The sequence below is a fragment of the Bacillus sp. AK031 genome (genome assembly GCF_053903065.1).
In genome coordinates, this window is the sequence record NZ_CP096424.1 from 3,844,780 (window position 1) to 3,902,450 (window position 57,671).

The window sequence follows — 57,671 nt, forward strand, 5'->3', positions numbered from 1 at the left end:
TTTGGTCAGCCCGCATTAAAGAATTATTAATGCGTTTCACCACCTGCGGAACAGAGTTGACTGGATATAAGCTTTGGTCCGGGTACATTTGCCCCGCTACGTTGGCATCAGCAGCTACTTGCCAGCCACTCAGATAAATGGCTTTCAGCCCGGCTTTTACTTGCTGGACGGCCTGCCCGCCTGTCAAGGCACCCAGGGCGTTAACAAAGGGTTCTTCATGAATCAATTTCCATAGTTTTTCAGACCCTTTTTGAGCTAATGTATGCTCAACTTTTAGAGATCCCCGCAGCCGCAATACGTCTTCAGGTGAATAAGGACGCTCAATCCCCTTCCATCTCTGGTTCAATTCCCAGTCTTCTCTTATTGCCTTCGCCTCATTGTGCACCGCTTTGTTATTCATTCTCCCTGCCTCCTAATCACACTGTACTAATACAGTTATTATTTAATTTATTTTATTATATAACAACAATTTATGTTATACAACAGTTATTTTTAAAAAAATTCAGAATACTCCTTTCGCCTATTAAAGGTAAAAAATCCTCTGAAATTAGATGTTTTAAAGGATAATAAACACCAAATATTGTTATATAACAGTCGACAAGGACCGGTTCCGTTTCTATTTTGTTTAGCAAGATAAAATAAAAAGTTGCACCCTCAATAAAATGAAGGTACAACTTTTTTAAAAATCCTAATTTCACTTCATCAATTTTCCCGCATTGGCTTTCGCCTCCAGCCTCCTGCGGTGTAAGATCGGCTCTGTATATCCATTGGGCTGCTGGTATCCTTTAAAGATTAATTCCTTAGCCGCTTGAAAAGCCACCGATTGTTCGAAATCGGGAGCCATTGGTTGATAATGCGGATCTCCTTCATTTTGTTTATCCACAATTCTGGCCATGCGCTCCAATGTCTCCCTTACTTGCTTTTCAGTGCAGACACCATGGTGTAACCAGTTTGCCGCATGTTGACTTGAGATACGGAGAGTCGCCCGATCTTCCATGAGTCCTACGTTATTGATATCCGGCACTTTTGAACAGCCGATCCCTTGGTTCACCCAGCGTACAACATACCCCAGGATACCTTGAATGTTATTATCCAGCTCTTGTTGTATTTCCTCATTTGACCATGATGGTTTCTCTACGACTGGTATCTTCAACATCTCATCAAGATTATGATGCGTATCCTGCGCTAATCCTTCTTGAATTTGTGCAACATCCACTCCATGATAATGAAGGGCATGCAAGGTTGCTGCGGTTGGAGATGGAACCCATGCCGTATTGGCTCCTGCTTCCAGGTGTCCGATTTTTTGTTTCAGCATTTCCGCCATAAGATCCGGCATCGCCCACATTCCTTTTCCAATTTGAGCCCTGCCTTTAAAGCCTGCTGCCAGTCCTGAAACTACATTGGCACGTTCATATGCCTGCAGCCACTGGGTTTTCTTCATGTCATTTTTACGGCACATAGCCCCCGCTTCCATGGACGTATGAATTTCATCACCTGTCCGGTCCAGGAACCCTGTGTTGATGAACACAATACGATTCTTCACTTCATTTATACAATTTTTTATATTCAAGGATGTTCGCCTTTCTTCATCCATGACTCCAATTTTTAGTGTATATCGTTCCAGTCCCAGCATATCTTCAATCCGATTGAAGAGTTTATTGGCAAATGCCACTTCTTTTGATCCGTGCATTTTTGGCTTCACAATATAAACTGATCCTTTGGTTGAATTTTTAAAGCCGCCTCCATGAAGAAGTTCATGCTTGGCTATTAAACTAGTGATTACACCATCTAAAATACCCTCAAATATTTCGTCTCCTTTTTGATCCAATACAGCATTTGTGGTCATTAAATGGCCGACATTCCTCACTAAAAGAAGCGACCGTCCACGCAAAGAAAAAGCGCTTCCCGTTAGAGAAGTATACGTCCGGTCCTCATGTAGAGAACGAGTAACCGTGTCGTTCCCTTTTTTAAAGGTTGTTGTTAAGCTTCCCGTCAGCAATCCAAGCCAATTCCGGTAAACCTCCACCTTATCATCTGCATCTACTGCGGCAACGGAGTCTTCACAATCCATAATTGTGGTTAGGGCAGACTCCATGATGATATCTTTGACGCCTGCTTTATCTGTTCTTCCAATGGAATGTTCGCGATCAAGTTGAATTTCAAAATGAAGGTTGTTATTTTTTATCAAAAGTACGCTCGGATCTTCAGGAATTCCGTTATACCCAGCAAATTTTAGAGGGTCCATCAATTCAACTATTTTTCCATCCTCCAGATGGGCTTTCAGTTTGTTTGCAACAAGACGGTAATGAATCACTTCTTTATGCGACCCCTCTGTGAGACGAACCGTGTCATCAAGAAATTGCTTGGCGAATTCGATGACTCTTTCTCCCCGCTTTGGATTGTAAGATGCCCCCCGTTCACAGCCGTCCTCTTCTGGAATAGCGTCTGTTCCATAGAGCGCATCGTACAGGCTGCCCCACCTTGCATTCGCAGCATTAAGCGCATAGCGGGCATTATTCACCGGAACGACCAATTGAGGTCCTGCTTGCATAGCGATCTCATCATCAACATTTGTCGTTGTAATGACGAAATCATCTGCTTCATCTTCTATATAATTTATTTTCTTTAAAAATGATTGATACTTCTGTGGATCAAATTCGTTATTTTCCTGGTGCCACTTATTCAAACGCTTTTGTATCTCATCGCGCTCTTCTAAAAGAGCTTTATTCTCAGGAGTAAGCTCCTTTACAAGTTCCTCAAACTTAGCCCAAAAATTCTGGACTCCTGATCCTGGCAATACTTCTGAGTTGATAAAATCATAGAATACGTCGGCGATTTTTAAATCACCACAAACAACATAACCTTCCATCCCATTTCCTCCTTTATTCTATAAAACCACTACTGTACTAATACAGAATTATAAATATTTATAATTATTATATAACAGAAAAGAATTCCAGACAATAATTTCTTGTTTTTCAAGGGAGGTTTGTGAATGGGAAGGGATGATGGCGTAAGAAGAGAAGGGGATTGGGGACTTGATAACTTTACTGGGATCAGGGCTTGATTAGGGTTCGAGTTGCTTAAAATATCAAACTCGAACCCCAATTAGGCCTTGAACAGGGCATGACTTGCTGAAAATTTCAAACTCACACCCCGATCACACCTTGAACAGGGCATGACTTACTTAAAATATCAAACTCACACCCCGATCACACCTTGAACAGGGCATGACTTACTTAAAATATCAAACTCGCACCTCGATTACGCCTTGAACTGGGCATGACTTACTTAAAATATCAAACTCGCACCTCGATTACGCCATGAACTGGGCATGACTTGCTGAAAATATCAAACTCGTACCTCATTCAGGCCTTGAACAGGGTACGAGTTGCTTAAAAAATCAAACTCACACCTCGATCACCCCTTGAACAGGGCATGACTTACTGAAAATATCAAACTCGAACCCCGTTCAGGTCTTGAATAGAGTACAAGATTCTAAAGTATCCAAACTCGTCCCCAGTTGCACCTTCGCCCGCCCTTTGTCTCGTTTAATCAATACATGACATCAATTTTCAATTTGCCTCTCCCGTTTGACTTCACGTCCTGTCTCCTGGCGGTTTTCTTTAATAATGAGCACCCCGATTAATCCAAACACAGAGAACAGCACCGGAGTGAAGAAACCGTAGTAATATCCGTCAGCCAGACTGCCTGATGTTGACTGAAAATAATCCAATATATAACCGAAAATGCCCGGCAGCAGGACCGCACTTAAGAAGCCGCCTGTATTGGCAAAACCGGTGACAACGCCGGATTCTTTTACAGGAAAAGTTTGGCGGACCACCGTAAAGGTTAAGGAATTCGATCCAAAGCCAAAACCTATGATAAAGAAAAGGATGCATACCAAGTAAAAAGGCGGATGCTCGGTAAATAAGAGAAAAGCAGACCAGCAAGCCAGAACCAGGATATGAAAAGATACATATGTGCGTTTAATTGTTTCCAGATAACTTGTCATCCACCCAATCAGGGGTGCACCAATAAGTGCTCCAATGAGACTGACCATAATGAGCTGACTTGCATCCAAGCGTGAGATTCCATACACTTCTATCACATAGGGGACTGCCCACGAACCAATAAATCCTATATATCCCCCGACAATCCCGAAGTGACAGAAGAATAATCCCCATGCCTGCCGATCCGAAAATATTCTCCGGAGTAATACGGAGGTTTTTTCATGTTTTACTGTCCTTTTCGAAATGAAAGGTTGTTTTGATTTTTTCAAAAGAATAAAGAAAAGAATTGTACTGCACAAGCATAAAAGCAGTCCCGCTGAAAGAAATGCCCCTCTCCAGCCAAGCAGGACGATCAAAACCGAGAATGGAAACGTGGCCATCAGAAAGCCAAGGCTCCCGGTCATCCCCGCAAAGCCGATCAATCGCTTGAATTCCTTCTCGTTAAACCACAGGCTCAGTATCAACACCATGCTCACCCAGATGGTCGCATCCCCTACGCCCGTCAGGATTCTAGCAAAGAACAGGACAAACTCATGGGTGCCCAGACTATAAATGATCGTCCCAATACCTGTAAGTGCGGCTCCCGAAATCAGAAAAACATTCGGCCCATAACGATCAACCAAGATACCCATCGGGATTTGCAAGCCGGTATATACAAAGAATTGGATGCTTGTCACTAATCCAATCGTTGAGGCCGTCACACTAAAATCCTCCATCAAACTGTCTGTGATCAATCCCGGGGCGGTCCGCTGGCTCGACATTACTAAGTAAGTGAACAATACGGAAGCAAATATAACCCATCTCAATTTACTATTTTGTTTGTCCAATTATATCTACTCCTGTTCGCTTTTACTCCTATGTATATGGGTTTTCCGGAACAGTAGAAACATGTTCATTTCAATTTATGGGGCAGGAACAAATAGACAAAGGTATGCAGCAGATTAGAACTTTACGGGAATGAGGCGCTTGTCGTTTCTTTTTTAAAAATGGCTTTTGGGGGATTTTCCTATGATTCGGACTATCCCTGATTCCAATACAAGCTTTGTGTCCGAATTCACCTCTCATTCGGACTCTCCCTGCTTCCAACACAGGCTTTGTGTCCGAATTCACCCCTGATTCGGACTATCCCTGATTCCAATACAAGCTTTGTGTCCGAATTCACCCCTCATTCGGACTCTCCCTGCTTCCAACACAGGCTTTGTGTCCGAATTCACCTCTCATTCGGACTCTCCCTGCTTCCAACACAGGCTTTGTGTCCGAATTCACCCCTGATTCGGACTCTCCCTGCTTCCAACACAGGCTTTGTGTCCGAATTCACCCCTCATTCGGACTCTCCCTGCTTCCAACACAGGCTTTGTGTCCGAATTCACCCCTCATTCGGACTCTCCCTGCTTCGAACACAAGCTTTGTGTCCGAATTCACCTCTCATTCGGACTCCCACTGCTTTAAACACAGGCTTTGTGTCCGAATATCTCCCCAATCGAAACCATCTCCTTACCAGAAGAATAAACCCCCCTCGATCAAAGACCGAGGGGGTTCATCAATTACTATTTTTAATTCTCTTCTATTTCTTTACGGTTTTTCTTCAACATCTTAGAGAGCACCTCATATACAATCGGCACAATCACTAAGGTTAAGAGCGTTGATGATGTCAGACCGCCAATTACGGTAATGGCCAATCCTTTTGAGATAAGGGCAGATCCTGCTCCGCCTAACACCATTGGGGACATAGCGCCAATCGTAGCAATTGCCGTCATCAGGATTGGACGAAGCCTTGTCGTTCCTGCTTCTACAATCGCATCACGCAGCGACATTCCATCGCGTTCCATATGGATGATACGGTCCACTAGTACAATGGCGTTTGTCACGACGATACCAATTAACATCAACAGACCCATCATGACCGATACGGAGATGGTCTCACCGGCGATCCATAGTCCAACAAAGGAACCGATCACAGCAAATGGCAATGAGAACAAGATTGCGAATGGCGCCAATCCTTCACCGAAGGTTACAACCAAGATGAAGTAAACAATCAGGATGGCCGCAAGCATTGCGATTCCCAGTTGTGTAAATGTTTCCTGCATATCGGCAGCGACACCGGCTACTCCGATTTCTACAGTATCCGGCAGGTCAAGCTCATCAATTTTTTCATCAGCTTGAGCTGTTGCGGTAGATACGTCGTCTGTCGTTACAGTACCTGAGACAGTTGCATAATATTCACCTTCACTGCGGGAAAGTGTGTTATATGTCGTACCCTCTTCTGTCGTTACCAGCTCGGATAGCGGCATAGTCGTACCAGTGGCAGTAGGAATTTCTGTTTCCAGGAGTTCCTCGATGGATGCTGCGTCCGTTTTCTCTTCTCTCTGGACGATCACATCGATTTCTTCACCGTCATTTTCCACTGTCGTCAGTACTTCTTCAGATCCTGAAGCGGTTAAGGCACCTACAATTTGTCCTGTTGTCAGTCCATATTGCATTATCTCTTCGTGATCCACATTCAGTACATGCTCAACATATGGGTTTTCCATGTCAGATTCCACATCTTCGAGATTTTCAACATCTTTCAAAGCGTCTTCTATCTCGTTAACAGCGGTATTTAGATCCTCTAAATCTTCACTGTATAATGTGTAGCTGACTTCATTAGAGGCGAGTCCTCCTCCGCCCATCATGTCTTGAGATTTCCATTCACCAGATTGGCCAATGTTAAAGACATACTCTTCAACTTCCTCTTTTACTTCAGAGAAGTTTTCCGTATCATCTTCAAAGAATAGATACATCAGGGCACCATTTCTTCCTCCCATCATGACTGAGGAAGCATCTGTACTGTTACTGTTGTTGAACGATAACTGAACCGTCTTCAGATCTTCACGCTTCATTAATTCCTGTTCAACTTCTTCAAGGTTTTCAAGCGTTTCTTCTTCAAGTTCACCTGTAGCTGGTGTGTACGTTAAATAGATCGTTTTTTCCTCTTCAGATCCCATAAAACTGAAACCAATGAGAGGAGTTAAGGCTAATGAACCAGCCAGCAGCAAGACCGCAATGACTGATGTGATGATTTTGTGGTTCAGTGCTTTTACCAGTACACCTTTATACCAGTTTGCAAGTCTGCCAACCTCTTCATGCTTCACTTCTTTTTTCTCTCCGTATAATGACTTACGGAATAAGAAATGAGACAGCGCTGGAACGATTGTAATCGCCACTAAGAGTGATGCACCAAGGGCAAATGCCATTGTTAAGGCAAATGGCCTGAACAACTCACCAACCATCCCGCCGACAAACATAAGCGGTGCAAAAACCGCAACCGTTACGAGTGTTGAAGATAAGATTGGCTTAAACATTTCAATTGTTGCTTCACGGATCAATGCACGGCCGCGAAGTTTCTCTTCCTGTAAGTGCATCCTTCTGTATATATTCTCCACTACAACGATCGAGTCATCGATAACACGGCCGATCGCAACCGTAATCGCACCCAATGTCATGATATTCAACGTTATATCAAGCCAGTTCAACAGCAGGAATGCCATGAAGATCGAAACTGGAATGGATATAATGGAAATGATCGTTGATTTGAAGTCACGAAGGAATAACAGAATGATGATGACTGCGAACAAGCCGCCGAACAATGCTTTTTCCACCATTGTGAAAACAGAGTCTTCAATCGGTTCTGCCTGGTCCAGAGTGATATCAATGACCAAACCGTCAATTTCCTCTTCTTGCTGGGCTACTACATCTTTCACAGCATTCACAACATCGACTGTGTTAGCCTGCTGCCCCTTAGTTATTTGGACAGCAATCGCTTCTTCACCGTTTGTACGGGAAATCGATTGGACCTTCCCAACCGTTTCAATTGTCGCAATATCCCCTAATCTAACAAACGGACTTGGATTTGCCTCTGATGGTGTGACAGGAATCATCAGCTCCTTCAGTTGATCTACGGTTTTAATATCACCATCAATCGCAAGAGCCTCTTCACCGTCTTCAAATTCCTGCAGACCTAAAGACAGGGCCATATCACTAGCCTGAACCATTTGTTTGACAGTATCTTCGGTTAACCCTAAAGATGCCATCTTCTCTTGATCATAAGTGAATTCTACTTCCTCCAGATGCTGACCGGTAATCGTTGTGGATCCGACTCCATCAATTTTTGAGATTTCCGGTAAAATTGTATCTTCAACCGTTGCTGAAAGATCAACGATATCCCCTTCCGTACTGCTGACGGATAACGCCACAACCGGCATCATGTTCATGCTGAGTGCCATGATGGATGGCTCTTGGGCACCTTCCGGCAATGAGATATTATCAATGGCTGATTCCAGCTCACGTTTCTTCTCATCCATATCGACGCCATATTCATATTCGATTTGCACCTGTGAGACGTTCGCTGAAGAATTCGAATAAACAGCCTTAACATCTTCAAGGCCATCAATCGTCCGCTCCATAGGCATGGATATTTCGTCCATGACTTGTTCAGCAGTTGCACCTGGATAAACGTCCATAACGATCAAATACGGAATGGATACATCCGGTATACTTTCCATTTTCATTTGTGTACCAGAATACAAGCCCGATACGGTAATGATAATTGTCAATAACCATACAGCCAGTTTATTTTTCAAGACAAAATTAACTAAACTTTTCAACTAAAGACACCTTCCTCTTCTCCTTTGAATAAGGTTGACAGCTTTGATATAATATGAATGACCAGTTAGTCAGAGCCTTATTTTCAATAAAACCAATATAACTGACCAACCAGTCATACGTCAATATGTTTGTTTCTTTTATCACCGTTATTTACGAATAGCCGTTAACAAAAGTTTCACATTTGGTATAATATAAGTTCGAACTTGGGATTCCGGAGGGATTTTATGAATGAAAAAGAAATGCAGATAATAGAAGTAGGAATGAGACTTTTTGCCAGCAAGGGGTTTTCAACAACCTCCGTCCAAGAGATTGCAACGGAAAGCGGAATATCAAAAGGCGCTTTTTACTTACACTTCAAATCAAAAGATGATCTACTATTAGGCATTTTACATTATCATTTCGACATGATCAGCAAAACAATCAGCGAAGAAACAAAGGATATACAAGATCCCCGGGAAAAATTAATACGGGAACAAATAGCGGTATATTCACATTTCATCACCCACCGCGACCTTCTCGTCATGCTGGCCAAAGAGCAGGCAATACCAAGAAATGATACGATAAAGCAGCTGATATTTGAGAAACAAATGGAAACACACCAAAATTACCGGAAGAGCATCATCGAGATTTATGGTCCCGAAATCGAGCCTTTCTCTTGGGATATAACGCTCATCCTTGAAGGAATCATCAAATCTTATATGGGCATATTATTGTTTTCCACAGATAAATTTGACCTGAGAAGCTTAACAGAGTATATGCTGAACAGGCTCGACAGCATTGTCAAAGACATTCACAAAGACAAGCCCTTCTTTACAAAAGAAAAGGCCGAAACCGTTTTATCCAATCTCTTATTCTCTGACCAGCCGTCATTGTCCACCATAATGAAAAACCTGGAAGAAGAAATTGACAAGCTGGGCGCAGATGAACTGACGGTTACCTTCCAAGTTCTAAAGGAGGAAGTTGAAAAGGAAAAACCAAGAGGGCCGGTCATTCATGGAATGCTGTCTAATTTCTCCGGATATCCAACTCTTAATTCATATCGGGAATTTATCTCGCAGCATTTTTCGGAAAAGTGATATGGCAACAATATAAATAAAAGGGATAAGGCTGAGCCTTGTCCCTTTTATTTGATTCAATTCTTATCATATTTAATTTATCTATATTATTGAAAGGTTTAGGCAGACTCATGTTCCCTCCATTGCCTACTTACTCCTTTCTTACATGTACTTCTACAATAAGGGAAGAGATTTCTCTTATTTCGCTTTAAAAACATGAAAATTGGGTTAATGAGCATGGTTAACGGAAAATTCTTCCCTTATTTACCCCTCTCCAGCTAAATTCTGAAGTTTAACAGAAAAATTTTCCCTTATTTAAGTATCCTTCCTTTGGTGACCTACTCAATCAATGAAATTTAATATGTGAATTACGAATTCATAGTAAAAAGCAGTCCGTTTTGAACTGCTTTTTCTAGTTTTGCACTCCAAAACTGAACTACTAATTCAAATAAGCGGTAGCCTTTTTTATGATGAAGCTCGCATTAATGCGCCATTAGGCTTTGGCAGATCCTGCTCTACTATTTGATTCATTTTACAAAAGTGATCAAGAAATTGCTGTGCCAGTTCCCGTTCCTCTGGGTCACTTTTCAAAGAAACTATTTCACGTAAAACTTGAGCCATCCATAAATTATTAAAATAACGGTACTTCCCCGTATTCCATGTCATTTTATCAGGTGATTTTTCATTTACATAATAGTTCCAGAAAAGCATCTGATCCGATTCTTGTTCTGTTAGCTGCAGCCTGTATTCTGAATGAGCAGGGATCGATCCATCTTCACAAAGCTTACCGATAAAACCATCTTTCACCATGAAGACACCTAAGATCCGTCTGTCTTGTTCAAGCTTACTGGAATCTACTTCTGTCAACAGAATAGCGCTGTTTTGGTGCAAGCGGATGGGTTTGTTCGGTTTCCCCTTGTTAGCACCACTTTTTATTACACCAGAAGAGACCTTCCACTCTGAAAAGGCACTGCTCTGTTCTTCTGTGTCACACCAGGAAACCATTTGGGATTCGGGATGAAGTTTATGATTTTTCATGAGTTTTTCATGTCCCATGCGAAGCTCCTGATATCTTCGTTGCCGTTCTTTCTCTTCTTCCTTCTTCATTTCTTCCTCTTTTTGTTCCATTTCCTTCTCTTGAATAATTTTTTCAAGTGAATCTGCAGCACTTTTATCATGTATTTTCAGATGCTCTCCAAATACATCAGGGTAAACAAACTTTTTATTTTCCGATGCGAAATGTATTTCAATGACCGTATCGTTATGTTTAACGATACTCCCCATTCCAAACCGCTTATGTGTCACTTTCTTATCGATTAAATTCAATATACTAGTCCTCCTTGTATAATAACTCGGGTACTATCATCTTAAAAGCTCACAAAACTGTTTGAATTTCACTTCGATTTTAATAAGATCTTTAATTAAACGTTCGATTAAAAAACAACTTGTAGAAAATTATAACATTTATATGGAAAAATTACAAATTTTTCTTGACAACATATTTTAAAGCGCGGTAAAATGTAGTTTTGTTCAAATTGTTTATGCTTAACACACCTCTGAATATGTTGGTTTTTTCCTTGCAAAACAAATAAAGAAATGGTCCAGATGTATCTGTGGACCGAAAAATTATACATTGCTAAAAATCGGAAAGGTTGTTGTAACGGGCTAGTAAGATTCATTCTGATACAGCAATGCCCTCGGTCAAATTCATCCTCGTATGTTATCCGTATGGTCGCTGCTCCTACTGCTTACTCAACACTTCTTTCAATCTCATCTTCGTTTAAAATCATCAGATAATCTAGTTCGATCTCACCGTTAGAATATCCACTGCCGTTTACAGAGTTTCTCGGAAACGTCTCTCTGTTTCCCTGCTCGTATGGAACCCATCCATAAGATATCAGTTGATCTGCTGACATTTGATTAAAAAAAGAATCCATTGGCGATTGGTTTACTGATTGTGTTTCATTTACAGATTTTACGAAGGCTGCCCACTCTGCAGGGATTTTCAGTACGCCAAATTTGTTTTCTTCCAGTAAAACAGTGTCATTCATTTGCACCCTTGGATGGTAGGTCTCTTTCACTCCATCTGTAATGGTGTATCCTCTTTCTCTTATCATATAAAAACTTAGTTGTTTCAATTTATCTTCAGGGTGTATATTCCAAACAATATGGTAAGTGGAGGGATTCTTTTTATTCACCTTCCAAATCCGAGGCTCTCCTGTCGTTTCCACATACTCCAAATCCCACTTAAATTTATTCCACACCCAGAAACTTTTCCCGTAGCTATCTCTATTGGATCTATAAGGGACATACATATGTTTTTCAGTGATATTAAAAACTCCTTGAATTTGACCTGCATTCGCTTCTGGAAATGTTTGATTAATCTCCTTGATTAACTGCTTCTCTGACGGGAATGACGCCGGGACCAAGAAATAAGAAAGATAGATAAAGAGCAAAAATAACACAATAATGATTCCACCTAATATATACAACATCTTTTTCTTATTCACTCTGCTTCCCCTCCTTAACAATGGAGGTTTTGACACGAAAGTAAAATTGATTTTCGGCTGTGGAAATTAATATTCCTTTTCCGTCATTCTCTATGTAAATCATACTTTTTACCCCGCTGCCCCATTTCGGCTTCATATCCATAAGCAGATACGGAAACCGTTCGTTCTGCTTATTTGAGTCCGTATTTATATAAGTCTCCTCATACCACTCTTCACTCATAATCTTATCCTTTTCAAAGTGATTCAGTTGGCTTCTCATCACTTCTTTATTGAGTGACCTGTCGTCTGCAGATGGATGTATTGGTATAAGGTAAGCATTACTTACATTTGAGATATATGTTAATGGTTTTTCAGGATAGAAAGCATTGTGAATTGGCATTGAGATGAAAGTGGAGATCAAGAAGATGAAGTTAGCCCAGAATCCTAACCATGCAAAACGGTGATACGTTTCCCATCTTCCCTCTTTTCTTTTTAAAACACCATACATAATCCATACACCTAAAGGTAAAATGGATAGTCGAATCACCATACCAAACATAGGCCAATTAATTGAAAAAGAAAAAAGACCTACCACAATGACAAGAGCAATCTTCCACACCCTCGGTTTAGCCTCTTGTTTTCTATAAAAACTATATGCAATATATCCAACTGTCCCCCATGCTAAAAATCCAGTGACAAATCCGATGATACTAAAATCGATATTCCACATACCAGAAACTCCTTACTTACTGTTTAATTGGCAGTATGTCTCTTAATTCGCTGGCCGCCTTCTTGGTTGTCATATAAACCTCACCCTCACCAACGATATACGACAATCTGCTTTGCTCTCCCTCTTCTCCCAACCACAAATGAATGGCGTGAGGAGGAAAATCCTCTCCATAACTTACAACCAGGTCATAATCAGGCTTATCACTTGTGTCACCACTATTGCTTTTTTCCGCTGTCCTGATGGCATTCTCGACTGCCTTTATCCCCTCGTTATCTTCAATCTTTAGGAAAACCTCCTCATTTATGTCTCCGGCTCCATTTGACTCTGACACCGTTACCTCCAGTACTTTCTCGTCTAATAAAACCATCATTTCCCCTTGTTTCATTTGACAGCCTACAAGGAATAACACACTCATAAAGAATAGTAGTATATACATTAGCTTCATTCCCGATTGCCCCAATCTCTTGATATCATATATAAAACAGCAGGCTAATTATAACATCTTCCTGTTGATTTTTTGTTAAAATTTTCAAATAACCTCACGCAACTTATTTTCAATAAATATATTTTATTTTATTTCATGCAACTAATAGGTACTATCCCATATCTAATATATTGAAAAACAAAACAAGCAGTATAGGGGGTGGTTGAATGGGAACAGTAAAAGCTTTAGTCAAAAAGGCAAAAAAGGGTGATGAAGAAGCGTTTATTTCTCTTATAACGCAGTACGAAGATGTATTATACCGGACCGCGAGCCGAATGTTGAACAATGAGGAAGATGTGGCTGATGCTATTCAGGATGCTATTATCTCGGCTTATGAAAAATTACATACCTTGAAAAACGACGAGTACTTTAATACTTGGATGTGCAAGATTCTAATTAACAAATGTAATACTCTCCTTAATAAGAGAAATAGCACTTCTATGATCAATGAACTCTTACTCCCTGAAAATAGAAGTGATGGATATCAGAAAATCGAATTGGAAGATGCGCTAAATAGTTTAAGTGAAGTCTATCGCATGGCACTGATTTTATACTACATCGTCGGATTAAATATTAAAGAAATGAGTGAGTTTTTAACAGAACCTGAAGGAACCATTAAATCAAGACTTTCGAGGGCAAAGTCGATTTTGCGAAATAACTATTATAAAAGTGAGGAACTGATGGTCTATGAAAAATAATTTCGAAGATGAATTTAATGAGATGATGAATGAAAAGAAGGAAATTCCTCTTAAAGTAAGACAATCACTCGACCAATCATTTGATATAATTCGTGCCAGATCAAAGAAGAAAAAGACTCAATTCATTTGGAAAAAGACAGTTGCTGCTGCCTGTGCTCTGTTCGTAACTGGTATTATCCTCACAAATGAACAAGTAATGGCTGGGATTAACGAATTCTTCAGCTTTGGAGATAAAGGTATAGAACAAGCCGCAAATAATGGGTTTATACAAGAAAATGAAAGTTCCTTTACCGACCAGGGAATTAACATAACACTAGATAAGCAATTCTCAGACGATAATAAACTGGGATTAAGTTTTCAATTAATATTTGAAGATCCCTCCATTTTAAAGAATGCAGAAGAGGTTACAATGGATTATAGGGTGAAAAATGGGGATGGTGAATACATCGAGGAATTTATTCCAGATACTAAAGCTTTGAAGGGAGATAGTAACTATACATCTGTTCTTGATCATCAAAATCCAATAATGGATGTAAAAACAGGGAGAGTTCGATATGATGTGTTATCCGTTTCCTATGAAGGCGTTATACCTCTTTTAAAAGATGCCGTAATAGAAGTGGAAAGTATAAATGTTTTCTACAGTACTGGAAAAATCCAAAAAGTAGATGGCATATGGAATCTGTCAGTTAACAATAAAGAAAAATCTGATGTGATAGAAAAATATGTAATGCTAGATGAGGCATCTATCATACAAGTGTCCGAAGCTAGTGCAAGCCCAACATCATTAAATCTAACTTTTTCATTGGATGGAATTTATGAAAATGAAAATACTTTTGCAGATATGAAAATTATTGACGAAGAAGGCTATGAATATGAGGCAACTGGTTTTAGCAAGAGAACAAAAGATAGTGAAACGATTATCTCAACTAACTTCTCAATAACTTCTTATAACCCTTCCCAAAAGCTAAAGTTTGTTATAAATGAAGTTGGTGAAGTCGACTTGCTTAAAAAGTAGAAAGTAAAAACCCCTCCTCCCCTTTTTGCTGACAAGGCTGATTCGGGGTTTTGTTTACGGAACGGAGGTACCCTGTTCCTTTATTCTTTTATCTCAGTACCAGCTGCGACACACACTCCACGTGCATCGTCTGTGGAAACATATCCACCGGCTGCACTTCAAGCGTCTTGTATCCCCCATCTTCTAGCACCCGCAAATCACGAGCCAATGAAGCCGGGTTACAGGACACATACACAACCTTCCGCGGTTTCATTTCCAAAATTGTATTCAGAAGAGCTTCATCGCAGCCTTTCCGCGGCGGGTCGACAACAAGGACATCTGCCTTGATGCCTTCTTCATACCACCTCGGAATGACCACTTCTGCAGGGCCTGCTTCAAATTCCGTGTTGGTGAGGCCGTTCAATTCTGCGTTCTTCTTCGCATCCTCAATCGCCTGCGGGACGATTTCCACACCATACACTTTCTTCGCTTTCTGAGCCAGGAATAGGGAAATCGTTCCGATGCCGCAGTAAGCGTCAATGACATTTTCATCACCACTTAAGTCCGCATACTCCAGTGCTTTTTCATACAACACACGTGTCTGCTCAGGATTCACCTGGTAGAAAGAACGTGCGGAAATCGCAAACTTCACGTCGCCGATATAGTCATAGATGACTTCTTCTCCCCACAGGACGTTGGTTTGGTCACCCATGATCACGTTGGTCCGTTTCGAGTTCACGTTCTGGATGACGGATTTTACACCTTCAATGGAGCTGACGATTTCATCGACGATTTGCTCTTTATTCGGAAGGTCAGCTGTGCGGGTCACAAGTACGACCATGACTTCGCCGGTTTGGTATCCGTAGCGTGTCATGATGTGGCGCAGTGTCCCTCTATGCTTTTCTTCATTATATGGACGAATGCCGTATTTCTGGCAGATATCTTTTACCTTCTGGATGATTTCGTCGTTTTTTTCATGCTGGATGACACAGCGGTCCATGTCGATGATTTCGTGGCTCCGCTGCTGATAGAATCCAGCCACCAACCCGCCTTCTCTTTGGCCGACAGGGACGGCCGCTTTATTGCGGTACCTCCATGGTTCATCCATGCCGATTGTCGGGTGGACCGGTATATCCGGGAGCTTGCCGATACGGGCCATGACATCGCGGACATGCTTTTCTTTTGCCTTCAGCTGGCCTTCATAGGAGATATGCTGTACCTGGCAGCCGCCGCATTGATGGTAAATCGGGCAGGGCGGCTCCTGGCGGTATTCACTTTCCTGATGAAGCTCGATCAGTTTTCCGAAGCCGTAATTTTTGCTTGCTTTTAACACTTTGACTTTGCCTCTTTCACCAGGAAGGGCGTTGGGTACAAATAATGGATAGCCTTCAATTTTTGTGACCCCGTTGCCATCATGGGTCAGGTCCTCGAAATAGGCATCCTCTATATAATCGTTTTTCTTAACAGGTGCTCTTTTGCTCATCGTATTACTTCCTTCGCTCATTTTGTCGTATCTGATTGTATCATAATCTGCGTAGGTATTGCGAAAAGCTGTAAAGTCCTCTGACCTGGTAATTTTTATGATTTGGTGAAATTAGAAGTTTTCTAACAAAACAAGGATGAAACCAGCCGGTTCCACCCTTCCTTTGCACTCTTATTTTCTTAAATTCTCCTGGTCTTTCAAACGGTTCTGCTGATCAGGTTCCCTGCTTTGGTCCAAGATGCTTTCGTTCTTCTTCTCTTCTTGTAAATTGCGCTCTGTTTCTTTAAGGTTTTCATTTTTTTCTTGTTTGCCTGACATCTATATCCCTCCTGTTTTTTTATGTTTTTTCCCAATCTGGTTATCTATGAAACACAACATCCATATGCTGGATAATATGTTAAACTTAAGTTGCTTGAATTTTCCAAACGATGTCTTGGGAGGCGTTTTCTTATGTCAGACGGCATAGGCCTTTTCTTAACCATAGTCTTTGAAATCCTTGCATTTGGCGGCATCAACTACTTTGCTTTTAAGAAATCTGACGGCGATAGTAAAAAGAGAGTATTGGCAGGGGTGATCTTTTTGCTGCTAACACCGATTATTTTCTTTGGCACGCTGATGATTGGCTTCACCTATGACGATGGCGGTTGGGGCGCCGGGATATTAGCTGTTATTTTTACAGGGTTATATATTTTAAACGGAATCATCGTCCTGTTATCAGCCCTTCATTTGTATCTGACAAAATAAAAGGGGCGGTTCTTTAAATTATGATCCCTATTTTAAAACATCCTGGTTAATCAAACGTTTGATTAAATTATCCAAAGATACTAAACCTACACTCGCAACTACTTATATTCTTGGAATGACTTTGCGTTTTCATTAGATTGCAATATTATCCTCAAAGAATGGGTGCTCAGCGAAAAAAGGGAGGTTTTCTATGATAATCTGAATATAAGAATAAGGAGGAATTTACTTTGACACTGCCTGCTAAAGAAGAAAAAGATATTCAAAAATTATACAAAGCTCAAAAGTCAGCGCTGTATTGGCTGCTGGGAATTTTATATTCAGGATTTATCGGTCTGCAGCTCGGCAGGGTCCAAGCCATTACAGACTTTAATTATAATCTGCATGAGATGATGTTTTTCCCCGCTACGATAGCTTTCTTTGCTGTTCCTGTTGTGTCTCTCCTTTATCTCATTCTTTTGATAAAATATCTGCTAAACAGGAAAAGGCATTGGCCCAACTTTAGGACAAGTGTTAAAGCAATGATTGTATTGATATCTGTCGCAGTTGTCATTTCCATAACAGCCCACCAGTCGCTTGAGGTATCGACGGGCGGGGTATTTGAGGTAGAACAGAAACTTCATGAGGACAGCAAGTATTATTTAGTGCTGACTGACAAAAAGGTCAGGGTTTCCCATAATGAATATCAACTGGTTAAAGAAAACCAAGAGTATTTAATCAGCTTTGTCTGGAATAAACGTTCTCCCGACTCAGGCCGGCTTGAAACCATCGAACTCTTGGAATAAGTATTACTACGCCATTATCTATCAAACTGAAGCATACCAAAAAAGGCCGGAACTATTAACCTGGCCTTTTTACTGCTGATCTATATGGCTGATTTTAGGGTTCGGTCCATACTGATTGCTGCCCTCTTCACTCGGATAGAGGGACCAGATGAACAAAATAAACGGGCCGATAACGGGAATAAAACCAAGCAGGATCCACCATCCACTTTTTCCGATATCATGAAGCCTGCGCATTCCTACTGCCAAACTGGGAAAGACAATGAACAAGGAGTATAAGCCTGTTAACAGCGTCCCCCACCCTTTATACGTTTGCCAGAAATCGAGTCCACTGAGGACCAGTGTGTTAATAAGGACAAACATCCAGAATTCCAACCGTCTTGCTCTATCTTCAAAATTAATGTAGTTTCTGATGACTTTGAAATACCATTTCATATAAGACTCCCCTTCTGTTCAAGGTATTACCTTCCATGATAACAAAAGGGGAGCACCTATTTAACTATTAAATCCAGGATTCGACTATTGCCGGATCATCATCTTCCGATTTAGGGACTATTGAAAACCCCTCTGGAATTTCACTTCTGATGGCCTCCACTGATGGTCTCATCAAAATGATGGGCTGTGGTTTGTTTACATTGAACACTCTCGCTACAAACATCCCCTGATGATCAGACGGGCTTTTGTAGATGCAAATGATCGGCATTGTATAATCATTGAAGCTAACTTCTGTAAATGAACTGATTAATTGGTCTTTCGTTTCCATGCATATCCTCTCCTTACATAGGTTGTAGTGGCGGGTCGAGCTGGATTTGTTTATTTGGGAAAATCCTTGCTATCACCGTCGATTTCATTAAACGCCTTATCCCATTCGCCGGCATCTCCATAGCGACACCATTCAAGGCATTCTTATAGGTGTTTTGTATCGTATATGGCACATGGTTCTTCCCCAGCAGTATCTTCAGCTCTTTTTGAAAGGTTTGGTGGCTTTGTTCTACATTTTGTTCTGCTTCTTTCAGTGTGAGTGAGATTCCTTTAGCTTTTGCGGCTGCCACTGCTGTGTGAGCCGGTGCCGTCTTGAATTCAATGATAATAGAGACTGGCCTTGCCGTTGACAAGTTGATGGATGGGTCGATATAGACTGTTGTGTTCATTCATCTCCCCCTTGTTTTTTACTCTTATCTTATATTAAAGCAGAGCTGCCGGAATTTTGAAACTAAAAGCCAGAAAACCCCTGTTGTCAAGGAGTAATCCGGCTTGAATTTTAATGCTTTACTGTAATCTTCTTAGGTTCGGATGTCAGTGACAATCCTTTTTCATCTGTTCCGGTTACCGTTACAAAGTAGTCTCCATTAGGATATTCTTTGCCTGGATACCACTTCAGCCCGTAAATCGAGTGTTCATTTTCAATATCGGCACATCCCAAGTAATTTTATAGGTGCCGTCTTCCTGTTCTTGTGTTTGGATATTGTCCACTTCAGGGGAAGCCCCGTCCATTTTGAATGGGATTTTCGTCTGCTGCGGCTCTGCTCCTTCATAGTTCAAAGTACTTTCATACACATAATAATAATAATCTCCATCTGGAAGGATGTTTCCTTGATCATCCCTGCCGTCCCATAACATCCCGTCAAAACCGTAATAGTAGCCTCGGTAAGCCATGATGTTTTTTCGGAACGCATAAGGGCTGCCGTCTTCGGTAAATTCACTGAAGTTTGTAATATTGGCAACTGTGTTTCCTTCCTGGTCCTGAACTTTCAAGGACATTTCCTTCAGATTTCGGAATGCGGTAAAAGAAGGATAAACACCTGACACGATGGAGTTTGGCGAATATCCTACCTCATCCGGATTGAATGTGCCCGTCTTGCTGTCAAAGCCCAGCGGCAGCTCGAGCATGTCATTCCAAAGGACGGTGTATCCGATGTATGGATCGCCATTAACAGGGCTCTCATCGATATTATCAAGTGAATCCCAGTCCCCGTAGAAGCCCATGAATGGAATCGTTAAGTCGGTCAACTCTTTTACAGAGCTTCCTTTTGGAACGAAGCGGACAAAACCTTCCACAAAGCGATCTTTACTTAAGTTTTCCGGAAGAGTCACAGAGATGGTTACTTCATCATCACGTCGGTGCTTGTATTGGATCATGCTGTCTTCACTGAGTGTTTTTCCATTAACCTTGATCACAGCGTCCTCAACGGGGATGCTGTTCAACGTTAAATACTCTTTTTCCTTCCCGTTAACGGATCTCGTTTCTGTCTCATCCGTCAGCACATCTACTTGGATTTCAAATTGGTGATTCGCTTTTTCAAGTTTTTTCGCCAAAGGCTCTACATCCAGTGTAAAGTCAAATGTGCTTAGTTTCCTTTGACAGAGGTATTGCCTGGCCATCCTGCTTTGGCAGTTCAAATTCCGCTCCTGCCGGTGTCGCGATACTTCCGGCATATACGTGAAATTGGTTGGGGTAATCATCTGGCTTTCATGAGAATCAGCAGGAAGATGGGAGAAGGAGAGATGAATTTTGATTAAAATTTCCTATAAAAAAAGACGGAACCCTGTTCAAGGAAACCGCCTCCAATAATTAAAATAACGAAATAAGAGCGCCATTTTTATGAATGACATTTACCACACGGCCGGACATATTCTGATAATCAGCCGCTGAACCATAAGGGACTTTCAACGTGAATTCCTGTCCATGATACATAAATTCCACTGTGAAACTGTCCGCGACTCCGATCACTTCCGCTTCTGTTACTTCTGCTTCACCTGGAATGACCAGGTTTTGGCCGATCAGCACCATTTCTTTTTTCATGCCATTTGTCTTTGCAATTTCTTTCGGTCCCACCCCAAAACGGTGAGAAATTCCCCACAGCGCATCTCCCGGAACGACTGTGTACATCTCGCCAGCAGGCTGTTCGATTGGCACTATAGAAATGTGCTGCCCGATATTAATCTGGTCTGAAGCCAGGTTATTTTGTTTTTTCAGCTGGCCGACTGTTGTTCCATGCTTCTTTGCAAGAGAATAAAGTGTGTCTCCTTTTTCGACGAGATGCATTCCCTGCGATTCCACCATTGGTTTATCCGGTACCAGAAGCTGCTGACCAGATAAAATTTTATCGGAAGTGAGTCCATTTGCTTCCCTTAGCTGCTCAACGCTGACATTGTATTTCTGAGCCAGGCTGTAAAGCGTATCATTCTTTTTCACTGTATACTCTGTGCTGCACGCCCCTGCTTTTGCGTTCATCATCAGCAGGGCCGCAACCGTCCCGGCAGCTGTGGCGGCAGCGACTCTTTTCGTTTTCTGTCTTGATTTTCCCCTGCGCATATCAGCAATCCGCTGCTTTCTCTTTGTCGTGATTGTAGTCAATTTTTCCTTCCCCCATTTTAAAGAATGTTTCCCACCTCATAGTATTTTCGACATAATGTGAGGTTTATGGGGGTTATCAAGAAAAATATAGCTTTATACCCAGGTTTATCCTTACGTTTAACTGTCTACATATTCCACATTGCCGTTCACGATGATGTCGGATGGAACTTTGAGGTAAATGACCTCCGAGCCGTGGAAGGGGTCTAAATCTCCGAACATGCTGGTATAGTCTTCAGAGAATTGGTGAAAAGGCAGCGGCTGAGAAAACTTTGCCAACTTCAAATCGATTGGAGCAGGCGGGTACATCCTGAAAGTGCCATCTTTGATTTCAATTGATGGTGAGTTTATTTCACTCGTCACATCCACATTGCTGATGAAGGACTTTGTTGTAAAGTGCGCGGCCTCTACTACACCGTCTTCTGCCTCTTTGATCTCAACCAAAACAGGCAGGTAATAGTTGGAATTAGAAACTGGCACTGTCAACTCTTTGCCATCTAGTGAAAACTCCCAGTCTTTCAGCAGCACAGCGCCCTCAGCTTCATGGATTTTGCCGCCTCTTGCCAAAGTCATGAATTTTCCTTTTTCCTCTTGTTCTTTCTTCAATTCCTTATCGGTCAGCACCTCTCCTTGAAAGGCCCTTTCGCTTGGCAGTGTGTAGGAAAAAATCGTCGCAGCAATAAGGATGACAAGATACCCGCTTAACAGCCAATTGATTCGTTTTCCGCGAAGAATCCCACCGGCCTGGCGTTTAATCAGGACCGCTGCCCCCATGATAATTCCGCCAATGAGAATGAGGTATAAAAGAGACCCCAAAAACATCATCGTTCAACCTCCATTCTGTGTGAAAGCAAAATCGCTGCAGCATAGGCTGCCCCTGACGTCAAAACTACTTTTATAGTAAACTGTCCGAACGAGTTTTCCTGCATAAAAAATTCAAAAAGCGTTGGCAGCAATGTCGGATAGCCTGAATAGATCCCTTCTGTGAAAAGGGCTCCAAAGATCAGCACCGGCAGAACAATAATAAAAACCTTGCTGTACTGAACCAGCATCCCTGCCAAATAGCCCAATGCCGCGAACATCAGTATATAAAGCGTTATGGCCGCTATCCCCAAAACAAACTCTTGAAAGGCCATAGGCGCAATGATGAATTCTTTTCCCTGTGTAAAATAGACGATGAGCCAGACTACATGATTGCACAGCAGGACGGTGATGCCGCCAATGAAACTGGCTGCCAGCAGGAAAAGCAGGTTCGACAAGTGGCTTGTCATCCAGTTCGTCACAAAGGTAAAATCATCGTACCGATAAGCCCGGGTCGTAATGATGATCGCTGAAATGAAACCCCAGATCATGACAAAGGCAAACAGGATATTACCGCTGAAAACATGCAGTGAGAAGTCAAAATATCCCGATCCTCCGCCAGACATGCCATCTCCATTCAACGAAAACAGGATTCCGATGACTTGCAGAACCATCAACGATGAAAATACACCACGATAGGTTTTCCATTTGAAGAAGAATTGCTTTTTCGCCACATCCCACATACTAACCTCGGTTAAAAACATCATCGATTCCTCCTTTCGTTTTGCTTGTCAGGTACGTGCAAATTTCATCCGCAGTGACTGGCTGGATATCCAGCCCTAGCTGCCGGGCCTTCTCGATCTCGCTTTCAGGGAGGTCCTTTTTTACAACAGCAAAAACAGAACCCAGCGCCTCGCTGCTTTGGTGGATGGCCTCTTTGTCCTGAAGCCACTCATTCATGCCCGCTTCCTTCCCGCTGACGCCAATTGCATACTCCCTCAGTTCTTCAACTGGCATATGCAGCAATATTCCCCCGTCTTTTAAAAGCAGAATGTCTTCCAGAATATCTTCTATTTCGTTCAGAAGGTGGCTGGATAAAATAATCGTGCGCGGATAGGCGAGGTAATCCTTAAGAAGAGCCCGGTAAAAGTCTTTTCGCACCCCGGCATCCATTCCTGTTGTCGGTTCATCAAAAATCGTCAATGGGGTACGCGCTGCCAATCCAAGAATCATATTAAAGGTACTTCTCATCCCTTTGGAAAGTCCGTTGTGGTGCTGATATGGTTTGAAGGAAAAATAATCGAACAAACGCCGGGCAAGTTCACTGTCCCAATTGGGATAAAAGTCTGCCGCTGCTTGTAAGATTTCCTCCAGGTTCAATGTTGGAGGCAGGCTCATTTCATCATCGACGAAAATCATGTTGGCTGATACTTTAAGGCTGTTGAACGGAGTTTCTTCGAAGACTTTCACTTCCCCGGCACTTTCCCTGATAAATCCGGCAATGATTTTCAGCAGGGTGGTTTTCCCCGCCCCATTCCGGCCGATGAGTCCGGTTATTTTTTCTTCGCCGAGTGAAAATGAGATTTCGTTCAGCGCTGTTTTTCTCCCATACACTTTTGTGAGGCCCTTGCATCCTACTACCTTCATTTCTCATCCCCCTTTAGCTTCGTTTTTGCATTCCTGATCATGCCGATGATCTCATTTTCATCGACCCCCAGGTGCTCTGCTTCTGTTACCAATTCCTCCACCAGTTTCTTTAAGGTTTGATTTTTTCGTTTTGCCAGGATGATGCTTTTTGCCTCTGCTGAAACAAACATGCCAAGCCCCCGCTTTTTATACAGAATATGTTCATCTGCCAGCAGGTTCAGCCCCTTAGCCGCTGTCGCCGGGTTAATATTGAGCATTTCGGCGAGCTGGTACTGGGAATGAACCTTCGCATCCGCTTCTATACTGCCGCCGAGTATTTCGGTTTCCAGCCACTCGGCAATCTGGATGTAGATCGGTTTGATGCTATCGGAATTAAGAATCAAACGTGCACCTCCTTATTGGTGGGTTACTTAGTGCATTACTGATGTAATGTACTATATGTCATTTCACATAATTTGGCAAGGGCTTTTTGGAAAATGTTTGATATTTTGGCTGGTGTGCGGTTCAGACTGGATGCGGAGGTTGGCGACTGGCGGGGTTGGCTTTTAGCTGAAGGAACAGTGGGAACTTTTATCAGCGGTTTTGGTTGCTTTTTCGGCGGAAACGCTTGGTTTATCGGCGCTTTTGCCTAGTTTATCAGCGGTAATTCGATTTTATCGGCGAAAATAACCAACTTATCGGCCAACCGACAAAATCCGACACCCTCGCCCCCAAAAAAACAGCACAAAAAAACACCAAAACCCACTGGATTCGGTGTCTCCAAAACCAATATGTACTTTTACAAAACAGGGCGGTCCACATCTTCCGTACCGTCACTCTGCTCCAAAGCATCGATGGCCTTATAAAGATGGTCCGCAAACTGATCTCCCTTTTCCACTTCCGGTGTGGCTTCAAGAGCAATGATGATGCTGCGGTAGTTATCGATGAGGTGGTCGGTGGACATTCCGCGGCTGACCAGAACGCTGTTCAACCAGAGTGAGTAATCGGTGAAAATTTTTGCGGAATTCATTGCAGCCGAAGTTTCAAGATACGTAAAATGATATACATTATCCTCGTAGCACTTCTGGCGCCCGCGCTCACCGAATTTTTCATCGAGCTCCGGGTATTTGATATAGATTTCTTTTACTGCACGATTGATGACATCATCGTATTGGCTGCCAAGGTCGATCATACTGCCACCACCTTGAATTTATGGATGGACGGGATGATGGATGCCAGCTCCTGATCCGGGTATTTCTTTTCCAGGTCGTGAATCCGTTTGTAGTCTTCGCTCTGAATCCAGGCCATGAATTGTTCTTTCGTTTCCCATTCCATATGAACGGTGATTTCGCCCGGTTTCTTTTCATTTTGCAGCAGCAGGAAGCGCTGAAATCCGTCTGCCTTATCTACTAATCTGGAACGAGAATGATAGATTGATATCACTTCATCCGCCTTTTCATTCGGCACGACAAACGTCGAGTGTACGATATACATAATTACTCTCATCCCTTTCACTGTTTCTCTGAATCTACTTTTTACTCTAACACACAGAGTCAGTGCCGGGAAATGCGGACCACCTCATTCTTCCGCTTTGGTGAGGAGTGCTTGTCCTGGTGAAGAAGAGGCGGCCAGTTGCGGGCGGTTCTTCTGTGCTGACCGGAAGATGCCCGGATTAATTTCTTGCGCTTTTTCGCTGGAATTCTCTCACCCATACTCTCACTCTTTTCATAGTTAATGACTTTACCGCTTCACCGCACGAAGAGGGCCAGGCCCCTATAGCACACTAACGCGTTACCGTGCTAAGAGGGACAGTCACTAGCGATGCATATATGTAAATTTCTTAAATTTATTCAAAATTTTTACAGTTCGTTTCAGCTCCGGAATTAAAAAATGGTAACATGGTTGTAAAAGACCTTGTTCCCATTTTTTTACATACTTATAGTTAAATTCGTCGTTTTCCTTTTACCATGGCTACAGTTCCAAAATCATGTTTAGATTTCGAAGGGATCGGGACTTTTTGCCTTCCTTTTGATTTTTTCTTCTTTCTCCCTAATTCTACTAATAAATCGCTATACGTTTTATAGAGATAGGTTTGAAGTGCTTGAAAGAATCCCCATGTAGTCTTGGTGGATCGTGTCATAAGTTTAACGATCACAGATAGACCAAAGGCAATGACCGATAAGAACATTTGATTCCAGATTCCTTGGGGCTTTGTGCTCCAAATTTTAGTGAATTTCAGGTGCTGTTTTATCCATTTAAAGAAGAGCTCAACGATCCATCTGTTTTTATAAATATCTAGAATCTCAGTGTCTTCAAGGTCCCATCGATTGGTTAAGATTCGATACACCCTATCCTTTTCATCCGTAAATTCGATGTATCGGACAGGATGGTGAGAGGTGCCGAAATAGACAATGGCATCCTTGGTGACAGAAGGATGAGTTGGTTCAAACTCTTTTTCAATGTATACCCTCAAATTTTTCGAGATTCTCGTAACGAAAGAAATGTCTCTCCTCAGCCATTCTTCCAGATTCATTTTGGAGGAATAGCCCCGGTCCGTTACGTAGGTGGCATAAGAATCTTCGATGAGGTATTTGGCACTTTCAAAGTCACTGACATTGCCCGTAGAAGGAATGATTTTGTCTGGAAAGGCCGTATTTGGTGAGGTAACAACTAACCTCGTGTGCATTTTTACAGCCGTATGATCCTTCGAAATCGTTGCCCACTCACACAAGCTTTTAGGCAGCTTCAGTTCTGTAGAATCAACGATTTTGAGGAGCCCCACTTTTTTTGAAATCCCTTTTTGGTCGCGTGTAAGGTGGAGAAGTATCTCGACAACTTTATAGAAAAGTTTCTCTACAGTTTCGGTCGGAAGATCGTTGATTCGGCGGCTTAATTGCGAGCCGCTGATCATATCGAGATCCAACTCCTCGCGTAAGGAAGGATGGGCGAAGAGCTTCTCTTCCATACGATTGTACGAATTCCACTGATCTAACTGGCCAGCGATAAAAACTTTGATTAAGGACTCTGTTTTGAGCTTCTTTCTGTAGTCCAGTAGTGGACATCTCAGGTGTTCGGTTGGCAATAATTTTAAACATTGACAAATTAACGTTTCATGACCTATACTTTTACTCATTGTGATGAGCTCCTTTTGTAGAAGATTTGGGAACAAGTATGGTCCTGCATCTTCTACATTAGGGCTTTTTTTGCGTTTAGGAAAGTATTTTTATTTTTTTATCCACAGGCTTCCATATTTTGTAACACATGCATCGCTAGTGAGGGACAGTCCCTCTTAGTGCTTTAACGGGGTAAAGCACAGGCTTCTTAAAAAGACGAACCTCTTCAGGCCCGCCTTTCTTTTTCTAGGATTACTCGTCCCCGTCGTTTTGGTAATGTTCATTGAGATATGAGTTTTCTGTGGTGGCGAAGTTGGTGGACTGCAGGCTTTCTTTTTCATCAAGGCCGAATAATTCATCTCTGTTTTGAGGTTTGTCAGTATTATTGGTTTCCTTCTGTTTCATGGTTTTTCATCCTTTCTCTGTGTAGTGGAATTCTATCTCAAGACCAGGTTGCTTATTTTTTCTTCAGCAGAAATTCTCTCTGCTTTGAAAGGTATGTTCCCAGAAATGAATTTTTCTAAACTCTCCATTACAGTTTGGATAAGCAAGCCCGCATCTTACCTGATCGGGAAGTGCGGGCTTATCGAATTATTTATCCCCTTCGGCGTTTCGTATGTCAGGCTTTACAGGGGTGATCTCTTCAGATGCCTCTGTCTGGTACTGTAGGTTCCCCTGCATCCTTTCCGCAGATTCCTGATCTGGAAACACATGGTTGTGAACATATTTATGAAAAAAATATTCAAAGATGGCAATACCTGCTGCTGCCAGCAAAGACGGAATTAATACATCATCGATCGGCGTCATATTCGCAGCCATGGCCCAGATAACAAGAAATGCCAGCCCGAAGTCAGCAAGTGAAGCCGTTAAATTGCTGGTTCTTGTCAGCAAAAACAGATCACCAGCAACATAGGAAAGGGCACCGAGCACTAAGGAAATCGCAAAGACATCACCGAGTGTAATTCCATATATCCCGCCCAGTATAACAGCCAAAAGGGCAAAACAAGCGACTAACTTGATCAGAAAAGCTTTCACATGTTTCATTATTTCACTCCTTTTGAGCTTATAATGGCTTTTGCACCAGTAATCTATTCAAAAAACGCCGGGCACATGACCAGTCAATGCAGGTTCATTTTTAATACACTGTAAAAAAGCAAAAGGAGCACTGCCATGCGGTTTATCTTTTTCCCCCCACCCTTTATCCCGCCTTACATTCCGCCGCCTGTGTATAAATATTATTTCCTGCAGAATTTTAAAGATATAGAGCAGCTGAAAAAGAAATATTCTTACTATCAAGCTCCCGGCCCTTACATCACCGGTGAGTATTCTCCCGTTGGACCGATCACGCCAACAGGGCCTGTATCTCCAGCTGTTATCCGGCCGTTTTCATGATCACACTGCCAAATAGATCACAAAAAAGCAAGCTCAGAATCACTGCTCTGAGCTTGCTTTTTGGCTTTGTGAGTATCCTAAAGTTACCCCTACCGCCTGAGTGGAAATTACTTTTACAATACAAACTCTCCGTTCAAAGCCTCAACTTAAGCCCTTCATGTGTGGCTTTAAAGCCTAACCGCTCGTAAAAACGCAGAGCTTCTGCACGCTTTTTATCCGTCGTCAGCTGGACGAGATGGCAATTCCGGTCTTTTGCCCGTTGGATTCCCCACTTGATCAGCTGTGTACCGACGCCCTTTCCCCTGGCCGAAGCAGAGGTCCTCACTCCTTCAATGGTTGCCCTCCAGCCGCCCTGGTGTGTCAAGTATGGCGTGAAGGTTATTTGCTGTACACCAATCACTTCATCTCCACAGCAAGCGACAATCAATTCGTTATTGTGATCGGCAGCAATCGCCTGAAATGCTTTGTGGTAGCTGTCAGGAAGCGGGTTTTCATACCTTTCCCTCTGACTGCCCAGCATATCATCGGACAACATCGCTACAATAGCGTCCAGGTCATCGGCTGTCGCTTCTCTAAACGTAATCATTGAATCCATTTTGCTTCCACTCCTTCTATCTAAAAGTTTACGCAATTAATGGATAGGAGTTAATGACGAATCCTTTATGTCTGGCCATAAGAAATTTTTATTTTGCAAAAAACTCATCTCTCAGGATGCTCATTCTCAGCCTGTCCACAAATTCACCTTCACGCAAACGGTCCTGCCGCAGAATCCCCTCTTCAACGTAACCCATTCGTTTATAAGATTTGATGGCATTTTCATTGTCGACTTCCACCCTGAGCCAGATTTTATTGAGGCCCAGCTTGGTAAAACCGTAATGGAGCATGTCGTTCATGGCAGAGAGTCCGTATCCTTTACCCCAATACTCTTTATCCCCGATGGCAATTCCCAGTTCGCCATGCTTGTTCAACTTATCAACGTTTTTTATATCAACCCAGCCGATATGTTTACCGTCTACAGTCTCAATGGCCATCTGTTCATAGCCATTGCTGCGGCTGATGCACAAATTGATCCACTGCCGGGTTTCTTCCCTGCTGAATGGCGGATACTTGTCCGGCATGTTCAAATGCCTGGTAACGTCCGTATCAAGACACCATTGAAAGCGGTCCTCTGCATCCTCCGGGGTCAATTCCCTCAATGTTACATCAGGTAATATTTTTGTGTTCATATCTATTCTCCTTTTCTCGATCTTTCTTATATCCATTAGAAATTCATTTTCCTGCTTCGTCATCCGCACTTTCTCCGTTCATAGTAAAATGAAGAGGTATCGCCGGATTCCCACAAAATAATAATGTTGTAGCTGCCTTGTTAACAATCCGATAAAAATATATTCGGGGCCATTCATGCAATTGCTTTTTTTCCTAAAAAATAATTTTTTTGAAACGTTTAGCAGCGGACTGTTGTCTAACGTATGTAAGAAAGGAGGAGACGGCCTTGCTGCTGCGCACTAAAGTTAAAAAAGCCAAAAGAGGCAATGACAAAGCGTTTCAAGAACTGGTTGAAGCTGAAAAGAACAAACTTTACCGGATGGCTTATCTCTATGTCAAAAATGAAAATGATGCAATCGACATTGTCCATGAAACGATTTACAAAGCTTATATCTCGATCAGCAAACTGAAAGAACCGGACTATTTTACCAGCTGGTTAACCAAGATACTTATCAACACCGCTCTCGACCATATCAAGAAAAACAAAAATATCATCCCTTTTGAGGAAATCGAACGGGTTGAAAGCACTGAGCAACGGCATATCGCCGAAAACCTTGATCTGGTTGATGCGATTGACCGCCTGGAAGAAAAATACAAAACTGTCATCATCCTTCGTTATTATAAGGGACTGCAGATCAAAGAAATCGCAGACATGCTCGACTGCCCGGAAGGTACGGTTAAAACAAACCTGCACAGGGCGATTAACAAGCTGAGAGCAGACTTACGAGAGGAGTGCTTGTAATGAAAGATTCCTTTAAAAAACAATTCGACCACATCCCCGTCCCGGAGCGAAAACTGGATGCTGCCATTGAGTCAGCCATCCAACGCGGTAAAAAGAAAAGATGGAGCTTTGCCAAAAAAGCCGGATTTTCTGCCACAGCTGCCGCCATCCTCTTCTGCCTGTTCATCGCTTCTGCCTTTGTCTCGCCGACGATGGCCGACTTCGCTTCAAAGCTGCCCTTCCTGAATCAGATTTTTGAATCGAAACCGATTCATGAGGTTGTCAGCGAAGAATTAAGAGGAAAGTATGACGTGGACGGAATCGGCATGAGCTACGCACCTAAAAAAGAATTTCACGTAACGGTGGTCGGTTCTGAAGACTACTACAACAGTGTAAAGGATGATATTGAAGAACAAGTCGAAGAGATCCTTGCTTCGAGAGGATATGATGCTTTCAAGGTGAAGGTTTCAATGCCATTGAACAGGGGACATGAAATCGACCATGAAAGAGACGCAGAGTTTGCCAGGATGTCTGACAAACTGATGCAAGCCACGCAGGAAAAACTCAAAGCATATGAGGATTCGATCCTGTCTTTCGGCACATCCTTTAATGATAACAAGCTCGCAGTGGAAATGGACATCTCAAATACTGAAACCAGAACGGCAGAAATTGAAGAAATCATCCAGGAAATCGCCAATGAGCAGCAACTAGGCGAAGTTCCCGTCAACTTTCATAAAATCGATATGGAAAAACGGGAACAGGAAGGCAGATGGTCGCCGATCATCTCTACAATCGGTGAAGGAATGATGGCCAGAAAAGAATTCAAGGTGAAAGGAATCGGCTATTCCAACCACCCTGCCCCTATGACGGTCTTCGTCACACTCAGCTTGCCTGCCTCCGACAAGGAAGCAAAAGAGTATGCTGAAAAAGCGGAAAAGATGGTCGTTGAATTCATCGAATCGGAAGAAGCCGAAGAAGCAGTACAAGATGATCCTTATAAGGTTGTGATTTACAGTAAGGAGCGGGAAGTTTTGAACTAGTTAAGAAAAAGCGGCACATTAAATCAGTGCCGCTTTTTCTTTGTGTTTGTCTGATTTTACCGCGTGCGGATAAGTATGCATTGTTTAAAAATAAAGAAAAAGCTGCGTCATATACAAATTCCAAAGTGAGTGGGCAATGATAGCAGGAATCAGGGAGTTTGTTTTATAAACAGTAATCGTCAGAAGAAATCCAGCCAGAACAGTAAAAATCCATGTTTCTGAAGGATGAACTACCCCAAATAGTATCGATATAATACTGATCGCCCAAAATGGCTTTACAAGTTTTAATAAAACCGCAAAGAAAACGCCTCTGAACAAAATCTCTTCGGAAATAGGCGTAAGGATCGCAGAAGATACCGTACTCCCAAAACTGCCTGTATCCAACATATGATTTTTAAAATAGAATATATAATATTTATCCAGCAGCACCTCAAAATGAAGGCAAAGATGTAAGAGTATGTAAGGAATAGCAAAGGTAATAAGTATAAACAAATAGCTTTTTGGCTCTTTTAATGCCTTGAATTTCACCATCGGAACGATTAAAGCCCTAATGCTCTTAAAGCTGAATGTAACCACCATAAAATAGGTAAACCATATAAGGCCTTTCAAACCGCCATAGGTATCGCTTGGGATAGGAAGTTGATTAATGAAATAACCGGGAACAGCCAAAATAAGAAGATAGATAAATAAGGTTTTGTACTTTATTCCAGAATCGCGATTCATCATTATACTTGTCTCGTTTGTTTGTAAGCTATTTAACATGGAGTAACCCCCTCTTGTTTTTTGACAAAATTGATTGAAAGAAAAGCAGATACATAGTTAGCTATAAATGCAATCGAAGTACAACCTTATTCAAACTCTATCTTTTCTAAACCGTCCTCTTCACCAAGAAATTTTTTCAGCTCATTAACTGACTGCTCATCTAATTGATAGGTGACACTATTACCTGCCACCAGACTCTGGATATATCCTTCGTCTTCGTTGGTAAACCACAGATGATATTCCTGGTCTTCCTGCTTTTCCATCATTAAAGTGTAAAAGAGGATTGGCTCTGTCTTGATGACTCGGCCTTCTTGAAGTTCTTCAGCTGTGTTCCTTGCTTCCACAAAGGCCTGCACTCCCTTTTCTGATTCAATGAACTCTGCTTCAAAATCTCTATCTCCCCAATAATTCAGCTTTACTTCATTTACTTCCTCCGCATTGATATCTGAACAGGCAGCCAGCAAAAGCAGCAATGCTATAAGTAGAAGTGAATAGGTTTTCCTCATCGCCATCCCTCCTGCAAATCCGCTAAAGCAAATTTCGAAACCATAATCGTATTGGCAATTTCTATAAGGTCTTCTTTTGGGATCAGGCTGCTCCCTTTAAAGTCGATCGCATATTCCACCTTGTCTAACCGAAAGCTGATCATTTGGACTCCTTCTTCTTCATTGTAATGACCCGTGTAACGCCCTGTCCCCCCAAGCAGATCAACCTCTTCTCCCCACGCCCCAACGTTGTTCCAGCCGATATCGGTTGTTGCCCACACGGTGAAAGTACCATCTTCTGTTTCGTATACAAGCTTTACTTTATTCCAGCTGACCACTTTGGAATATTCGTTTTTCATTTCCACCGGACCTACATAGGGTTCCACGACTTTAAAGGGCACGAACCAGTCCGCGACTCCCACTGGCAGCCTGGAAAAATAGAATATGGCGCTAATCGAGACAACCCCAACTATAATGGCCAATAACAGCTTTCTGACTTTGTTCTTGGTAAGCATGTCCATACTCCTTTACAATCTCAAAAACTAGTGACTAGCTCTTTTGTCAACAGAATGAAGAGAATGACCGCCGCACCGATATTTGTCCACGCCAGCTTCTTATCTTTATCGTTGTCTATCACTCCTTCAATTCCAAATAAAAAGAACATAATACCCCAAAGCAGGAAGGTGAAATCAGTCAGTTCAAGGTTTTCAATAAAGAAGTGATAGAAGCTGGCCCCCAATGCGGTAACAGCAACCAGCAGGTTCACTATTCGCAATATCTTCAACTTCAACAGCCTCTCCCCCTTTCTTCTCCTAAGTGTTCAAAGAGCTAATCCTGAATTTCCTGCAGTTCCTGATACAATTCCTTGAAGTCACTGCCAAGGATGATTTCCCTTGGAAGCATTCCCGTCCACTCCTCTATGGCTGCCTCAGGATGATTTTCAAGATAACTTTGGGTAATTTCATATCCGATTTTGGTATTGGACCAGAGAGGTATCCCCCTTTTGGCATAACCAGTGAACTGATAGTATGTTTGTTCATCCAGTAGGTTTTTGCTTTCCTTTAACTCTTCTATCACTTTATTCTTCAAGCGCTCTGAAAATGGTTCTGTCCAGGGTGCCTGCTGGTCTGGATAAACAATGGAGGCAAAGGCATCCGCTTTTCCATCCAGGACAAAAGATTCCAGCAGATTTTCATTTGTCATTGCCATGTTTTCCATCTGCATTGTGAGATGATAGGTCTGAGCGACACTATATTTCAACATATCTTCATTGAAAGAAGGATCAATTTGCAGCATTACTACATTTTCACTTAATGCATAACCTGCCGTCCCTTTCATTTTTTCGACCACAAATACGTCAGTCGGATCGGCCGGCATGACGACGATTGTTTTGTCCATTCCTTCCATGTGATTGACGGTATCTGCAAGAGCTTCCTCAATCAATTCCTGGATTTGGCCATCCTTCTCCAGCAGCTTTTCAGCCGAATCCTTCAGCTTTTGAATATTGGTGTTTGGCGATAGAAAGGAGTAGTAGTCATAATACACAAACGCGTCCAACTCGGTAAGCTTCTTTTCAAAGGGCAGCACTACTTTTTCCGTATATACTTCTTTTTTCAATAGAGAAGAATCGGCAAGAACCGTATCCGCATAGTCAAGCACTTCCTCATTAAGCGAAATGATATTAAAAGTCTGGTCCTTTACAGAAACTTCTGATGATTGCACAGTATGTTCCTTGCTGGTGCTTTTGACTTCTGTCTCGCTGTTCTCTGTCTCGGCGATTGGCTTGTCTGACACTTCATCGGCCTGTAATTCATTACTCCCACACCCGGCCGTAAGCAGGCAAATAGCACTTGATATAACTAAAATCAGTAATCGTTTCATTGGGGCATCTCCTTATTTCTTTTATCTGTTAAAAAGGTTCGGTATCCTTTACTCCTCTAATTCTTGAAACAACTCCTTATAGTCGCTTCCAAGAATGATCTCTTTCGGAATCAGCCCTGTCCATTCTTTAATGGACACTTCAGGATTATTCTCCAGATAGCTTTGGGTAATCAGATACCCTGTTTTGTAATTGGACCATAGCGGAATTCCTTTGCCTGAATCCCCATTGAAAAATTCATAATAGGTTTTCCTATCAAACTCACCGCCGGCTTCCCTTAACTCTTCAAACACTTTCTCCTGCAGTCTTTCGGATAATGGCTCTGTCCAAGGCGCCTGCTGGTCTGGGTATACCATATTGGCAAAGGCATCCGCCTTTCCTTCGAGAACGAAGGTTTCCAGATAGCTATGGCTGACCCCAGCTCGTTTCTCCGCCTGCAAGGTATGATGGTATTCGTGTGCCACCGTGTACTTCAGGGCTTCTTCTTTAAAGGAAGGATCAATCCGGATGACAAAGATATTTTCACTCAAAGCGACGCCTGTAACGCCTTCCATCTTGTCTTTGACGAAAAGCTCATCTGGGTTGACCGGCAGAATAATGATTGTCTTATCCACCCCTGCCAGTTGGGCCGCAGAATCTTCGATGGCTTCCTCTACCAGTCCCTGAATACGGTCTTGATCCTGAATGAGCTTCTTTGTATTTTCCTCAAGCTTTTGGATATTCGTATTTGGTGAGAGGAAAGAATAGGGGTCCGCATAAATGTTTACGTCCAGTTCGGCAATCTGCTCTTGAAGAGGTTGTACCACTTTTTCAGTGTATACTTCCTTTTTCACAGCAGATGAATCGTCCTTTACTGTGCTGGCATAATCCAGTACCTCATCATGAAGTGATAGGATATGGAAAGTTTGGTCCTTGACCGTAACTTTTGCAGATTGAGAAGGACTTTCTGTGCTGGCACTTTGGACTTTTGTGGTATTCTCTTCTGATTGAGCCGAATTCCCCTGTACCTGCGGCTCATCATCTGAGCAGCCCGCCATTGCGAGGCACATGGCACCCGACATAACCAAAAATCGTAACCTTTTCATTCGTTCATCTCCTCCATTCATCCTGTTTCCATATAATTGGTTACGAACGAGTTTCCAGAAAGTTTCAAAAAATTAGGTATTTTTGGGTAAAATAGAATGAGTGAGGAGTGAAGCCATCATACACTGGAAAAAATATTGGATCCTTCTGCCGCCATTTTTGATTCTCGGCATTCTGTTAACCAGCTATCTTCCTGCTGACAAAAGAGTATGGGCAATGAGTGCCCCGCTTGGGTTCTGGGCTGTTTATTATGGGTGGGCCGTGATTGAAAAAAAGGCAGGGAAATAAAAATGATCAGATTGTTTCGCTCTGATCATTTTTTCGTCCATTAAATATACTTATAAAAAATAACTTTATTCAAATGAACCAGCCATTTCTATCAAATCTTCCCCCAATTCATTGGATGGCAGGCCATCGTTTCCGCACTTCATCCACTACAGCCCGGGGACGGTCCCAATGCAGAAGGTGGGTGGTGCCAGGAATGGTTTTGACCTCTGCCCCTGTTTTATTCTGAAAGTGTAAAGCCAACCTTTCGCGGCTCTCTTCTAGACTTGCTGGCAAGGAAGCACGCAATAATACAATAGTGGAAGGCATTTCTTCAAATATATCTTTCACGTCATCCTTGTGCATTGCCCTGATGATGTTCGCTCCGGTAGTTCCTCTCGCATGCCAGTAAAATTTGTTCTCTTTTTCAAGAGCAAGGTCTTTTGCCGCCTCGACCTTCAATGGCGACCACATTTCCGTCTCGCTTTTTACAAGAGCGAGAAAGTCTTCCCAGGTTTCCCAGCACTGTTCAAAATCCTGTTCGTAGTAAGCCATTTCCTCTTCCATTGTCTGCGTCCCATGCCGCTTACTCTGGTACCCGCCGTCAAGGAGGATGGAACCTATCACTCTTTCACTGTATCTTTTTAGGTAAAACAAATGGACAAAGCTGCCCCAGGAATGGGACAGGAAGTAGAACTTCTCAAGCTTGAGCAGCTCCACTACCTCATTCAGCCAGTGCGCCATTCCCGGCATCTCGTAATCTTCCTTTTCTTGAAAAGGCGGTGTCTTTCCATGCCCGGGTGCATCCACCGAAATGATCCGGTACTCGTCCTTCAACTCTTCCGCGGTTTCAATAAAGCTGAGGCTGGTGCTCCCAAGGCCATGCAGGCAAAAAATGACCGGAGCCTCCTTATTCCCCCACTCTGTAATATGTACCGGCATCTTCCCATTGTTGATAAAATATCGTTTCATATTATGTGTCCCTTTCTGTGTAATTCGGGGCGTGACAGGCACGACCCGGTTTTTGTCGAAATGAATAGCTATTCGCACACCGTTTCCTTTTCAGGGTTCCTCAAATACTCAAATAAGAGGCGGATTTGCGACTCTGTATTACGGTCGACAGACAGCTCCGGCAGGTTATCCTCTTCAAAAAAGCCGATCTCGCTTGTTTCCAATCCGCCGCCAGGATTGCCTCCAATGATTTCGCAGTGAATGAAAATTTTATAATAATGAAAGGGCTGTGGCGGATGAGGGTGCTTATGATAATCCAATATGGCAAGCAGTTTTTTGTACTGCACCTCATACCCAGACTCTTCCTTGATCTCTTTGATCACATTTTCTTTTGCTGATAAGCCTGTATCGCAGAAGCCGCCCGGCAGTGACCATTTATTGTTGATTTTTTCTTTCACCAGAAGAATCCTGTTTTCCTCAAACACTGCACCACGCACGTCTACTTTCGGAGTCTGATAGCCTTTTTCATGAAAGAAGAGATTTTTAATGTCCTTGAATTCAGCATCTGTATACTCTGCCATTATTTCAGCGCTGAGATCTCTTAATTCTTCATACCGTTCAATATCGTATACATCTTTTGAAAAGGTGAGCCCAGCCTGTGAAATCGATTGGATTCTTTGTGCCCACTCCAGCCATTTTTCGCTCATTCATGAATCCTCCTTCTATCCTCATCATATTATCATAATTTTTTGATTTATTGGTAAAAACAAGAAAAACGCTACCTCAAAAACGAAGTAACGTTTATTATTTCTTGATCAAGTTGATGCCGGTGCCACTCATTATGCCCCCATGAGTACTGCCATAATAAAAAACTATGCCGCAGCTAGATCATACAAACTTCTGCTCAACTGTCCCTTTTCCTGCTTCTATTTCCACCACAGCCCAAGCTCCATTGATGAAGGTAACCTGAGGCGGCACATGTCCGCAGTCGATGTCATAAGCAATCGGGACACCTAGTTCGACCTCTAATTCTTTGTAGACATCCTTCACTGAATAATTGCCTACGGGTGTGTTCGCAGGGCTTCGGCCAAACAGGATTCCTGAGCAGTTGTCAAACCAGCCGGCAAGTTTCATTTGCATCAGCGATCTCCTCAAATCAGTCGTGCTCATTTCGCAGTTTTCCAGGTACCACAGCACAGGTTCTCCCTTAAGATGAGTTTCACGGTATGCAGCCACATCACCAAATTCCGTCCCTATAATATGGCGGATGACATCAATACAGCCGCCAAGCAAACGGCCTTCTGCTTTCAGCTTTCCGTTTCCGACTGTTTTCCACTCTGTTGGTTCCGTCAGGTGGAACACGCAAGGCGACGGGTTGTCGTGCTGCCATTTAAGCTGAAATTGGGGTGAGGATTGCTGGACAATGGATCCGCCGGCAGCAGTGGAAAGGACAGCCTGCCACTTGGCCGTCGTTTCATCCCAGTACTCTCCCCGTAAATCAACAAAGTTGGTTCCATGAGCGGTTGCGGTGCCTGTCTTCAAGGTGATGGCAAGCAACAGCAGGCTTGTATCTGAATAACCCAGTACCCATTTATTTTTCACAGCTTGAAAGTCGATATGCGGAAGGATTTCTATCAGCAGTTCGCCGCCCCACGGAGGGATGATCATATCCACTTGATCATTGCGCATCATCTCATTGAATTCCTCCGCACGCTTTCTCGCAGGGGCTGATTTGGCTTTATCCTGTGTCCAGGAGGTGTCCCCTGTCACGACATTGAAGCCGCGTGAACTCATCTTGTCGATCGCATTCTTGAACATGTCATGAAGCTCCGCGGGCACTCCGGAAGAAGGCGCGGTCACTCCAATTGTGGCCTCTTGTTTCAATTTTGGATAGCTTATCATGTTTATCAATCCTCGCATTATTGTCTTGATGAATAATTCGAGATTAGAGTCCGGATTCCTTTTTTTCAGGCTGTGTTAAAGAGTAATTTTGTTTTTAGGAACCTATTAGGGTGGTGTTGCCCGATTTCCGGCTCCAGGTCCGCTCCAATCAAACCGACAGCGGCTTCCAATTCCCATAATCATTCCTCAACTGGTGATTCCCCTTTCGAAAAACGGTAGACTATTGCACTTGCACCAAAAATAATAAGCAGACTTATTAGAGGACCGGCAACCCTTGTGCTGTTGATATCCCCCTCTACTCTTTCAATTGAAGGAGTGAGGATATCGCACTTATTTCACACCGTTTTCCAGGAAAATGATCCTGCCGGCGTCTGCGTTGATTTCCGCTTCAATGCCGATCGGAAATACATGGGAAGGAAAGGTATGTCCAATATCTACATTCGTCATGATTGGTATGTCGCGGTCCCCGATGATTTCAAGGAGCAGCTCTTCAAAGGTGAACGGTGCATTGTTGTTTTGGAAATGTTCATGCTTCCCAACGATCAAGCCAGCAATTTCATCCAATACTCCGGCGATTTTCAACATGCTTAACGATCGTTCCTGCGTCGCCATATCCTTAAAGGAATCTTCTATAAATAGAATGGCCCCCTTCAGTTCCGGAAAAAATTCAGAAGCCATTATCCCTGACATCGTGTTTAGATTCCCGCCAACCAGCTTCCCCTGTGCCTTTCCTTTTCTCAGGCAGGTCCAACCAGGATTAGGCAGCATTTTCTTCGGCCTGTCCTGGGTAGCCCAATCGAGCATTTCTTCTGTCCATTGATCAGGAACGTCCAAAGCATAAGGAATATCGAAGCTCAGTTTAACAGCTTGTTCAAAGTATTCCTTCCCTTTTGGGAGCATTTCAGGATATTCTCCGAAGGATGGCACAATGGCCGGTCCATAAAAAGTCACCACTTCGGTTTTTTCATAGATTCCGAGCAGAAGTGCGGTTACATCACTGTAGCCCATCATGATTTTGGGGTGCTTCTTAAAGTAATCATAGTCGATATAAGGAAGGAGGGAATTGGAATTAGTGCCCCCTATTGTGCTGATGATGGCCTTTATTTCATCATTGCGGATAAATGCATTCAGCTCTTCTGCCCTGTCCTTGATTGATGCAGAACGATACGACTGAGATTGGCCTGCACATTTACCTTCCACGACTTCAAATCCCATGTTTCTTAATTGATCCAGGCCTCTACTATATCTTTCCGGAAACATCACAGGTGCCGGTGACGAAGGGGTGATGATTCCAATCTTGTCTCCTGCCTTCAATCTTTCCGGCTTAATCATGTACGCAGGCCCTGCATGAGCGCTATTTGATATGGGAAAAGTTCTGCCGTCATGATTCCTTCTTTCACCGCCGGATCTCCGTTCATTATTGAGTGCGCCTCTTCCTCAGAATCTGCCTGAAAAATCACGATTCCAAATGTTTTTGGATCCAGGCCTTTTGTCTTCCCTGCCAGAATCAAGGTTTTTTCATTGAGTAACTTTTGCAGATAACCGAAGTGCCTTCCGACTGATTCATTTTCTTTATCAGTCCAATTTTTATCATCTGTTAATTTATCAATCAGTTTTAATTTATAGAGAAATTGTTGTTTTTCCATGTTCAGCTCTCCTTTATCGATGTAATGCTATTTTTCAAACTATCTAATTTATAGATTGAGCAAAAACGTCCTTTCGATCATTCATATCAGATATAGTCTTGTATACGCCCTGCTTAGCTGATGTTTTAATAGAAACTGACTTTCCTGCTCATTCTATTCTCATATCTCATTTCCCTGTCAGTTTAACCCGATGGTGGACAGGCACATGCAGCTGCCGTTCCTCATCCCTGTAAAGTGAAAGGACTGTAAGCGTATCGACTGTAAAAGGACGTGTTATCTTTAAGGACTGCAGTTTTGCCTTCTCTATGTCTGATAAGTCGTCCCGGCTGGAGATGGTACAGTGCGGGGTGTACGGAAACGGCATCTCTTCAAATTTTATAGAAGATTGCGAGAGATGTTTATGCAGACTTCTGATCTGGCCGTCATTTTCTATAGACAAGTAGTAAATGTCAGTACCCGGAAAGCATACTACATCACCAAACTGAACTTCAACCGGTGCGGTGGCGGCCGCTATATCATTTACGATCGAGTAGACGGTTTCGGGCTCCTGATTTTCCGAAATCACACCCACTCCGCTGGATCCGGTCAGTGTAATTTCCGCAGGCAGCGCTGCCCTGAATTCGTCAAATTGACTTCTTATAGATAGTATTTCTGCTGCCACAGCATCAGGAAACTCCAGAATTATGTAGGTGTTATGGTTGAACACATTAGTGCTTGACAACTTTTTTCCTCCCAGCTATTATTATAGCTTTTTAAATATTCTTATATATCCCCAATTATACTTCAATGTGTGTTACGATGAATATAATAATAAATATTATCTAGGGCCCTTTTGACTTCTCTAGTCATCCCTATTTAAGGGAAGGAGCATAAGAAATGGAGAAAATCAGTGTTTTCCTAGATGACATTCGCAAGGCACCAGATGGGTATGTATTAACCGAGACGATTGACGAATGTTTGAATCTATTGCAAAACCATACAATCGAACATCTGTCATTGGATCACGATTTATTGAATAAAACCCGAGACGGCACTATGCTTATTGAAATGATGCTTGAACAGCGGCTGTTCGCGAACCGCATTACCATCCATTCAGCAAATGCAGCACGCGGAAGAGGAATGTACAAGTCCTTGAAACAAGCACAGCATGATTTAATCATGCCGCCCTCCATCATCGTATCCCTTCGCCCCCTGCCATTGTATTTCTATCCCCCTGGATTTTTGAAGCACTACCACGAGACACTATGAACTAACTTATCTCACATCACACAATCCCATGAAGTTAAACATATATTTTTGTTTTGATAAAAACGTTCAAAGGGCAGCCGCTTTCATTGGCTGCCCTTTTTGAGGTGTATGCACTTTAGCACTCTAAAGCACTGAGGGACAGTCCCCTGTTACGTTAACGTAACAGGGGACTGTCCCTCTTAGTGCGGTGACGCGTTAATGTCTGGAAGAATTCACCACGTTTAGTTGCTTGGTTTGGTGATATACACTCTTTAGGATGATATAAAGGATGGGATGTTATGGATGAGACTTCGATTGTAAATTTCATTTTGGTCAGCAGTGTAGTCATTGGCGTTCTTCTGACACTGAAATCAAGGCAATTTTGGCTTCCCTATCTACATATAATGGCGACAATCTGGATACTTGCCGGCGGCTTCGGCTACTCCATTTTGTTCGATAACGAATCGACTATCGGGTATGTGTTTGTTTTTGTTGTCGGCCGGATTTTCTGGGCTGTCCTGTTTGTGTTCACCGCCCAGGTATTATCCTGGCTTGTCCGTTCCCTGCCGCTGCGCCACAAACAGGAGATCGGCTGGATGTTTTTGATCGGTTTTCCAGTAGCGTTTTCGGTTACGGTGTTATAAATAGGGTTTGAATTGAAGCTGCCAGCCTCGGGTTGGCGGCTTTTTGAGTTACAATCAAACCTTTTTAGGGAAATACCTATGAGACTACGCACTCTGAGTTTGCTAAAAACTGAAACCTTGCCCTTCTACTTACATAAATAGAAATAGCAAGCCCAAGTCTGCAAAACTTGAAACCTCTCCCTTCTACTCTCCGTATATATGGTAAAAGGAGGGATTCATCAATGGAACTCATACTAACAACAACAGGCATTATTTTACTAATAGCAGGCAGCCTCTTCCTGTTCAACTGGTTGATGGGCTACAAAAAACATCATATTACCATTGATCTAGACGAACGTTATATTGACTACAATGACTATATCCAAGCCATTCAGAAAGACCTTGAAGGCAGAGGACATAAGGTGAATTATATAGGTGACCGCAGGTTTCTCATTGACGGGAAGACCTACTTGTTCATCGAGAGAAACGTCAGCATGGGGGGAGTCCCTTTGCAGCGTACGATTCTAAAACCGGAATAGAAAAAACCTCCCGGACTCTCGGGAGGTTTTTCCTATCATTTCATTTACGCAGTAGCCGGATTTTTATCCCCGCCATCCTTGCCTTTTATAAAAAATTGTAGTCCAAGCATAATCGCAAACAACACCAGGCCGATGATATCCGTCATGCCCTCAGGGTAAATCAGCATGATTCCAGCCGCTAAACAAAGGACACGTTCGATGGCCGTCACTTTGCGGTACCAGTAGCCGATCATGGCCGCTCCGATCGCCATCATTCCTGTAATCGCTGTGAAGACGACCCAGATCAAATAAGGAATCGTCGTGTCGATCATCAACAGTTCGGGTGAAAGCACGAACATGTATGGGATGATAAAGGCGGCGATGGCCAGCTTCGCGGAATTGAGCCCGGTCCGTATGGGTTCGCCCCCCGACACACCTGCTGCGGCAAAGGCAGCCAGGGCAACCGGCGGTGTGATATCCGCGATGATTCCAAAATAGAAAACAAACAAGTGAGCGGATAACTCAGGTGCACCGAGTAAAATAATCGCCGGTGCTGCAATCGTTGAAGTAATAACATAGTTGGCTGTTGTCGGAGATCCCATTCCAAGGATGATCGACGCTACCATTGTGAAGAACAAAGTAAGCAGCAGTTTTCCTTGGGCAGAGTTTGTTAAGTCTGCCGCAAGATCAACCAGGCCGTTTGCCATCGTAAGGCCCAGCCCCGTTTTGGTTACGACCCCGACAATGATACCCGCTGCTGCAGTGGCTGCCGCTACCGACAGGGCTGTCCTCGCCCCATCAACAAGCGCATCCACTGCGTCTTTGAAGTTAATGCGTGTATCTTTCCTGATTGCACTGATGGCAATCGTCGCCACGATGGACCATAGGGCTGCACGCATGACACTCATTCCGCTGAACAGCAAAACGATAACTGTCAGAATCGGCAGCAGAAGATAGATCTTTTTAAAAACTTCTTTTCGATTCGGCATTTCCTCATCCGTTAACCCTCTGAGACCGATTCTTTTGGCTTCAAAATGGGTCATGATCCAGATCCCTGTGAAATATAAGAGTGCTGGGATGGCCGCCGCTTTGGCGATTTCCCAGTAAGAGACGCCCCCGATGAATTCAACCATCAAGAAGGCAGCTGCCCCCATGATCGGCGGCATCAGCTGTCCTCCTGTAGAAGCAGCCGCTTCAACCCCGCCGGCAAACTCTTTGCGGTAACCTAATTTTTTCATCATCGGTATCGTAAACGAACCTGATGTCACAACGTTCGCAACCGAACTTCCGCTGATTGTTCCCTGCAAGGCACTGGAAAAGATCGCAACCTTCGCAGGCCCCCCGGTTCTTTTTCCGGCAATGGAGACCGCCAGATCATTGAAGTACTGCCCTACTCCGGTCTTTACCAGGAAGGCACCAAACAACAGGAACAGGAAGATGAAGGTGGCTGAAACGTAGAGCGGAGTGCCGAGGATTCCTTCTCCTGTAAAAAACATGGTTTTGACAATCTGGTCGATATCATAGCCGCGATGAGAAAGGAATCCCGGCATCATTCTTCCATAATACATGTATAGCAGGAAGGCCCCGGCGATAATGGTAATCGGCAATCCTACTGCCCTGCGCGTTGCCTCCAGAACAAGAACAACCGCCATGATTCCGATGACAAAATCGGCCGTTGTCATGATCCCGATCCTGCTGACGATGTCCTCCTGCATGATCGGCCAGTAGCTTCCTACTACAATGGAAGCCAAAGCCAGAATGATATCATACCAGGCCACTTTATCTTTGCGGGACCTTTTTTTGCTCGCAGGAAATAAGATGAAGATAAGTGATAAGGCAAAACCTAAGTGAATTGATAAGAGCAGCTGCCTAGGAATGAACTGAAATATCGAGGCGACAAGCTGGAATACCGAAAATGCCAGTAATCCGAAGAAAACAATCCACTTGACGATTCCTGAGTGAAATTTTCTTGTAGAGGATTCGGGATCATATTTTTCTAACAGTTCCTGCTGCTGTTCCGCTGTCAATGACTCGAATTTTTTTGAATCTTTATCCATCGAGGATCACTCCTTCCCAAATTTGGATCAATGATTGCTTCTGCACACTCATTCTAATGAGTGCCCCTTTTTTAAAATAATCAGCCAGCCTGTATTCATGGCCGTTGTTTATCAGTCTATGATTGGCCACAACTTGTCCGACGGATATATCAATATGGGGAAATACACGGTTCATGTTGCTTATTTTGTACTTTCCGTCTTCAGTTCTCTCGAAAACCTCATCTCCCGTTGCATCTCCCGGCATCCCGATTGCGGTGTCCTCATAAACCAGGCTGGTCTGGCTAATCTGCATTTTTTCCGTTGCCTCATAGGTTTCCAACACGTCAGATAAATGGATGGAGTGTGTATAGAGAATCGAAAATTTACTATCTTTTCCCCCATTAAGCGGAGCCAAAACCGTTTTGTTCTCCCCTTTAAGAGATTCAAGCACAATATAGGGTTTGAAAGGAACAAATAGAAAAATAAGCAGGATTCCTGCCGAGGCTGCAGCAGCCGTCCATTTCCAATACATGCTTCAACACTCTTTTCTACCATTGGACTGGATAATTCCCATAAAAAGAATAGACCGATAAAAATCGGCCTATTCATCTTCCCTGATGAAAATGTTAGTCTTGGGAAATACCTTTTTCCTCAAAGTATTTCGCAGCACCAGGGTGAAGTTCAATTCCCATACCCTGAAGTGCGTTTTCCGCACTGATCAGTTCACCTTTGGCGTGACCGATTTTATCCGTGTTTTCGAAGATTGCCTTCGTCACTTCATAGATCACATCTTCAGAGATATCAGAACGAGTAACTAGCATGGCGCGGACAGCAACGGTTTCGATGTCGTTATCCAGCTTGCTGTATGTTCCGCCCGGGATAGTATCTTTTGCATAATACGGGTACATTTCAATCAGTTCATCCGCTTTGTCGGAAGAAACAGGAACGATGACGACATCCTGTGTAGCTGCAAGGCCTTCTACAGCCCCCGTCGGCGTTCCGGATGTAATGAATGCGGCGTCAATTGTCCCATCTTGAATACCTGTAGTAGAGTCGTCGAATGACAGGTTGCGTGCTTCAAGATCGTCCAATGAAAGTCCGTGTACCTCAAGGATTTGAGTAGCATTCAGTAAAGTACCTGAACCCGCTTCCCCGACCGAAACTACTTTGCCTTCCAAATCTTCAACTGACGTGATGCCTGAATCAGCCGTCGTCACGATTTGAATCGTTTCAGGATAAAGTGTACCGATCCCTTGTGCATTATCTACTTTATTATCAGCAAACATTTCTTTTCCTTCTGTTGCATATGAAGCAATATCCGTTTGAGTGAATGCAATTTCAATGTCGCCATCTTTAATGCTGGCCATGTTTTCTGCAGATGCGCCGGATGTAGATGCATTAGAGTCAATACCCGTTTCATCCTTGATGATGTCCGCAAATGTACCGCCAAGTGGATAGTATGTACCCCCGGTGCCGCCAGTGGCAATACCAATGAAGTCAACATCCCCTTCGCTGCTGGAGCCTCCTCCGCCACAGGCAGCCAGTATCATAGCGACTGCAAGAAGAATGACAGCACTTAATGATAAACTTCTCTTTTTCATAAAATTCACCCCTATAAAATTTTTAAAACACAAAAATAGTTTAACATAAATTGTCATACTATTGTTAATATTTTTACATGTATGCATATATTTTCCTAATACTAAATATCCAATAGCTTTTATAATTATAGAAATTCAGAACTGCTTACTACCAGGAGAAGCTTATCTGCAAGCCCTGTCTCATTATTATGTTGTGTATTAACAATCTATGAATATTAATAATATAAAACTTTCTGCCCCATTAAAAAGGGAATAAGCACCCAGGTAATTTACAATTTCCTCCCATTCAATTTTTTATAGAAGAATGTTGAATAAAAACGAAAATTATCTGGCTTTATTCTAACTCACTCTGGGAGGGCTTATGATTCTACGTCGAGTCTCCGTGGATTCGGACTCTGACTGCTTCTTTTCCGCCTTTGCTGTCCGAATGCCACCCTGATTCAGACTCTGACCACTCCTTTTCCTCTTTTCCTGTCCGAATGCCACCCCGATTCGGACTCTTACTGTCCCTTTTCCTCTTTTGCTGTCCGAATGCCACCCTGATTCGGACTCTGACTATTCCTTTTCCTCTTTTCCTGTCCGAATGCCACCCCGATTCGGACTCTGACCACTCCTTTTCCTCTTCCGCTGTCCGAATGCAACCCTGATTCGGACTCTGACTATTCCTTTTCCTCTTTTCCTGTCCGAATGCCACCCCGATTCGGACTCTTACTGTCCCTTTTCCTCTTGTGCTGTCCGAATGCCACCCCAATTCGGACTCTGACCACTCCTTTTCCTCTTCCGCTGTCCGAATGCCACCCCAATTCGGACTCTTACTGTCCCTTTTCCTCTTTTGCTGTCCGAATGCCACCCCAATTCGGACTCTGACCACTCCTTTTCCTCTTCCGCTGTCCGAATGCCACCCCAATTCGGACTCTTACTGTCCCTTTTCCTCTTGTGCTGTCCGAATGCACCCCCGATTCGGACTCCAACTATTCCTTTTCCTCTTGTGCTGTCCGAATGCCACCCCAATTCGGACTCTTACTGTCCCTTTTCCTCTTGTGCTGTCCGAATGCCACCCCGATTCGGACTCTGACCACTCCTTTTCCGCTTTTCCTGTCCGAATGCCACCCCGATTCGGGCTCTGACCACTCCTTTTCCGCTTCCGCTGTCCGAATGCCACCCTGATTCGGACTCTGACCACTCCTTTTCCGCTTTTGCTGTCCGAATGCCACCCCGATTCGGACTCTGACTGTCCCTTTTCCTCTTTTGCTGTCCGAATGCCACCCCGATTCGGACTCTGACCACTCCTTTTCCTCTTTTGCTGTCCGAATGCCACCCCGATTCGGACTCTGACTATTCCTTTTCCTCTTTTCCTGTCCGAATGCCACCCCGATTCGGACTCTGACCACTCCTTTTCCTCTTTTGCTGTCCGAATGTACCCCTGATTCAGACTCTGACTGTCCCTTTTCCTCTTTTCCTGTCCGAATGCCACCCTGATTCGGACTCTGACCGCTCTTTTTCCTCTTTTCCTGTCCGAATGCCACCCCGATTCGGACTCTGACCACTCCTTTTCCGCTTTTAATGTCCGAATGCCCCCATCGCTCCTCTCTCCAAAAAAAGACCCGGGAACAACTGTCCCGGGTCTCTCTGTTTACCAATTATTTTCTTGGAAAGTCATCATCTGGACGGGTTGGCTGATTGTCGATAGTGCCGTCTTCGTTCATAGATGAACTCCAGTCATGAGTCTTGTTGTTCTCTGCTTTTCTTTTTGCTTTCTCTTTGTCTACTGAAATATCAGACAGATTGTTTTCCATCTTATTCAGATAGTTAGAGGCAAACTCTCTGCCGCCTAACCCGAATGAAAGGCCGAATGCGAGCGCGAGTCCGCCGAGCACAAGGATGAACGCAGAGTTGACGATTGATTGCGCAATCCCAAGTTGATCAAGCGCCATGAAGAATGCCATGATGATGATCGCATATTTGGCAATTGTCGCAAGGACGTTCTTGTTGTGGCCATTGAGTATGCTTGATAACACTTTTTTCGTGATGTTTCCAAGGTACAGCCCTACTGCCAGGATGATGATCGCCGCAATGACACTTGGTATATAAGCAAATACACCTGTTGCCAGTGTTACAAGGAACTCCAGTTCAACGATTTGAAGTGCTTCAACGATGAACAGCAGCGCTACGACGAAATGAACGATATAGCCAATGACCTTCGTAATCGTAAAGGAGTCCGTTGACTCACCAGGCTTCCAGTTCCCAAGCTTCATGTTGCTCATCAATGAGTTGACACTCAATTTATCAAGGAAGCTCGCTGTCCATTTTCCTGCCATACGTCCTGCCCATAAACCTACGAGGATAAGGACGATCGCTACAACGATGTTCGGAATCATCGTCAGAACGTCGTTAAGCATTTCGATTGCCGGACCGGAAATACCTTCAATATCAAGCTTTTCCAGTGCAGCAATGATTGTAGGAATCAAAATCAGAACGAATACAATGTTTCCAATGATGGAAGAAAGAGACGTTCCGTTCAATGTTCTGGATAAGCCGAGGCGGTCTCCCAACTTCTCCAGTCCTACACTGTGAAGGAAATTTGTCACAATCGAACGTACAAGCTTCGAAATGAAATAACCGACAATGACAATCAATGCAGCTGCAAGCAGTTTCGGAATGAACGCCAGCATGCTGTTGAGCATATCTGTGAATGGTTCAGATATGCCGGTGATATCCAGCGCCGACAGCACCGCTGGCAGGAACAACAGCAGCACAAGGTAAAACAAGACTTTGGCCACCTTGTCGATTCCGGAATTTGCATCCTGCTCTGTATCCGCAAGGTTCCACTTCACAAGCAGGCGGTCAAAGCCTGTACCTTTGCCGAGCTTGCGGACACCAAAGCTGACCAGCATCGCTACAGCGTACGCAACTAATAGGATCAATGCCGCTTTCAGAATGTTATCAATTGCACCGAAAATGGAATTCATTAGATTCACTAACGGTTCAGCGATCAAATTCAGATTCAAGATGTTTAAAACAATGATGAATACGATCAGAAGTAACATCCAGTAGACGATTTTACTGATTATTTTTTCCGATGAATATTTTCGATTTGGGATATGAGAGAATAACTTGTCGTCCATGCCGGTCTTGTTCAAAAGCTTATAGACTGCTTTTTCAATCCCCTTGGCAACAAGCCACCCGATAAGAAGAACGACTAATGCGAGAAGAAAATCGGGTATCTTGCCCAGGAATCCCTCGAAATTGTTGTACCAGTTCATATTGTTCATCTCTTCAACTCCTTTATCTTTTTCTAACCCTCCTTTTCCCAAAGGGATTGCCCCCTAAACAATCGGGTGTTTGAGTTTTATGAAAGATTTGTATAAGAAGGAAGCGCTGTATTAAACCCGGGACTCCAATTTCCGAGGTGGGATCCGAAAAAACATAACAAAAAAAGGATGAAATCGCTGTGTTAAGCAGTTCAGTTTTGGAGTGCAAAAACAAGCTTTGTACACTTAATTGAACTGCTTTTTCATATGAAACCGCATACTAATCTGCACCCTGATTCGTAAGGTGAAGTGCAACCAAAACAGGAAGCTTTTTGGTAAAGAAGATTCTAAGATGAAGTAGAGGGAATGGGTCATTAAAGGAGCAGGATAGTTGAAGGTGATTTTTTGATTATAGGAAGTCCTATCCTAAAGTGGGGGGCGCAGATCCATAAAATAAGAGAAGATTTTTCCCTTAAACTGCAAAAATTGCTGATTGAGCGATAAATAAGGGAAGATTTTCCCCTTATTCCTGGTACAGCCCTCATTTTTTTTGATTTTTATATGAATAGCGGAAAATATTTCCCTTATTTCAACTATTTTCAGTGACTTTTCCTAAATAAGGGAAGTTTTTTCCCTTATTTTCACAAGCTCATTCTGCTGATTTTCTTTAAAAGTCCCGCTCTTTGAAGGCTGGGTTGAGCACCTATTGAACAAACAGGGGTCTTACTAAAAAAAAGCCATTTTTCAAACAGTAATTTCGCTGCATATTTGAACTCCATATGAAGGAGCAGGTTATAACTATAACCATAATGGACAAAATCATTTATGGTTTTTTATATCGTTTCGCAGATACTTCGCTACATAAATTTCAAGACTCCAATCTATATTTCAGTGTTGTGGAAACGTGTGCGAAACTAAATGCAAAAAGCCACTTGAAAGTAGATGATTTGCTGTAACACCAATTAAAAACAGCATACGAATAACGGTGCAAATTTGTATGCTAAAGACTATGGATTTTTACGTTTTGTACCTCTGAAGTGAACTACTTATCGCTGTGATCCCTTCCTCTTTTTGGTATATATTTTTCCGATTAAAGGGGATAATGATAGTTTTCATACCGGTAAGACCTGATTAGTTCTTTGCTGGTATAAGCATTCCGTACACATTACTGATTTGATTCCTCTTCTATTGCTATTCCAATCGTTCATTCACAAGTTCAAACTCAGGGATAACCTCTGATAACGGAACGGCTTTTGCTTCGTCCAAATATAGGGGAATATACTCTTTCAGGACATCGACCATCATGTTTCCGCTTATGCCCACATGTCCGATCGCAATAATTTCCTCGTCACTTTTCAACCTTTTAGCAACGAGATTGGCTTGTTTTGAAATGTGCTGCGTTGTGTAGACATCATCAAAAAACAATTCATTTTCTACATACGGGACGCCTATTTCTTTTGCAAGTTCAGGAATGACACTCTTAGGAGTAGTCTTGCTGTCTAAATAATAGAGTCCCCGTTCCCTGCAGACAGCCAGAACCGTTCTCATGACTCGTTTGTTGGCCGTTGCTTTTGATCCCATATGATGATTCATCCCCACAGCAAATGGTACTGAATCGATCGCCTCTTCAACCCGTTTTCGGATTTCGGCATCACTCAGGTCTGTTGTAATCGCACCTGGCCCAAGCCAGCTGCGCTTTCCTTTCACCGGTTCCATTGGCATATGTACAATCACCTCATGACCCAGCTCATGTGCAAGCTCCGCGTCTTCTTTTGTCGTCTCCATTAATGGCATAACAGCGACTGTCAGGGTTATAGGGAGCTCCAGCATTTCCCTTGTCCCCCGCATATTATTTCCAAAATCATCAATGACAATGGAAAGGGTTTTGCCCTTCGGTTCAAGCTCCTTTGCTGATGCACTGCTTGCGGATAAAATCCCCGCCATCAAACACAACATGAATATCTTTTTCACAATCCCGCCCCCTTGATGTTTTTGTTAGTATGTCAATATCACGTTTGCATTATCAAGTTTCGGCAGAAGTTGGCTGTTTTCATGACAAAAAGACGCTGGCAAATGCCCGCGTCTCAGATTGTAGCTATGATTTAAATTTTGTTGTGAAGTTGAATTAGTATCTATCCGCTCTATCCTGAGGGCGGATCTGATCCAATGGCACAAATACTTCCAGATGGCGGTAAAGGTTTTCAAATTCCACTGGCAGCAGCCCGCCGAATTCACCGTCGATGTTCAGCTGAACTTTGTCCTTGGAGTAGACCTTCACTCTGTTCGCTTGTGTATAGATGACGTGCGGATCGTTAATATGATCTCCTCGTACCGCTAGGCTGGCAATCCGGATAAACTCTGCCAAGTTTGTTTTTTTCAAAATGAGCAGCGAGAACATCCCGTCATTGATGGATGCATCCGGTGCAAGCTTTTCAAAGCCTCCCACCGAGTTCGTAAGCCCGATCAAAAACAGCATCGCTTCCCCTTCAAACAGCTTTCCATCATATTCAATCGACAAGTCGGTTGCTTTAATGGAAGGAAGCATTTCCACACCTTTCAAATAATAGGCGAGCTGTCCCAGAACTGTTTTCAATTTGCTCGGCACTTCATATGTCAACTCTGTCAGGCGCCCTCCGCCGGCGATATTGATGAAATAGCGATTGCCGTTCATCCTGCCGATATCGACCGGTATTGTGTCGCCTTTAATGATAATGTCGACGGCAGCACCGATATCCCTTGGGATATGGACAGCACGCGCGAAGTCATTTGTCGTTCCCATTGGTACGATGCCAAGCTTCGGACGGTACTCCTGCTCCGCAAGACCGTTGACGATTTCATTCAATGTTCCGTCGCCGCCGGCAGCAACCACCAGGTCATATTTGCGCTCAACCGCCGTTCGGGCCGCTTCTGTAGCGTCCCCTTCACAAACCGTCGCATGGCATGATGTCTCGTAGCCTGCCTGTTCCAATTTTATTAATACTTCCGGCAAATGCTTTTTGAAAAGCTCACGTCCTGAAGTTGGGTTATATATGATTCTTGCTCTTTTCATTCCCCATCATCCTATCTTGATATTTCAAAAACCCTTTAAAGCCCTGCAAATGGATTTCAATAACTATCATACTACCCCTGAAGGACTCTTACAAACCTGTCCTTTTTTTCAGATCTTGCCTCTGCATTATGGATAAGATCACTGGGTATTCCTTCATAAGAAGAATAACGTTTGAGATAAATTCGTCCAAATAAAATAGACGCCTCATCAACATAACGCATCTACCGGAATATCATACCTCTTTTTTACAAAAAAAGCTAATGCCATATTATATGCATTGTATTTCTAACATACCCCTTCATCTTTATGAATAAAATGTCATATGCGCATAGTTCCAAAGGAGGGATTATCATGAAATTTCTTATTCTGCTGCATGTGCTTTCTGCGATTATGGGAGTTGGGCCTACCTTCTTTGCTCATGTACTGACGCGGAGAAAACAGACAGCCGGACAATTGCGGCACTCCCTTATGCTGGGAAGCCACCTGGAAAAATTTCCGAAGATCGGCGGAAGCATCGCCGTCATTACCGGTCTTATTCTATTCTTTGCCGGTGAATACGGGGCCTTCACACAAGTATGGATACTTGGTTCCCTGATTCTCTATGTTCTCATTCAAATCATTGTCATCGGCTACGTCAATCCTGCAAGCAATAAATTAAGAATATGGCTGGACTCACCGGAAAATGCCGAAGTATCGGGTGAGCTGACAGAAGAAGCACAAGACCTGCTCAACAAAATGAACAGCTACTTCTACCTCGCATCCGTCCTCGGCGTCACCCTGTTCATCTTCATGATCCTGAAGCCTTAGCTCGATGTGCGCTTTAACACTTTAAAGCACGAAGAGGGACAGTCCCCTTTGTTACGTTAAAGGACGAAAGAGACATCTTGTCGAAACCAGTTATATTTCCGGGGAAATTTGTCTTATTTCGCATCTCCAGCAAAGAAAACACCGGCAGAGCCATTCTCCCGGTGTCTTTTCATGTCATTCACTTTTTAACGGCTCGTCATGACAGTAAGCCCGTAACTGTTGCTGATGGTTAAATCATACGTCCCCTGGCCGAGAGTGTAGGTGCCGCTTTCACCGGCCCCAACATAATCCCCATCCTCATACTCTTTACTCTCACTCTTTTTTTCTGCCAAATTCCATTTCTCAGTATTTCGAATCCGGGAAACATTTTCTGCAGTGAGTTTAATATCGCTATTTTCAGAGAGCATCACTTGTACATCGTCGCTTTCCGTCACCGACCAGTGGCTGAGAAGCGTTCGGGGTTTCATCGTAATAGGATTATGATTGCCTTTCACCTCCAGCCCGACACTTGCGGGAACCACCAGAGTTGCGTTCATCTCGTTGTATCCTCCGAATGGATTGGGTTCTGAAGGCAGTCCCTTCAGAGTAATGTACAAACTATCACCATTCTCCTCAAACTGAAGATAATCAGAGACGTCCTTCAGCATGTTTTCCCCGTTAATAATGGTCGACCGGTATGTCCCGAACATACTTACTTCATCCCCGGTCCCGCCTTCTATTGTCAGGGCGTGCGGACCGGTATTCACTACAACTCTCTTAATATCATCAGAAAGATTTTTACTGAAAGCGGGGATTTCCAACGTCTTTTCCTCAGCCGAAACCCAGCCATGGACCGCTCCCATCACACCAGTAGCCTGTACAACCGTGAAACCGATTCCGGCAGTTCCGATCACTGCAACAAACAGGATACTTAAAATATCATATTTCACCTTGGTGTTTTCCTGCCTTGAAAAAAATAAATAAAAGAGCATCTCACCACCAAGAATGATTAATATGAACGGCCACCACCCTGACAAGACATAGGCAGTATCCCATTCGAAAATCTGCGTGAACAGCAGCATTAATCCAAGAAAAATCAATGCTGCACCCATTGAAATTGAACCTACTCTCCAAACTCTCATTGAGAAGCCTCCTCTTTCTTTTTCTTACTTCCCGTTAACAACTTGATCCCTCCGCCAATCAGGAGTACACAGACAATCGCTGTTTGTACGTAGCGCTCAAACCAGAAGAAGGCATCCACAGCGAAGTACTCATAGATGAATGGCTGAAAGACCGGAAGCGCAATATTAGTCAACAGATAGTAAACGCCTAATGTGACCAAACCGATGCCGACCCATTTCTGATGATTCACCAGGTAAGAAATCACCGGCACATCCTCCAGCGGTTCTTTTCCATATCGGGAAGCTTTTTGCAGCCCGTCAAAGAAGCTGAAAAACCAAATGATCGGAACAAGGAAAAGGAAAATCCCCAATCGCATAACATCCATAATATAGATGGAGAACAGGAATGCAGCCATTAACTGGATCCCTCTTCGCTGGTATCCCAAGTACAGATGGCCCGCTCCCGGAAAAATTGAAAGCATGGTCGCCAGTGATTTGGATTTTTTACCATCTTCACGGCGGTTCTCGAACTCTTCAAGAATCGATTGGTCAACCAAGGCTTCACCTCGTTGTTTCTTAGCAAGCTGCTGCATGCTGTCAAAAAAGCTGTACACCCACAGCACGGGAAGGAAAGCCAGAAAAACAAGGAATTCGCCGCGGGATGAAAGGACGGTCACAAAAATAACCATCACAGCTAAGCCAAGGAAAGCCGCCAGCAGTGTCACGCCTCTGTTCATCAGCCCAAGCTGGAAGTGGCCGAGCCCGGGAACAAGCGATAAGACGATGGTGAAGAAACGCTCCGATTCTAGCGTGCTTTCTTCTTTTTCAACATCACCATGGGTCGTTGTTCGTTTGTATAGCTTAGATGCTGTTATCACTGTATCGATTAAATTGACAATATAAAGAAGAAACCCTCCTGCCAGTACCAGCAACGCGAATTCATCGCCATTATGTGTAATCATTATTAACCATGCAGAAAAAGTGGAACCCATGACGCTCCCTGCATAGAACAACCCTCTCAGAAACTTGCCCAGATAAAGCAAACCGCCTCCAGGGAAAAATGCTAATAAAAACGCGATCAGCGGATTTTTTTTCATCAGTTTCTTTCCTCCTTCGTTTCATTTTCAACAGTATCTATAAATTCAGATGTTTTCTTCATCATTTCTTCTGTAATAGATGGACGGGAAGAACGTTCAAACTCTTCTGCAAAACCGATCAGCTGCTGAAACACTCCTGTATACATCAGCAGGATGGTCATCGCCGCGGCCACGATATAATGGAAACCAGCCTGCTGATAGAATTTCTGCTTTTGCCTGACAGCCGGCGCATTCTTGCTTTGCACCTCCGCCATGACACCTTCTGTAAACCCGCTTTCATCTGAGAGCTCCGGGAAGGAGGTTTCTAACGCTTCAACGGCTGATAGATAGATTTCCATACAATGATCACAAGTGTATAAGTGCGCTTCATATTGCTCCCGAACCGGTTCGCTGATCTTATTTTCAACGTAATCCAGCCATTCTTCATAAGAAATATGCTTCATCGAAAATCGTCCTCCTTCCAGTTTTTTTTCATCCAGAGTCTCGCCCGGTACAATTTGGTTTCGATCGTTTTCACTTCTACCTGCTGCTCTTCAGCCATTGCTTTATAGGACTTTTCCTCTATGTAATAATCATAGATCACTTTCCGGTAGTTTTCCGGCATCTCGCCCAACCGCCTTCTCACCAGGAGCCGAAGCTGTTTCTCCTCAAATTTCGCTTCCACCGAATCGAGGTCTTCGCGCTTAATATCTCCTTTAGGAAGGTCCAGCAGGTTCTCCGTCATTTCTTCATTCCGGCGGGCTGCCTTTCGTTTGCAGTCGATCGCATGGTTGACTGCAATTCTTGTTATCCAGGTTTTCAGCCCTTGATTCTCATACTGAGGGAGAGAGGTATAGATTTTCACGAAAACTTCCTGTGAAGCATCTTCGGCATCCTTTTGGTTTCGGAGGATGCCATAAATCGTCCGAAACACGTGGTGTTTATATTTTTCAATAAGGACCCGAAATGCATGATCACTTCCACTTTTTACTTTTTCTACAAGCGCTTGCTCCAATACTCTCTCCCCCCCTTCAATTGGCTGCATAATAATAGACGAACAAACCCGCCGTTTTCCCTACACTTATTTTGAAAAAATTTTTAAAAACATAAAAAAGCTGCCATCGGGTTTCCGATTTGACAGCTTACGTAAACAGTTTGATATTTCGTTGTTCTAGAAAATCGATGCTCTCCTGAATGGATTCCTTATCAAAATGATAAATATCGTTCACCGTATTCTTCCATTTTTCGACATCACGCATCTGATACTCCCTGATATTCCTGTAGGTCATGGCTTTTATGGTACCATTGCGCAGGAAATAGCAGGTATTTCCGTGAAAACGGACGGCCGTGATTCTCCGCATGACGACATTATCTTCGCGGTCATCGTAGGAAGCCCTAATGTCTTCCGTGAGCTCCTCTTCATCGAGCGGAAGCCAGATGATCTCTTTTTTTACAAACGACTTGCCATTCGCTTTGCGGTCGATTTCATATACCGCCTGATCTTTCTGGGTGAATGTGATCTCTTCACCGAAACCGTGCAAAACCTGTTTCCGGCGGGACTCCAGCTCTACCGGCTTCATGATCGGTGAGCCGTAACCGACATCAACGTAAAGCTTCTTTCCGTCAATTTTCACCATGATTCCGAGATGGCCAGGTGTCACCCTGACAAAATGAATATCAAAACCGAGATCCCTCAGCAGCCGGCCAAAGTTGATATTCAGGGTGTAGCAGGTCCCTCCCCAGCCGCGATTATGCAGGTTATGTACAAATTGCTCGAGGCTTGGTACGTACTCGTCGTAATGATTGAAATAATGGAACTTGCTGAAAGTTTCATACGGGATCCGTATCAGGTGATGCTGGATGAGCCGCTGCAAGTAGTTAATGCTTGGGCGTTCTAAGGTCAGATTTAAATACGAAAGATACTTTTCTCTAATTTCTTCCACATTATCACTCTTTCATTATCCTCTATGTGTCGAGAATGAGG

The 57,671-nt window shown here is 43.2% G+C and carries 62 protein-coding genes (1 of these 62 running past the window's edge); 11 read left to right on the plus strand and 51 right to left on the minus strand.

The window, feature by feature from the left end; translation table 11 throughout:
* The 4 genes from aceA to M1E09_RS19610 form a co-directional block, all read right to left on the minus strand.
* Positions 1–400, minus strand: the 5' end (the start) of a protein-coding gene (gene aceA, locus M1E09_RS19595) for an isocitrate lyase (RefSeq protein ID WP_456272499.1). The gene continues 890 nt to the left of window position 1, outside the view; the window shows 400 of its 1,290 coding nt (coding positions 1–400); its start codon is at positions 398–400; the stop codon falls past the left edge of the window.
* Between the two features lie 294 nt (positions 401–694).
* Positions 695–2,869 carry a malate synthase G gene (locus tag M1E09_RS19600; protein WP_456272500.1) on the minus strand — a complete coding sequence of 725 codons (2,175 nt, stop codon included), beginning with the start codon at positions 2,867–2,869 and terminating at the stop codon, positions 695–697.
* Positions 2,870–3,568: 699 nt separating this feature from the next.
* Positions 3,569–4,840, minus strand: a complete 1,272-nt coding sequence (locus tag M1E09_RS19605; RefSeq protein ID WP_456272501.1) for an MFS transporter — start codon at positions 4,838–4,840, stop codon at positions 3,569–3,571.
* Between the two features lie 726 nt (positions 4,841–5,566).
* Complete coding sequence (locus M1E09_RS19610; RefSeq protein ID WP_456272502.1) at positions 5,567–8,656, minus strand: efflux RND transporter permease subunit; 3,090 nt, start codon at positions 8,654–8,656, stop codon at positions 5,567–5,569.
* A gap of 225 nt (positions 8,657–8,881) precedes the next feature.
* Here M1E09_RS19610 and M1E09_RS19615 point away from each other — a divergent pair, with 225 nt between their 5' ends.
* Positions 8,882–9,733 (plus strand): TetR/AcrR family transcriptional regulator, encoded by an 852-nt coding sequence (locus M1E09_RS19615; protein ID WP_456272503.1) that lies wholly within the window; start codon positions 8,882–8,884, stop codon positions 9,731–9,733.
* Between the two features lie 444 nt (positions 9,734–10,177).
* Here the strand turns inward: M1E09_RS19615 and M1E09_RS19620 are convergent, their stop codons facing one another.
* The 4 genes from M1E09_RS19620 to M1E09_RS19635 all read right to left on the minus strand — a co-directional run bounded on the left by M1E09_RS19620 (position 10,178) and on the right by M1E09_RS19635 (position 13,376).
* Entirely contained in the window at positions 10,178–11,038 is an 861-nt protein-coding gene (locus M1E09_RS19620; protein WP_456272504.1) for a malate synthase, read from the minus strand.
* 422 nt (positions 11,039–11,460) lie between these two features.
* On the minus strand, positions 11,461–12,222 hold the full coding sequence (locus tag M1E09_RS19625; protein ID WP_456272505.1) for a hypothetical protein: 762 nt from the start codon (positions 12,220–12,222) through the stop codon (positions 11,461–11,463).
* Positions 12,215–12,931, minus strand: a complete 717-nt coding sequence (locus M1E09_RS19630; protein WP_456272506.1) for a hypothetical protein — start codon at positions 12,929–12,931, stop codon at positions 12,215–12,217. Before M1E09_RS19630 ends, M1E09_RS19625 begins: the two co-directional genes overlap by 8 nt.
* 16 nt (positions 12,932–12,947) lie before the next feature.
* Positions 12,948–13,376 carry a hypothetical protein gene (locus tag M1E09_RS19635; protein WP_456272507.1) on the minus strand — a complete coding sequence of 143 codons (429 nt, stop codon included), beginning with the start codon at positions 13,374–13,376 and terminating at the stop codon, positions 12,948–12,950.
* Between the two features lie 206 nt (positions 13,377–13,582).
* On the opposite strand from M1E09_RS19635, the gene M1E09_RS19640 reads away from it, so the two are divergent.
* Together M1E09_RS19640 and M1E09_RS19645 are read left to right on the plus strand one after the other, a co-directional pair.
* A complete protein-coding gene (locus M1E09_RS19640; RefSeq protein WP_456272508.1) occupies positions 13,583–14,113 on the plus strand; it encodes a sigma-70 family RNA polymerase sigma factor in 531 nt (176 codons plus the stop codon).
* Positions 14,103–15,128, plus strand: coding sequence for a DUF4179 domain-containing protein (locus M1E09_RS19645; RefSeq protein WP_456272509.1), 1,026 nt, complete (start codon positions 14,103–14,105; stop codon positions 15,126–15,128). The genes M1E09_RS19640 and M1E09_RS19645 overlap by 11 nt, the downstream gene beginning before the upstream one ends.
* Before the next feature lie 88 nt (positions 15,129–15,216).
* On the opposite strand, the gene rlmD is transcribed toward M1E09_RS19645, so the two are convergent.
* Positions 15,217–16,590, minus strand: a complete 1,374-nt coding sequence (rlmD, locus tag M1E09_RS19650) for a 23S rRNA (uracil(1939)-C(5))-methyltransferase RlmD (protein WP_456272510.1) — start codon at positions 16,588–16,590, stop codon at positions 15,217–15,219.
* Between the two features lie 171 nt (positions 16,591–16,761).
* Positions 16,762–16,908 (minus strand): hypothetical protein, encoded by a 147-nt coding sequence (locus tag M1E09_RS19655; RefSeq protein WP_456272511.1) that lies wholly within the window; start codon positions 16,906–16,908, stop codon positions 16,762–16,764.
* Positions 16,909–17,040: 132 nt separating this feature from the next.
* Here M1E09_RS19655 and M1E09_RS19660 point away from each other — a divergent pair, with 132 nt between their 5' ends.
* Positions 17,041–17,334, plus strand: a complete 294-nt coding sequence (locus tag M1E09_RS19660; protein WP_456272512.1) for a hypothetical protein — start codon at positions 17,041–17,043, stop codon at positions 17,332–17,334.
* A 227-nt stretch (positions 17,335–17,561) separates the two neighbouring features.
* A complete protein-coding gene (locus M1E09_RS19665) occupies positions 17,562–18,116 on the plus strand; it encodes a hypothetical protein (RefSeq protein WP_456272513.1) in 555 nt (184 codons plus the stop codon).
* A gap of 69 nt (positions 18,117–18,185) precedes the next feature.
* On the opposite strand, the gene M1E09_RS19670 is transcribed toward M1E09_RS19665, so the two are convergent.
* The 16 genes from M1E09_RS19670 to M1E09_RS19745 all read right to left on the minus strand — a co-directional run bounded on the left by M1E09_RS19670 (position 18,186) and on the right by M1E09_RS19745 (position 29,626).
* Positions 18,186–18,548, minus strand: coding sequence for a DUF805 domain-containing protein (locus M1E09_RS19670; RefSeq protein WP_456272514.1), 363 nt, complete (start codon positions 18,546–18,548; stop codon positions 18,186–18,188).
* A 67-nt stretch (positions 18,549–18,615) separates the two neighbouring features.
* Positions 18,616–18,876 (minus strand): hypothetical protein, encoded by a 261-nt coding sequence (locus tag M1E09_RS19675; RefSeq protein WP_456272515.1) that lies wholly within the window; start codon positions 18,874–18,876, stop codon positions 18,616–18,618.
* 13 nt (positions 18,877–18,889) lie between these two features.
* A complete protein-coding gene (locus tag M1E09_RS19680) occupies positions 18,890–19,264 on the minus strand; it encodes a protease inhibitor I9 family protein (protein WP_456272516.1) in 375 nt (124 codons plus the stop codon).
* Positions 19,265–19,490: 226 nt separating this feature from the next.
* Complete coding sequence (locus tag M1E09_RS19685) at positions 19,491–20,429, minus strand: hypothetical protein (protein ID WP_456272517.1); 939 nt, start codon at positions 20,427–20,429, stop codon at positions 19,491–19,493.
* A gap of 256 nt (positions 20,430–20,685) precedes the next feature.
* Positions 20,686–21,471: a LysM peptidoglycan-binding domain-containing protein gene (locus M1E09_RS19690; protein ID WP_456272518.1), complete on the minus strand. Its 786-nt coding sequence runs from the start codon at positions 21,469–21,471 to the stop codon at positions 20,686–20,688.
* A 117-nt stretch (positions 21,472–21,588) separates the two neighbouring features.
* A complete protein-coding gene (locus tag M1E09_RS19695) occupies positions 21,589–22,293 on the minus strand; it encodes a hypothetical protein (RefSeq protein ID WP_456272519.1) in 705 nt (234 codons plus the stop codon).
* On the minus strand, positions 22,290–23,036 hold the full coding sequence (locus M1E09_RS19700; RefSeq protein ID WP_456272520.1) for a hypothetical protein: 747 nt from the start codon (positions 23,034–23,036) through the stop codon (positions 22,290–22,292). The genes M1E09_RS19695 and M1E09_RS19700 overlap by 4 nt, the downstream gene beginning before the upstream one ends.
* Positions 23,014–23,916 carry an ABC transporter ATP-binding protein gene (locus tag M1E09_RS19705; protein WP_456272521.1) on the minus strand — a complete coding sequence of 301 codons (903 nt, stop codon included), beginning with the start codon at positions 23,914–23,916 and terminating at the stop codon, positions 23,014–23,016. Before M1E09_RS19705 ends, M1E09_RS19700 begins: the two co-directional genes overlap by 23 nt.
* Positions 23,913–24,299: a GntR family transcriptional regulator gene (locus M1E09_RS19710; protein ID WP_456272522.1), complete on the minus strand. Its 387-nt coding sequence runs from the start codon at positions 24,297–24,299 to the stop codon at positions 23,913–23,915. Before M1E09_RS19710 ends, M1E09_RS19705 begins: the two co-directional genes overlap by 4 nt.
* Before the next feature lie 395 nt (positions 24,300–24,694).
* Positions 24,695–25,087 carry a hypothetical protein gene (locus M1E09_RS19715; protein WP_456272523.1) on the minus strand — a complete coding sequence of 131 codons (393 nt, stop codon included), beginning with the start codon at positions 25,085–25,087 and terminating at the stop codon, positions 24,695–24,697.
* On the minus strand, positions 25,084–25,389 hold the full coding sequence (locus M1E09_RS19720; protein WP_456272524.1) for an antibiotic biosynthesis monooxygenase family protein: 306 nt from the start codon (positions 25,387–25,389) through the stop codon (positions 25,084–25,086). The genes M1E09_RS19715 and M1E09_RS19720 overlap by 4 nt, the downstream gene beginning before the upstream one ends.
* A 448-nt stretch (positions 25,390–25,837) precedes the next feature.
* The gene (locus M1E09_RS19725) at positions 25,838–27,028 is read right to left on the minus strand and encodes an IS4 family transposase (protein ID WP_456272525.1); all 1,191 of its coding nucleotides are present in this window, start codon (positions 27,026–27,028) and stop codon (positions 25,838–25,840) included.
* Between the two features lie 232 nt (positions 27,029–27,260).
* Complete coding sequence (locus tag M1E09_RS19730; RefSeq protein ID WP_456272526.1) at positions 27,261–27,413, minus strand: hypothetical protein; 153 nt, start codon at positions 27,411–27,413, stop codon at positions 27,261–27,263.
* Between the two features lie 186 nt (positions 27,414–27,599).
* Complete coding sequence (locus M1E09_RS19735; RefSeq protein WP_456272527.1) at positions 27,600–28,052, minus strand: YndM family protein; 453 nt, start codon at positions 28,050–28,052, stop codon at positions 27,600–27,602.
* A 481-nt stretch (positions 28,053–28,533) separates the two neighbouring features.
* A complete protein-coding gene (locus M1E09_RS19740; protein WP_456272528.1) occupies positions 28,534–28,995 on the minus strand; it encodes an N-acetyltransferase family protein in 462 nt (153 codons plus the stop codon).
* 88 nt (positions 28,996–29,083) lie between these two features.
* A complete protein-coding gene (locus tag M1E09_RS19745; RefSeq protein ID WP_456272529.1) occupies positions 29,084–29,626 on the minus strand; it encodes a GNAT family N-acetyltransferase in 543 nt (180 codons plus the stop codon).
* 266 nt (positions 29,627–29,892) lie between these two features.
* Between M1E09_RS19745 and M1E09_RS19750 the strand changes: the two genes are divergently transcribed.
* Together M1E09_RS19750 and M1E09_RS19755 are read left to right on the plus strand one after the other, a co-directional pair.
* Positions 29,893–30,408 (plus strand): sigma-70 family RNA polymerase sigma factor, encoded by a 516-nt coding sequence (locus M1E09_RS19750; protein ID WP_456272530.1) that lies wholly within the window; start codon positions 29,893–29,895, stop codon positions 30,406–30,408.
* Positions 30,408–31,427 carry a DUF4030 domain-containing protein gene (locus tag M1E09_RS19755; RefSeq protein WP_456272531.1) on the plus strand — a complete coding sequence of 340 codons (1,020 nt, stop codon included), beginning with the start codon at positions 30,408–30,410 and terminating at the stop codon, positions 31,425–31,427. Before M1E09_RS19750 ends, M1E09_RS19755 begins: the two co-directional genes overlap by 1 nt.
* An 84-nt stretch (positions 31,428–31,511) precedes the next feature.
* On the opposite strand, the gene M1E09_RS19760 is transcribed toward M1E09_RS19755, so the two are convergent.
* The 12 genes from M1E09_RS19760 to M1E09_RS19815 form a co-directional block, all read right to left on the minus strand.
* Positions 31,512–32,189 (minus strand): CPBP family intramembrane glutamic endopeptidase, encoded by a 678-nt coding sequence (locus tag M1E09_RS19760; protein ID WP_456272532.1) that lies wholly within the window; start codon positions 32,187–32,189, stop codon positions 31,512–31,514.
* 86 nt (positions 32,190–32,275) lie between these two features.
* The gene (locus tag M1E09_RS19765) at positions 32,276–32,695 is read right to left on the minus strand and encodes a hypothetical protein (RefSeq protein WP_456272533.1); all 420 of its coding nucleotides are present in this window, start codon (positions 32,693–32,695) and stop codon (positions 32,276–32,278) included.
* Entirely contained in the window at positions 32,692–33,189 is a 498-nt protein-coding gene (locus tag M1E09_RS19770; protein WP_456272534.1) for a hypothetical protein, read from the minus strand. Before M1E09_RS19770 ends, M1E09_RS19765 begins: the two co-directional genes overlap by 4 nt.
* Positions 33,190–33,209: 20 nt before the next feature.
* Positions 33,210–33,464, minus strand: a complete 255-nt coding sequence (locus tag M1E09_RS19775; RefSeq protein WP_456272535.1) for a hypothetical protein — start codon at positions 33,462–33,464, stop codon at positions 33,210–33,212.
* Positions 33,465–33,502: 38 nt separating this feature from the next.
* The gene (locus M1E09_RS19780) at positions 33,503–34,555 is read right to left on the minus strand and encodes a DUF2268 domain-containing protein (RefSeq protein ID WP_456272536.1); all 1,053 of its coding nucleotides are present in this window, start codon (positions 34,553–34,555) and stop codon (positions 33,503–33,505) included.
* Between the two features lie 48 nt (positions 34,556–34,603).
* On the minus strand, positions 34,604–35,638 hold the full coding sequence (locus tag M1E09_RS19785) for a DUF2268 domain-containing putative Zn-dependent protease (protein WP_456272537.1): 1,035 nt from the start codon (positions 35,636–35,638) through the stop codon (positions 34,604–34,606).
* A 394-nt stretch (positions 35,639–36,032) separates the two neighbouring features.
* Positions 36,033–36,872, minus strand: coding sequence for an alpha/beta fold hydrolase (locus tag M1E09_RS19790; protein WP_456272538.1), 840 nt, complete (start codon positions 36,870–36,872; stop codon positions 36,033–36,035).
* A 68-nt stretch (positions 36,873–36,940) separates the two neighbouring features.
* Entirely contained in the window at positions 36,941–37,558 is a 618-nt protein-coding gene (locus M1E09_RS19795; protein ID WP_456272539.1) for an NUDIX hydrolase, read from the minus strand.
* A 181-nt stretch (positions 37,559–37,739) separates the two neighbouring features.
* Entirely contained in the window at positions 37,740–38,753 is a 1,014-nt protein-coding gene (locus tag M1E09_RS19800) for a S66 family peptidase (protein ID WP_456272540.1), read from the minus strand.
* 330 nt (positions 38,754–39,083) lie between these two features.
* Positions 39,084–40,085, minus strand: a complete 1,002-nt coding sequence (locus M1E09_RS19805; RefSeq protein WP_456272541.1) for a S66 family peptidase — start codon at positions 40,083–40,085, stop codon at positions 39,084–39,086.
* Positions 40,082–40,399 carry a YciI family protein gene (locus M1E09_RS19810; RefSeq protein WP_456272542.1) on the minus strand — a complete coding sequence of 106 codons (318 nt, stop codon included), beginning with the start codon at positions 40,397–40,399 and terminating at the stop codon, positions 40,082–40,084. Before M1E09_RS19810 ends, M1E09_RS19805 begins: the two co-directional genes overlap by 4 nt.
* A 166-nt stretch (positions 40,400–40,565) precedes the next feature.
* Positions 40,566–41,120 (minus strand): 2'-5' RNA ligase family protein, encoded by a 555-nt coding sequence (locus M1E09_RS19815; protein ID WP_456272543.1) that lies wholly within the window; start codon positions 41,118–41,120, stop codon positions 40,566–40,568.
* A gap of 155 nt (positions 41,121–41,275) precedes the next feature.
* On the opposite strand from M1E09_RS19815, the gene M1E09_RS19820 reads away from it, so the two are divergent.
* The 3 genes from M1E09_RS19820 (at position 41,276) to M1E09_RS19830 (ending at position 42,788) form a co-directional block, all read left to right on the plus strand.
* Positions 41,276–41,647 carry a cyclic-phosphate processing receiver domain-containing protein gene (locus M1E09_RS19820; protein WP_456272544.1) on the plus strand — a complete coding sequence of 124 codons (372 nt, stop codon included), beginning with the start codon at positions 41,276–41,278 and terminating at the stop codon, positions 41,645–41,647.
* Positions 41,648–41,925: 278 nt separating this feature from the next.
* The gene (locus tag M1E09_RS19825; RefSeq protein ID WP_456272545.1) at positions 41,926–42,270 is read left to right on the plus strand and encodes a hypothetical protein; all 345 of its coding nucleotides are present in this window, start codon (positions 41,926–41,928) and stop codon (positions 42,268–42,270) included.
* 221 nt (positions 42,271–42,491) lie between these two features.
* Positions 42,492–42,788, plus strand: a complete 297-nt coding sequence (locus tag M1E09_RS19830; protein ID WP_456272546.1) for a hypothetical protein — start codon at positions 42,492–42,494, stop codon at positions 42,786–42,788.
* A gap of 44 nt (positions 42,789–42,832) precedes the next feature.
* Here the strand turns inward: M1E09_RS19830 and M1E09_RS19835 are convergent, their stop codons facing one another.
* The 8 genes from M1E09_RS19835 to M1E09_RS19870 form a co-directional block, all read right to left on the minus strand.
* Complete coding sequence (locus M1E09_RS19835; RefSeq protein ID WP_456272547.1) at positions 42,833–44,824, minus strand: TRAP transporter permease; 1,992 nt, start codon at positions 44,822–44,824, stop codon at positions 42,833–42,835.
* The gene (locus M1E09_RS19840; RefSeq protein WP_456272548.1) at positions 44,817–45,335 is read right to left on the minus strand and encodes a DUF1850 domain-containing protein; all 519 of its coding nucleotides are present in this window, start codon (positions 45,333–45,335) and stop codon (positions 44,817–44,819) included. Before M1E09_RS19840 ends, M1E09_RS19835 begins: the two co-directional genes overlap by 8 nt.
* A 94-nt stretch (positions 45,336–45,429) precedes the next feature.
* Positions 45,430–46,404 carry a TAXI family TRAP transporter solute-binding subunit gene (locus M1E09_RS19845; RefSeq protein WP_456272549.1) on the minus strand — a complete coding sequence of 325 codons (975 nt, stop codon included), beginning with the start codon at positions 46,402–46,404 and terminating at the stop codon, positions 45,430–45,432.
* Positions 46,405–46,771: 367 nt separating this feature from the next.
* On the minus strand, positions 46,772–47,275 hold the full coding sequence (locus M1E09_RS19850) for a hypothetical protein (protein ID WP_456272550.1): 504 nt from the start codon (positions 47,273–47,275) through the stop codon (positions 46,772–46,774).
* A gap of 100 nt (positions 47,276–47,375) precedes the next feature.
* Positions 47,376–47,951: a hypothetical protein gene (locus M1E09_RS19855; protein ID WP_456272551.1), complete on the minus strand. Its 576-nt coding sequence runs from the start codon at positions 47,949–47,951 to the stop codon at positions 47,376–47,378.
* Positions 47,952–48,044: 93 nt separating this feature from the next.
* The gene (locus M1E09_RS19860; protein ID WP_456275040.1) at positions 48,045–49,667 is read right to left on the minus strand and encodes a mechanosensitive ion channel; all 1,623 of its coding nucleotides are present in this window, start codon (positions 49,665–49,667) and stop codon (positions 48,045–48,047) included.
* A gap of 1,179 nt (positions 49,668–50,846) precedes the next feature.
* Positions 50,847–51,626, minus strand: coding sequence for a divergent polysaccharide deacetylase family protein (locus tag M1E09_RS19865; RefSeq protein WP_456272552.1), 780 nt, complete (start codon positions 51,624–51,626; stop codon positions 50,847–50,849).
* A 154-nt stretch (positions 51,627–51,780) separates the two neighbouring features.
* The gene (locus tag M1E09_RS19870; RefSeq protein WP_456272553.1) at positions 51,781–52,704 is read right to left on the minus strand and encodes a diacylglycerol kinase; all 924 of its coding nucleotides are present in this window, start codon (positions 52,702–52,704) and stop codon (positions 51,781–51,783) included.
* Between the two features lie 351 nt (positions 52,705–53,055).
* On the opposite strand from M1E09_RS19870, the gene M1E09_RS19875 reads away from it, so the two are divergent.
* The gene (locus M1E09_RS19875) at positions 53,056–53,511 is read left to right on the plus strand and encodes a DUF2269 family protein (RefSeq protein WP_456272554.1); all 456 of its coding nucleotides are present in this window, start codon (positions 53,056–53,058) and stop codon (positions 53,509–53,511) included.
* 185 nt (positions 53,512–53,696) lie between these two features.
* On the opposite strand, the gene M1E09_RS19880 is transcribed toward M1E09_RS19875, so the two are convergent.
* The 5 genes from M1E09_RS19880 to M1E09_RS19900 all read right to left on the minus strand — a co-directional run bounded on the left by M1E09_RS19880 (position 53,697) and on the right by M1E09_RS19900 (position 57,630).
* A complete protein-coding gene (locus M1E09_RS19880; RefSeq protein WP_456272555.1) occupies positions 53,697–54,632 on the minus strand; it encodes a hypothetical protein in 936 nt (311 codons plus the stop codon).
* Positions 54,629–55,708 (minus strand): hypothetical protein, encoded by a 1,080-nt coding sequence (locus tag M1E09_RS19885; RefSeq protein WP_456272556.1) that lies wholly within the window; start codon positions 55,706–55,708, stop codon positions 54,629–54,631. Before M1E09_RS19885 ends, M1E09_RS19880 begins: the two co-directional genes overlap by 4 nt.
* Positions 55,708–56,151, minus strand: coding sequence for an anti-sigma factor family protein (locus tag M1E09_RS19890; RefSeq protein WP_456272557.1), 444 nt, complete (start codon positions 56,149–56,151; stop codon positions 55,708–55,710). The genes M1E09_RS19885 and M1E09_RS19890 overlap by 1 nt, the downstream gene beginning before the upstream one ends.
* A complete protein-coding gene (locus M1E09_RS19895; RefSeq protein ID WP_456272558.1) occupies positions 56,148–56,702 on the minus strand; it encodes an RNA polymerase sigma factor in 555 nt (184 codons plus the stop codon). The genes M1E09_RS19890 and M1E09_RS19895 overlap by 4 nt, the downstream gene beginning before the upstream one ends.
* A gap of 127 nt (positions 56,703–56,829) precedes the next feature.
* Positions 56,830–57,630, minus strand: coding sequence for an arylamine N-acetyltransferase (locus M1E09_RS19900; RefSeq protein WP_456272559.1), 801 nt, complete (start codon positions 57,628–57,630; stop codon positions 56,830–56,832).
* Between the last annotated feature and the right edge of the window lie 41 nt (positions 57,631–57,671).

Excerpts from the sequence above, each read along its gene's own strand:
- M1E09_RS19600 (WP_456272500.1), bottom strand. The coding sequence starts at position 2,869 with ATGGAAGGTTATGTTGTTTGTGGTGATTTAAAAATCGCCGACGTATTC.
- M1E09_RS19615 (WP_456272503.1), top strand. The coding sequence starts at position 8,882 with ATGAATGAAAAAGAAATGCAGATAATAGAAGTAGGAATGAGACTTTTT.
- M1E09_RS19630 (WP_456272506.1), bottom strand. The coding sequence starts at position 12,931 with ATGTGGAATATCGATTTTAGTATCATCGGATTTGTCACTGGATTTTTA.
- M1E09_RS19635 (WP_456272507.1), bottom strand. The coding sequence starts at position 13,376 with ATGAAGCTAATGTATATACTACTATTCTTTATGAGTGTGTTATTCCTT.
- M1E09_RS19640 (WP_456272508.1), top strand. The coding sequence starts at position 13,583 with ATGGGAACAGTAAAAGCTTTAGTCAAAAAGGCAAAAAAGGGTGATGAA.
- M1E09_RS19645 (WP_456272509.1), top strand. The coding sequence starts at position 14,103 with ATGAAAAATAATTTCGAAGATGAATTTAATGAGATGATGAATGAAAAG.
- rlmD (WP_456272510.1), bottom strand. The coding sequence starts at position 16,590 with ATGAGCAAAAGAGCACCTGTTAAGAAAAACGATTATATAGAGGATGCC.
- M1E09_RS19655 (WP_456272511.1), bottom strand. The coding sequence starts at position 16,908 with ATGTCAGGCAAACAAGAAAAAAATGAAAACCTTAAAGAAACAGAGCGC.
- M1E09_RS19660 (WP_456272512.1), top strand. The coding sequence starts at position 17,041 with ATGTCAGACGGCATAGGCCTTTTCTTAACCATAGTCTTTGAAATCCTT.
- M1E09_RS19670 (WP_456272514.1), bottom strand. The coding sequence starts at position 18,548 with ATGAAATGGTATTTCAAAGTCATCAGAAACTACATTAATTTTGAAGAT.
- M1E09_RS19675 (WP_456272515.1), bottom strand. The coding sequence starts at position 18,876 with ATGGAAACGAAAGACCAATTAATCAGTTCATTTACAGAAGTTAGCTTC.
- M1E09_RS19680 (WP_456272516.1), bottom strand. The coding sequence starts at position 19,264 with ATGAACACAACAGTCTATATCGACCCATCCATCAACTTGTCAACGGCA.
- M1E09_RS19695 (WP_456272519.1), bottom strand. The coding sequence starts at position 22,293 with ATGATGTTTTTGGGGTCTCTTTTATACCTCATTCTCATTGGCGGAATT.
- M1E09_RS19700 (WP_456272520.1), bottom strand. The coding sequence starts at position 23,036 with ATGATGTTTTTAACCGAGGTTAGTATGTGGGATGTGGCGAAAAAGCAA.
- M1E09_RS19705 (WP_456272521.1), bottom strand. The coding sequence starts at position 23,916 with ATGAAGGTAGTAGGATGCAAGGGCCTCACAAAAGTGTATGGGAGAAAA.
- M1E09_RS19715 (WP_456272523.1), bottom strand. The coding sequence starts at position 25,087 with ATGATCGACCTTGGCAGCCAATACGATGATGTCATCAATCGTGCAGTA.
- M1E09_RS19720 (WP_456272524.1), bottom strand. The coding sequence starts at position 25,389 with ATGTATATCGTACACTCGACGTTTGTCGTGCCGAATGAAAAGGCGGAT.
- M1E09_RS19725 (WP_456272525.1), bottom strand. The coding sequence starts at position 27,028 with ATGAGTAAAAGTATAGGTCATGAAACGTTAATTTGTCAATGTTTAAAA.
- M1E09_RS19730 (WP_456272526.1), bottom strand. The coding sequence starts at position 27,413 with ATGAAACAGAAGGAAACCAATAATACTGACAAACCTCAAAACAGAGAT.
- M1E09_RS19735 (WP_456272527.1), bottom strand. The coding sequence starts at position 28,052 with ATGAAACATGTGAAAGCTTTTCTGATCAAGTTAGTCGCTTGTTTTGCC.
- M1E09_RS19740 (WP_456272528.1), bottom strand. The coding sequence starts at position 28,995 with ATGGATTCAATGATTACGTTTAGAGAAGCGACAGCCGATGACCTGGAC.
- M1E09_RS19745 (WP_456272529.1), bottom strand. The coding sequence starts at position 29,626 with ATGAACACAAAAATATTACCTGATGTAACATTGAGGGAATTGACCCCG.
- M1E09_RS19755 (WP_456272531.1), top strand. The coding sequence starts at position 30,408 with ATGAAAGATTCCTTTAAAAAACAATTCGACCACATCCCCGTCCCGGAG.
- M1E09_RS19760 (WP_456272532.1), bottom strand. The coding sequence starts at position 32,189 with ATGTTAAATAGCTTACAAACAAACGAGACAAGTATAATGATGAATCGC.
- M1E09_RS19765 (WP_456272533.1), bottom strand. The coding sequence starts at position 32,695 with ATGAGGAAAACCTATTCACTTCTACTTATAGCATTGCTGCTTTTGCTG.
- M1E09_RS19770 (WP_456272534.1), bottom strand. The coding sequence starts at position 33,189 with ATGCTTACCAAGAACAAAGTCAGAAAGCTGTTATTGGCCATTATAGTT.
- M1E09_RS19780 (WP_456272536.1), bottom strand. The coding sequence starts at position 34,555 with ATGAAACGATTACTGATTTTAGTTATATCAAGTGCTATTTGCCTGCTT.
- M1E09_RS19785 (WP_456272537.1), bottom strand. The coding sequence starts at position 35,638 with ATGAAAAGGTTACGATTTTTGGTTATGTCGGGTGCCATGTGCCTCGCA.
- M1E09_RS19790 (WP_456272538.1), bottom strand. The coding sequence starts at position 36,872 with ATGAAACGATATTTTATCAACAATGGGAAGATGCCGGTACATATTACA.
- M1E09_RS19795 (WP_456272539.1), bottom strand. The coding sequence starts at position 37,558 with ATGAGCGAAAAATGGCTGGAGTGGGCACAAAGAATCCAATCGATTTCA.
- M1E09_RS19800 (WP_456272540.1), bottom strand. The coding sequence starts at position 38,753 with ATGATAAGCTATCCAAAATTGAAACAAGAGGCCACAATTGGAGTGACC.
- M1E09_RS19805 (WP_456272541.1), bottom strand. The coding sequence starts at position 40,085 with ATGATTAAGCCGGAAAGATTGAAGGCAGGAGACAAGATTGGAATCATC.
- M1E09_RS19810 (WP_456272542.1), bottom strand. The coding sequence starts at position 40,399 with ATGGAAAAACAACAATTTCTCTATAAATTAAAACTGATTGATAAATTA.
- M1E09_RS19820 (WP_456272544.1), top strand. The coding sequence starts at position 41,276 with ATGGAGAAAATCAGTGTTTTCCTAGATGACATTCGCAAGGCACCAGAT.
- M1E09_RS19825 (WP_456272545.1), top strand. The coding sequence starts at position 41,926 with ATGGATGAGACTTCGATTGTAAATTTCATTTTGGTCAGCAGTGTAGTC.
- M1E09_RS19830 (WP_456272546.1), top strand. The coding sequence starts at position 42,492 with ATGGAACTCATACTAACAACAACAGGCATTATTTTACTAATAGCAGGC.
- M1E09_RS19835 (WP_456272547.1), bottom strand. The coding sequence starts at position 44,824 with ATGGATAAAGATTCAAAAAAATTCGAGTCATTGACAGCGGAACAGCAG.
- M1E09_RS19840 (WP_456272548.1), bottom strand. The coding sequence starts at position 45,335 with ATGTATTGGAAATGGACGGCTGCTGCAGCCTCGGCAGGAATCCTGCTT.
- M1E09_RS19845 (WP_456272549.1), bottom strand. The coding sequence starts at position 46,404 with ATGAAAAAGAGAAGTTTATCATTAAGTGCTGTCATTCTTCTTGCAGTC.
- M1E09_RS19860 (WP_456275040.1), bottom strand. The coding sequence starts at position 49,667 with ATGAACTGGTACAACAATTTCGAGGGATTCCTGGGCAAGATACCCGAT.
- M1E09_RS19870 (WP_456272553.1), bottom strand. The coding sequence starts at position 52,704 with ATGAAAAGAGCAAGAATCATATATAACCCAACTTCAGGACGTGAGCTT.
- M1E09_RS19875 (WP_456272554.1), top strand. The coding sequence starts at position 53,056 with ATGAAATTTCTTATTCTGCTGCATGTGCTTTCTGCGATTATGGGAGTT.
- M1E09_RS19880 (WP_456272555.1), bottom strand. The coding sequence starts at position 54,632 with ATGAGAGTTTGGAGAGTAGGTTCAATTTCAATGGGTGCAGCATTGATT.
- M1E09_RS19885 (WP_456272556.1), bottom strand. The coding sequence starts at position 55,708 with ATGAAAAAAAATCCGCTGATCGCGTTTTTATTAGCATTTTTCCCTGGA.
- M1E09_RS19890 (WP_456272557.1), bottom strand. The coding sequence starts at position 56,151 with ATGAAGCATATTTCTTATGAAGAATGGCTGGATTACGTTGAAAATAAG.